Raw genomic sequence first — 46,377 nt, forward strand, 5'->3', positions numbered from 1 at the left:
CTGAAGGCCAGCGTGCAGCCTGTCGTGTTCACCGCCCCTACCGCCTTGCCGGACCATGGTGCCAAATCGGCGGGTCTGGTGGTGGCGCTGCCGGCGGTGGCGATTAGCGACGTGGCGGCCGAGCCTGTCTCGAACTGAGCGCCCCACGCATAAACATCGCCCGCCGCGATGACCGGACGGAACCCCGTCACGCCGGGCGGCGGCGTGCCAGTGAGCGTGAAGCGCTGCCACGTCGTCGTGACGGTAAAATTCTGGTTCGCCGCGACGCCGTCGGGCGTGGAGTAGGCCAGGTACATCTGGACGGTCTGGTTGGCACCGGTCGCGCTCCGGAGCCACACTGAGAATGTGGCGCGCGACGTGATATTGGTGCCCAGATCGCAGCCCAGATATGAGGCTATCTGGCACCGGTCCGCCGTCATCGCCCCATCGGGGGCGGCGGCTGCATTCGCCGTGATAGTCGAGCCGCCGTCCTTGAACCATCCGGTGCCTGCGAAATCATTGGAATATCGGATGTAATTCGTCGCGGCTCCCTCGAACATCATGTGCCGGCGGCCGGCCGAATGGTCGAATGCCAGGATATTGTCCGGCACCACCTCCACCAGTCCGCTGACACCGATGACGCGCTTGCCGACGCCGGAGCGCGCGAAAAGCTCGCTGGCCGAGATCCCCGAGCCGTTGAGCCGGTACTGGTCGCGCACGAAGTCCGCCACCAGCATGGGTGTGCGGCCGTTGAGAGCGAGCCGGTCGCCCAGCACCCACATGCTCCAGCCGGCCGCCGTGCGCCGCCACATCATGTCGGTATCGAGCGCCACCACCTGCATGCCCTGCGCGGGCGGGGTGAAGCGCCACGCGGTGCCGCTCCAGATGGCGAGATAGCCGGCATAGCCGACCCACGCGCCCGTGGGCCATGTGCCCACCACATAGAGGTCGCCTTCCACCGGCGCGCCCGGCGGCGTGTCGAGGCCGACCGAAACCGCCGCATAGGTCGCCACGGCATCGTCGAGAACACGCTGGCGCTCGATCAGCTCGCGCACCCGCTCGGCCACATAGGTGCCGGTGCTGCGCGAGGGCGAATTGTACACGATGATGTAGGATGATCCCGCAAGCGCTGCCCCAGGCCAGCCATAGGCCAGGGTGAGGTGGGTATTGTCCACCACATCGAGGATCCGCACGGCCCGCCCGCCGGCTTCCAGAGTATCGCCCGCGACGATGGGCGTGCTCCAGAGCGTACCGGCGCCAATCACGGCGGTGCCACCCGCCGGCACCGTCACGGTGCCGGTCGCATAGAAGTCGCTGAAAGACATGAAGCGATCCTTGAGCTGCCGTCAGGCGCCGGCGGTAACGACAATGCGGCAGCGCGCCACCCGCTGCGGCCATGGCGGAACGATCTCCGCCGTCCATGCGCCGGGCCGCGTGGGCATAGCCGCCGCGACGCCACCGCCCACGAGCGCTTCCGGAGCGCCGGGGCCGCCGGCGAACATGCAGGCCGTACCATCCGGCAGGTTCCGCGCGAGATCCACCCGCTCGCCCACGATGACCATAAGTTCCTCGGCCTCGAGGAGGGGCGCATCCGGCCGGGTCGCCACTACGCCGTCCGCGACGTAATGGGTGGCTGGGTCCGGAAGGTCAGCAGGCGCGAGGAGCAACTCCTCCCGCCCGCTGCGCACTGCCGCCAGAGCATCCTCAAGGCGCGTGACGTTGAGCACCGAAAGGATCTCGCCCGTGCGGTTGTCATACTTGATGAAGATCATCGCTTGTACTCGGTCATGGAGATGATGCGCGACCCGTAGAAGCCGGATGAACCGACGCCGCCGACCACAACGCGATAGGTGGTCGATCCGGATATGTTTGCAGTATCGAGAAACTCCAGAGGAAGCGGATTGCCTCCAAAGTTGATCATCATCGTTCCGAACGAATATCCAGCCGGATATGCGCCGATGAACAGCGTTTCGCTGTAGACAACCGTCTCGGCGGCGCCGGCGACCGAGCGATATACTGTGACCGGCACTGTCCCGCTGCCGCGATCGGTGTAAGGCATATTCCAGGCGTTCGTGCCGATGTTCGCCCGGATGATGCAGGACGATCCTGCCGTGCGGACGATCGATGTCGTGAACACCGTGATCGTCGTCGCCGTGGGGGTGGACGGTGGCGGAAGGGATGTCGTCAGGGTTTCGGTGACGAACGCCGTCACCGCTCCCGGCGCGATGTTGGTCGTCGCCACGCCGCCGATGATGATCTTGTCGGTGGTGATAGACGATGCCTCAAGATTGATCGTCTTCACAGCGCCAGCGGCGATCTTCGGTGCGGTGATGGTGCCATCGGCGATGACATCGGCGGCGATGTAGATTTTGGGGGTCGGGCCGGAGCTGTCCACCAGAAAGGCCGCCGTTGGGTTCGCACCTCCCGAGGTGATGAGGAAGCGATCGGCGTCAAACCAGACCTCGCTATAGGCTCCGCCGGGGCCAGACTTTGCGACGATCAGCATGCCGGCTTCGGCACCCTCGGCCATCGCCTTGGCCCGAAAGGCCGCGAGCGCGCCGGCCGGCGTCACGTCCGCCACGAAGCTCACATTGAGGCTGGCACTCAGGCCGCCAACAGTTGCGGTGAGGTCCGTGATCTGCGCGGCCAGCGCCGTGTCGCCAGATACCCGCGCTCCACTCTCGCTGCTGATAGAAGCCGCGAGGCTCGCATCAGCAGTCTCCAAGGATGCCTGCAACGTCGTGATCTGCGCGGCCAGCGCTGTGTCGCCAGATACCCGCGCTCCACTCTCGCTGCTGATAGAAGCCGCGAGGCTCGCATCAGCAGTCTCCAAGGATGCCTGCAACGTCGTGATCTGTGCGGCCAGCGCGCTGTCAGGGCCGACAGCAACGGTGATCTCCTCTTTGAAGTTCGCGACGGCAGCGCCGATCCGAACTGTGAGCGAGCGAGCGATTTCCTGCCGCTCAAGCATGCCGGCCGCGTCCGCATCCGCAACCACTAATGCAAGCCCAGAAAGCTCATTCCGGATCGAGGAAAGGGCGGACTGAACACGTTCGACCACGAGGTCATGGGTTGGCCCCGTGAATTGCTCGGCAGATACCGGGAGCTTGCTGGCATCGATGACCGGCGCGGCCACGTCCACCGTCGCCCACGGCCCCTGCGTCGCACCCACGGCGGAGACCTGAAGCCGGAGCGCCGCCGGCTCCACCACCACGGAGAGTTCCGCCGTCGTCACATCCGGGAGCGAAGCCCAGCTATCTCCTTCGTCGTAGGAGATCCGCACCCGGTAGAAGGTCGCCCCGGATGCAGGAAACCACGAGGCGGAAAGCACCGGCTCCAACACGTTCTGTTCCACCGTCGCGAGCAATCCCGCGACGATGGGCGCCTTCGGCAGGCTGAGGGATGGCAGGCCCGGAAGGGGATCGGGCGCGCCATCGTCGTCATGGACGCGCGGATCATCCACGACGAAGGTCAGGGACACCCGGTCGCCGTTCGGCGCCCCGGACAGGGCGATGCACCGGCGCTGCCACGCGGATCCCATTCCATGGGCGAAGGTCGGCAGCTCCGATCCTTCGGCACGCGCGAGCACCGCCGCCAGTGTCTGCCCCTGCGCCGTCTCGACAATGGCAAGATCCGCCGCATCGAGGACGCAGAGGGCATCCGATCCGCCCCGTGCGCATTTCACCGGTCCAAAGGCCGCGCCCGTCCTGTCCCGCAGCACCACGTAGTGCTGCCCCGCGCCCGCCCATGCCGGCGGAGGCTCAAGGGTTAGGGTCGCCCCGGCTCGTGCCGCAACCACGCCGGCGGCGCCCCACGCCCCCGGCAAGTCGGACTGGATCTGCACGTGCTCGCCGAGGCTGATCAGCCGCCCATCGTGTTCCGTGGTGACCGAGGGGCGCACCCGGCGATAGACGTTCTGCCGGTAGTGGAAACCGGCCTCGCGATAGGCCTGCGCCCGCTGCGCGATGCCGGGGATCTGCATGCGCATCGGGTTCTCGGCCACGACGGCGGCGGGATACTGGACCTCCTCGGCCTGCCAGGTGGTCTCATCCACATATTCGACGATGACCGCATCGGCCGCGTCGGAAGAGGCGAACTCATAGTCCACGGCGAAGGTGCCGCGCACCGTCTCCCGATCCGTGAGCAGCATGCTCGGCACCGCGCGCCATTCGTCGCGCACCAGCGTGAGCATATCGCCGGCCCAACGGTGCTTCGCCCGAACCGTCGCCAAGGCCGTGTCGAAGGCCTCCGGGACGCCGACCGAGGACGTGAACTCATAGTCGAAGCAATCGCCCCGCGCCGCCGCCGTCGCCGCCAGCGCCAACACGCCCTGCAGGTCCACCTTCGCGGCCGACCGACGCGCGCCATAGTCGGTGTTGGTCGCCATGTCCCAGAATGCCCAGGCCGGCGAGCGCGTCGGCTGTTCCACCCAGGCCGATCCCGACCACACCGGCAGGATCCGGGTCTCGATCACCTTCAGGGCCTGCGCTGCGGCCGAGGTCAGTTGCTGCGTCGCCTTCAGCCGGAGCGCGATCGTGCTGACGCCGGCGAAAGCCCGCGCCCCCGACAGGAAGGCGCGCAGGCCCATCCACACGATCGTGTCCGAGACGTTGCTGTCCGTGCTCGGCGCCGAGGACCGCTTCAGGCGAACCTCATAGCGGCCGGGCGCCACCGTCACCTTGAAGCTCCAACGCTTGGGCTTGTTCGTCACGCCGCCGAGGCTTTCGGCGAGGAGCTGCGACCACCCGCCCGTGGGGGCGCCAAGGTCGTTCACCGGCCGATACTCCGCCACGATGGGCACGAAGAAGGGCCGCCGGTCGCCGTCCGAATTCGTCGTGTAGAGGCCGCCCGGCGCGGCGACATCGAGCGCGAGATCCGTGGTGGTGGTGCCCGCCGGCGCCGAGATGAAGCCGCCCACGTAGCCGTCCGCAGGCTTCGGCAGCTCCTGCCCCGACACCTCCGGCGAGGAATAGACATTGACCGGGAAGAGCGTGACCTCTTCGCCCGGCTCATAGAAGGCGACAGACACGCCGGTGAACTCAGGGTTCACGCCCGTCGCCGCGTCCCAAAGGATGGTGTCATCCATGAGGATCTGTTCGCGGCTGTAGCGCCCGCAGCCTTCGGACAACAGGATGTTCAGATATTCATCGTTGCCGATGTATTCCGACCATGGCACGGCGGCATAGTCGGGAGCCCTCTTCACCCGCCCGTAGCTGACGGGGATGCTCTGCAGGAGCCGGGCCGAGTTGGCCTGCTTTCCGAAGCTGTAGACCTGTCCGGCGTCGTCATCCTGTCCGCCCGCCTTGGCCTTCACCAGCGTCGAGACGAGGAACGATCCGCCGATGAGGAAGGCCGCGCTGCCGACACTGGCGGAGATCCCGAGGCCGAGGCCCGCGATCCACGTGCCCACGCCCGGCGCGAGGAGCGAGAGGCCCACCAGCGCCACGAGGCCGAGCACCTGCTTGTTCTGCGCCCGGCTCCCGCCGAGCGGCCTCGACATGACCACCAGCCGATCCGAGGCGCGGAGGCGGCGCCGGCGCCAGTCGGCGCGCAGCACCGGCTCGCCGTTGATGGCGACGACGGTCGGCAGGATGTCGGTTGCCCAGGCGCGCGGCGCACCGCCCGATCGCCGCGCGCGGCGCAGGAAGCCGGCGACCGTTTCGCGCGCACGGGGCTGCGCCCGGCCGAGCACCTGTCCCGGCAGGACGATGTGAACCGCTTCGTGCATCGTGTCCTCAGATGGGCTCGAAGAACCGCAGGCGCGCCCATCCACGGGCGCGCAGGGTCACCATGGCGTCGAGAGCGACGCCGGCTTCGGCATCGGCGTGCAGCACCCGCCCCTCCGGCTGGAGCCAAATGCCCACGTGCGCGCCTTGGGTGACGCGTGCCATGAGCACAAGGGCGCCGTCCGGCGCCGCCACGAGGCCCGCCGGATCGGCGGCAAGCTCTCGCCAGTGCCCCCGCTCCGGGTGGGCGGCAAGGGTGTCCACCATCCACCGCCAGGTCACCGCGTCCGGGATCTCCACCGCAGGGAGGTGGCGCTCCCACAAGGCCGCCTCCACCTCGCACGCGAGGTGCCAGCACGAGGCGCCGGGAGACCATGGCCGGCCGATGAGGCTGGTGAGGTAGGCCGCGCGGGCCGTCGCGTCCGCCGTCATCAGGCGATCAACGAGCTGAATTCCCGGCGCGAATAGATCCGGCGCGGGAACTTCATGTTGGTGAGATCATCGAATGAGGCGGTGCCTTCGACAGTGGACCCGGCGACCGTCACCTTGCGCAGGAGGAATTCCCACGGCCCGCAGGCCGGCTCGCTCACGTCATCCTCGCGGTACTGCCGGAACAGCACCTTGAGATCTGCCCTGTAGCCGATCGCCGCTTCAAGGTAGGGCATCACGTCGCGCGCCACGTTATCGATGACCACACGACACTGCGGCACCTGCTGTTCCGAGAAGTTGGGCGCGTCCGCAGAAAAGGCGATGGGGGTGAACTCCGCCAGCTCGCCGGCATCGAACGTCGCGCCGGGCTCGATCCCGAAGGTGCGCGGCTCTACATCGCAGACGAAGCGCAGGGGAATGGGCGCGCCGCTCTCAAGGAACGCGGGGTGCTGCAACTCGATCGTGTCGAAGACGAGCACGCTGTTGGGGCATGAGGCCTCGGCCTCGGCCCATGCCTCAGTCCACAGATCCCCCATGTCAGGACACCACGGATGCGGGGAACACGTAGAGATCGAAGACGACGCGCACCTTGTCGCCGCTCGCGCTCCACCCGAGCGTTCCGGCGCGCATCTGCACCGTGCGCGCCGCGAACGCCGCGCCGTCGAGACTGACGGGCATCGTGAACCGGACGGACGCGCCGAACAGCGATCCCGACACGAACGCGAGGAAGGTCGCGAACTCGGCCGCCGAGAGATCGGCCGACCATTTGAGGAGCGGCAGGGCATCGCCGGGGCGCCGCCGCATGCGCACGTTGCCGGCTTCCATCTCGGTTTCCAGCGGATCCCGGATCGGCTTCACATCCCAGGCGTCCCGCAGCGGCTCATAGGGCACGGAGGCAGGCCAGACGGGAAGGCTCATCGGCCGACACCCCGCATGGGATTGAGGCCGAAGCGGGCGCGCACGGCCTGCCCCATTGGCCCCATGGTGGTCATGTCGGCGGCGAAGACCTTGCGCACCATGGCCTCGATATCCGCCGTGGCGTCGCGCAGCGCGGCCCGGAGGTTATCCCGGTCGCTGGCGCGCCCGTCGTTCCCGCCGCCGGTCTGGTTGATCACGAAGGAGGGGGAGACGCTCACATTGTTACTGAAGGCGTTGCGGATCATGGTCTCAGCGGGGGAGATCGGCACGCGCACATCCACCGGGATCCGGCGGCCGTCCGGCAGGGGCACGGCCGCTTCCGGCCCGGCCTCGCCGAAGATCGCCGCGTTCCGCGAGACGCCGCCACGCGCATACTTCTTCAGCTTGCGGGGGCCTTGCGGGGTCATCACGCCACCATCGGCAAATTTGAAGGAGCCCCCGACCTCTTTGATGACACCCCCGATAATGCCGCCGCCGCCCGATCCGAGCGGCCCCTCGCCGAGCAAGGCCGCCTTCAGCGCCATTTCCGCGAGGAGCTTGATGCTGTCCTTCAGCACGTCATTCCAGCTCTTCGTTCCGTCGATCAGACCCATGATCGAGCTTTGCGCGAGATTGCCCACCTCCTGCTGCATCTCGCGCTGGCGCTCCTGCGACGCCTTCGTCTTCTCAATGGCGGCCGTCACATCGCCATAGCGCGCGGCGAGCATCTGGAGTTGCTGGAGCTGTTCCGGCGAGAGCTTGAGATTGTGCTCCTGCGCCATGTTGATGGCGTCCATCATGAACTTGTATTCGGCGGCGGCCTGCGTCGTCATGCCGAGCTGCGCCTGTTCCTGCTGAAGATCCCGCAGGCGCTCCGACATGGTTTTCTGCACATCCTTGAAGCCGTAGCCGATGGAGGGGTCCGGCTTCGTCCCCGGGGGCTTCACCCCCTCAACACTCGCCTTCAATTCATCGAGCCGCTTCTGCGCAAGATCGACGGCCGCGATGTACTTTTCCAGCGCCGCCGTCATTTCTGCCGTGTCGGCGGTCGGCATCTTCGCGTTGTACTTGCCGGCCCACCCGCCCACTTTCTGGTTGGCCGCGACGGCGCGAGCGTATTCCAGTTCGGCCCTTGCATCGGCGAGCGCCTTCTCGGCATTGGTCACGTGCTGGTCGGCCAGGGCCTTCAGCTCTTCCTTGGCATCAGGCGCGCCAGCTTTGACCCGCGCAATGGCCCCGTCGAGGTCTCCCATCGCGCTCTTGTGCGCCTCGGCCGCCACCTTCGCTTGGTCCTGCCGGAGAGCGAGCGCGGCAATGGTCCCGACCGCCGCAGCGATGACAATGCCCCAAGGGCCGCCGAGAAGGCTCAAGGCGGCACTGAGACCGGCCGACGCGAGCGCGGCCGTGCGCTGCGCCGCCGCAACGGCGAGAATGGTGGCATTGAGGGCCGTGATCCTGCCGGCCGCCGTGACCGCCGCCGCCGCCGCCGAGGCCAGCGACGCGGCGAGAGGACCAAGCACGATGCCGAAGGTGACGGCACCGATCGCGACGCCGATCGCGAGGATTTCCGTCTTGTACTTCTCCAGCGCGGCGGCGCCTTCGAGGACGCCGGACTTCAGCGCGACCTCGATCTTGAGCGCCAGCATGTCGAACATCTTGGCGACCTTGGCCGCCTCTTTCGCCACCTCATCCGACATGACGAGACCGAGGCGCCGTGCCTCCTCGCGCGCCTTCGAGATCGAGCCAATCCCTTGATCCATGAACCGCAGGAACTGCTCGCCGCCGGTGCCACCGAATATCTCATCCGAGATCCGGATCTGCCCCGCCTTGCTGAAGCGCTTCATCTTGTCGATGATCTCTTCGAACAGGGCGGCGGGATCCTGCAGCTTCTGTTTCAGCTCGCCGGCCGTATAGCCGAGGCGCTTGAACGCCTCCTCGCTCGATCCCGCGCCGGTGCGGATGAACTCATCCGCCCGCAGCTGCATTTCCTTCAGGCCATCGGTCAGCGCATCCACGCCGACGCGCGCCTGTTCGGCCGCAAACTTCAGCTCCTGAAAGGGCTCGAAGGCGACGCCGGCCTTCTGCGCCTCGGCCGCGAGATCCGCCACGGAGGTGGCCGCCGCCTTGAGCGTCGTGATGGCACCGGCGATGCCGCCGCTGGCGATGATGCCGGCGCCGCCGAGCGCCTCGAAGGCGGAGCTTATCGAGGCCGTGGACCCGTTGAAATAGTTCTTCAGGTTCACGGCATTCTGCTGCGCCCGCTTCTCGATCTCCAGAAAGCGGCGGTTGGAGACGGCCTTCGCCTTCTCGAAGTTCTTTTCGAAATCGCGGATCCGCGCCTCAAGGGCAACGACAAGACGTTCCTCTTCGCCGGCCATCAGTCCACTCCCCGTGCAATGGTGCGGATCTCCAGGCCGCGCCTGCGGCCGAGTTCCTTGATTTCCTTGATGTCGTAACCCACCCCGTCGAAGCGGATGCGGTCACGCGTGGTCACGCCGGCGAGCCAGCGGGTGCGGAAGATCGTGGCGGTGTCGCCCTGCAGGCCGGAGCCCTGCAGGAATTCCGAGGTGCTGGACTGGATGAGGCTTGCCCACAAGGTCGCCACCGGCGCCCATGTGGTGGTCAGCACCCCGTCTGCGTCCCGCGCCTCGGTTCCGCGCTCGATCGTGATGCGCCGGTCCATCTGTCCCGCCTTCACCGGGCAACCTCCACGAGGCTTTCGACGGTGACGACGCCATGGGAGGTCTCCCCGTCCGGGTCGCGCAGGAGGCGCGACGACGACACGAGGGCCGTCACCGCCCTGTGCCCGCCTTCAAGCGGCAGCGTCGCGCCTTCCACGGCCGCCACGATGCCGTCTGCGATGTCGCGGGCGAGCGGCGCATTCTTCGTCCAGACATGCAGCGTGGCGTAGAGGCGCCGCTCGCGCCCGCAGAGGGATTGCGGCTCGCGCACCGACTGCCCTTCTCCGAACAGGATCGAGGGGAAGCGCTGCGGCGCGCCGTCCCCATCGACGATGTTGGCGGCCGGCACCAGCGCGAGGAGTTCCGGCGCCGCGAGGAACCGCGCGAGGAGCGCCCTTTGCAGGGCGCGGTCCGGGGCCATCAGGTGGCGGAGGCGTGCACGACAACCACGTTGGAGTCGATCTCCAGCGTGGACGTGAGCTTGATGGTGGCGTTCGCCTCATCCATCTGGTCGCTCGCCGACATCACCAGGGCCGTGAAGTAGCGCGCCGAGTTCTTCGGCGAAGCCCCGGCCGCCGGCTTGTCGGCGAACTCCACCTTGAAGGCGTAGCTGTCACGCGCGGCGGCGGCGGCGCGCAGGGCGAGCTGCCCTTCGTCGCCATAGTCGGCATTCATGATGACTTCCATGGCGCCCGCATTCTTCACGCCCTTCACCTTGCGGGTGCGCCCCTTACTCAGAACGTTGGACGTGATCAGCTCCGCCGTGTCGCCGAAGGAGCCGATGCTTTCGACTTCATCGATCTCGGTCCAGTCCTCGGCGGTGAAGTCGGCCGCCACGAAGTCGGCGGGTCCGGGTACCTTGACGGCCCCGATGAAGATCTTCGATCCGCTCGCGCTGAAGAGTGCCATGGTGTTTGCTCCTAACCTTTGGCTGTGAACATCGCGTCGAAGGCCGCCGCCGTCAGCGGAGCCTGTGGCGCGGCCTCCTTCCGCCCGCCGAACAGGGCGGCGAGCATGTCGATCCGCCCGTCATGGGCGGCGGCGATCTGCGGGATGGGGGTCGCGAGGGCGACGGCCGGGGTCCAGCCCAGCCAGCCCGTCGCGGCCTTGAAGAGCCATGCGTGATAGTCCGCGTGGCTCATGCGTCGAAAGGGCGGGATCCCGGCTTGTCTTCCGCCTCCGCCTTCGGGCTGCGCCCGCCATTGGCGAGGAGGATCACGAACCGGATCAGGTCCGGCGCGATGTTCATGACGCCGGCGTCATAGACGCGGGCATCGAGATCGCCGGGGGCGGACAGGCCGATGCCGGCCCGCGTCACGTCGATCGCCGCCGGGAGGTCATAGGCCTCCAGCTTGTCGATCAACGCCCCGAAGCTCTGGTGCGCCCGGCACAGTGCCATGGCCGCGCCGAGGGTGGGCGCCAGGGTGAAGGTGTCGCCACCGAGGGCGAGGCTCACGTGGCCGTCGAGAAGGTCTGTCATTTGGCGTCTTTCACCGCTTTGCGGATGGCCCGCTTGATGGCTGAGGCGAGCTTCTTCCGGTGCAGGCGGAAGGCAGGCCAAAAGAAGGGCTCGGCCTTGGTGCCGGGGTGGCGGGTGCCCTCGAAGAGGCCCCGGTTTTCGTGGGGAGCGGTCCCGAACTCCACCAGGTGGGCGTAGCGCACCTTGGTATTGCCGGCGGTCACAAGCACCTGCAGTTCCGGCACCACCTGCCGCCCGCCCGGCTGGGAATAGGCCGGTGTAGAGGAGCCGCCCGGCGTCACGGCGATACTTTCCTTCAGGTCGCCGTCATCGACAGGCGCGAGCGCGCGCATGTCGTCCGCGAGCGCATTGCCGGCTTTGAGAAGGGCCGGCTGCACGGCGGCCCGGACATTCTGCGGAATGGCATTGAGGCGCCGGTTGAGACGGGCAAGCCCGTTGTCCACCTTCGCCACGCTACACCCGCACCCGCCGGAAATTGGCCGTGAGGCGGTTCGCGCCGAACGGAAGGTCGGACGCGGAGACGCCGACCGTCACCGCCTCCCGGTTCTCATAGAGGTGGGCGACGATGAGGAGCGCCGCCCGGCGAATGGCGGGCGGAACATCTTCCGGCGCACCGTACCCCGCCTCGAATGTCACGGACACCGCATCGTCGCGGGGATAGGTGGCAGGCCAGGACTGGCCATAGGCGAGCTTCAGATAGGGGTCTGCAGAGCCATTCAGCACCCCACCATAGACCTGTGCAGCCAGCGGGCGGGAGACGCCATCCGATCCCCAATAGGTCACGGAGGAGACCGCCCGCACCGGAGCGAGGGGCAGGCGGATGACGCCGCAGGCTGGGAAGCACGGCAGATCCTGCCGCCATACCTGCGTCACCAGCGTCCGCCCCAGCTCGCCGCTGTACCCGTCCAGCAAACTTTCCGCCGCCGCGATCAGATCCTCGATCAGGCCATCATCCTCGGACAGGTCCATCTTCAGGGCGAGCTTTGCCTCTTCGACCGTGAGGAGCGGAAGGGCGGGAGCCGAGACCCTAACGGGCGCCAGCACGTCAGGCCTCATCGGCCGCCTGCCGCGCCAGTGCCGCCTCGACAATGGCGGCGCCGTCGAGGCGCGTATCATTCATGTCCGGCTCGCCCACGGTCGGCACGAGCCGCAGAAGCTGGACGGGGATGACCTCTTCAGGCGCCGGGGCCTCGGCGGCTGGGGCGACCTGTTCGGGCGCCGGAGCCTCGACGGCCGGGGCGACCTCTTCGGGCGCCGGAGCCTCGACGGCCGGGGCGACCTCTTCGGGCGCCGGAGCATCGACGGCCGGGGCGACCTCTTCGGACGCCGGGGCCTCGGCGGCCGGGGCGACCTCTTCGGGCGCCGGAGCATCGACGGCCGGGGCGACCTCTTCGGGCGCCGGAGCCTCGGGAGCAATGATCTGGTTTTCTTCGGTCTCGGCCATCTTGATCCTCCGAATTGAGCCGGCGGCGCCGGAGCGCCGCCGGAATGCGTGTCCGACCTCAGGCCGAGATCTTCATGGCCTTCATGGGCTCCGGGCTCTGCACCCCGCCGCCCACGCGCTTGCGGGTGTAGAAGCCGACATAGGGCTTGTTCGTGAGGGCATCGCGCAGGACCGAGATGCCGACGCGATCCACCACCAGGTAGGTGGACGCCATGTCGCCGTAGAGGATCGGGATGTTGCCAGCGGCCACGTTCGGCATGTCCGGCACGTCCACGATCGCTTCGCCCGCGAGGGTCGAAGGCTGGCCGACCTGATAGGAGGGCTGCCAGAGATAGTTGCCCTGCCCATCCTTCAGCTTGCGCACCGCCATGCGGGTGAGCCGGTTCATGTACATCTTCGCCCCGGCGCGGAAGGCATCCGGCAGGGTGTAGATGAGGGTGATGATGCCGTCCGAGGTGATGGCCGCAGCCTCGCCGGAGTTCACCACCTCGATCGCGCCCCACGGGTGGCGGGCGGCGTTGGCCGCGCCGGTGACATAGGTGAGGATGCCGTAGGGCTTGCCGCTGCCGTCGCCGGCGAGGAAGGCGATGTTCTCCTGACGCGAGAACTCGGTCTCCACCTCGCTCGCGAGCCAGCCCTCGATATCGACTTCCGCGTCTTCGAGGAGCGTCTGGGAGGCGAAGGGGAAGGCGTACAGCTCGCCCGGCGTGAAGGTCAGGGGCGCCACCTGCGGCGTGCCGGTGGCGGGGCGCGCGGCGTTCTCGGCGACCCAGCCCGAACCCACCGTGCGATCGTTGTAGACGCGGGTGAAGCCCGGCTTGCTGATGCTCTGCACCTGCGCGTTCTGCCGGATGGGAGAGATCTCCTTCAGGCGCGCCGTGATGGTGCGGTCCCACTCGACAGGCGCGAGATAGCCGCCATCCGGGTTGCTGCCGACCGTCATCGCGGCGCGCGGCCCTGCCTTGTTCAGGGCCTTGATCTGGGCCTCGCCCTCGCCTTCGCGGAAGAAGGCGCCCCACGCGGTGCTGTACTCGGGATCCGCCGGCGCCGCCGCACCGCCGCCCGCCTTGGCCGTGGCCGCCGCCTGCTGTGCCGAGATGGCATCGAGGGCCTTCTGCGCGGCCTCGATCGCCTGATCGATCTTCTCCAGCTTGGCGTTCACGACCGTATCGTCGGCCTTGGCCTTCAGCCGGTCATCGTTGGTCTTCTTGTACTCCTCGAAAGCCTCATTGAGCTTGGCGAGGATCTGCGCCGGGTTGCTGGCGTCGGCGCGCGGCGCGGCGTGGACGGCGCGGGGAACCGGGGCAAGCGCGGTCGCGCCCATGAGGGCGGAGGTCGAAACGTGATGCATGGCGAACCCTTTCAGGATTTCAGATTGTCAAGGAACGCGGCCGCAAGGCCGGTCCAGTCGTCGCCAGCGCCCGGCGTGGCGTCTTCAGGGGCAGCGCCCGGCGTGCCCTTGATCTTGGAAATGCGGCTGCGCGCCTGTGCACGCGTCATACCGCCGGAAACGAGGGTCAGCTCCAGCGCGCGCAGCTCATTGACGGCGCGGTCGGAGGCGCGGGCGGCATCGTCCACCTTCACCGCATCGGCCGGCAGGAGTGCGTCCGCGAACCCGCGCTCGATCGCGATGGAGCCGGACATGTAGGTTTCGGCGTCCATCCACTTCGCGATCGCTGCGGCGTCCTGCCCCGATCGCTGCGCATAGAGATCGGCCATGGCCCGGTCGAAGGGCTCCAGCCAGTCGGCCACCTCGCGCATATCGTTCCGGTTGCCGGCGGCCACGACCCACGAATTGTGGATCATGATGAAGGAGGCCGCGCCCACCTCGATCCGGTCGCCCGCCATGGCGATGAGGCTGGCGGCCGAGGCGGCCCAGCCCATGACCTTGACCGTGATGTCCTGCGGATGCTCGCGCAGCACATTGTAGATGGCGAGGCCTTCGAACACGTCGCCGCCCGGCGAGTTGATCTGCACCTCGACGGGGCGGTCACCGATGGCGCGCAGCTGCTGCGACACCTTCTTCGCGGTCACGCCGCCGCCGCTCCAGAAATCCTCGCCGATCATGTCGAACATGGTGATCACGTTGTCGCCCGGCACGAGCGCCCGCACGCCGGCGGCATCCTCGCCCCACCGCTCCAGGGCGGCCGGCGAGGTGAACGCCTGCACCATGCGCTCGGCCGGGATCGGCATGGCGCCAGGGCGTGCCTTCGCCATGATCCGACCTGTGCAGCAGGCCGGCTTACGCTGCATTCGCATTTCCCTTGCTCCCTTGATCTGCCGAGCCCCCGGCCATCACGTGCGGCGGCGCATCGCGCTCCGGCAGATCCAGCACGTCGCGCACCTCATCCACCCACATCCACGGCGCACTGCCGCCGGCGCCGAGCGCCTTGGCGAGAAAGTCCGCCTGATCTTTCATTGACCCGCGCAGCAGCGCGCCGGCGTTGAACTTGATGGCCATTTCGTCCGCCTCGGCATCGGTCAGCAGCGTGCGCTCGCAGGCCTGTTGCCACGCCTCGAACCACGGGTTGAGGGCATAGGTGACGAAGAATTGGCCGAGGGCCTCGATGCCGGAGCCCCAGCTCGTTTCATCGAGCATGAGGAGCGGGCGCGGGACGCCCGTGACCCGGCCGATCTCCTCGATCTGCATCTTGCGGATCTCGACCATCTGCGCGTCGCGGGCCGTCGAGGAGATCGGGACATATTTCATCCCCTCTTCGAGGATGAGGTTGCGCCCCGCCTTGTCGGAGCCGGACTTGCTCTCAAGGCTCTCCTGCAAGCGCGCATATGCCTCCGGCGACAGGCGCTCGGGATGCTCCAGCGCACCGCCCACCATCGTGCCGTTGCGCATCATGCGGGCGGCGGCAAGCTCCGCCGCCAGGGCGATGCCCACCGCCTCGGCCGCCTGTTTCACCAGCGAGAGGCCGGAAATGCCGTCGAGGGAAATCCCGCGCAGGTGCAGGATGTCCCGCGCGGGATAGCGCACGGCCGCCCCCTTGGCGGGCCGGTACACATAGGACACAGACCAGTCCGCCCCTTGCTCCGGCGTCACGAGGTCCGGATCCAGCGGCACCATCTGCGTTGGGGTGAGCGCGCCGCCGGCGCGCAGGTTCGGGCTGCGGATCACCAGCGCATAGCCGTTGCCCTTCACCAGGGCGCGCAGCTGCATCAGGACGCGGAAGTCAAACGCCGTCTGCCACGCATTCGGCCGGCGATGCAGGAGCCGGTACAGCGGATGCGTGTCGCGCTTTTTCTTCGTGTTGGTGTCGATCAGGTGCAACGGCAACATGCCGATGCTTCCCGAGATGAGAGACACGGCGCGGAACATGGCCGGGTTCTTCAGCGCCTTGTCCACGTTGACGTGGATGCCCGTCGCCGTCTCCGACACGCCGAACCGCAGCAGCTCGGAAATGAGAGGGTTCGCGACGGCGCCGCCTTCCGCGCGCGCCCGGCGGCGGAACACATTCCAAAGGTTCATGCCCGCCTCACGCCATGAGAATGCCACGGCTCTCGTAGACCGAGAGCCCACGGGCGACCGGATTGCGGCTCACCATGTCCACCGCGTTGAAGAAGGCCATGAGCGGGTCGATCTTCGCCGAGGCCTTGCGCTTCTCGATGTAGACGTTGGAGCCACGGTACTCGGCCATGGCATTGCCGACACACCAGTTGAACAGCCCCGAGCCGCAGTGCTTTAGCGTGCCGTCAGCGAGCATCCGCTCCGCAGCGAAGATCGCCGAAGACAGCTTGTAGCCTTGCGAAACGCTCATGACCTGTGGATGCACGATGCCGTTTTCGGACAAGGCATAAACCAGAGGCCGGGCCAATGCGGGGTCGAGGCCGATAGCCCCGGTCTTCGGTAGCAGCCCGTGCAAATCGAGTTTGAGGATGATCTCAACCACCTCTGCGAGATCCTGCTCCACGTGCTGGCACACCACCAGGTCACCAGCCTTCTCGAAGTCCCGCAGCGTCTCGGCGATTTCCTTATGGGTCTCGAACACCTTGAGCTGCGCCCAGGCGCGCCCCCATACCCGCCACTTCCGCGTCTCCTTATGGCGGCCCGCGACGGCGAGGCCGTACAGGTCGTACATGCCGCCGATGTCGCCGCCCACCACCGCCACATCCGATGTCGCGATGATGTTTTCGAGCGTGATGGCGGGATCCGCCGCCTGTGGCCAGAAATCCGCGCCGACCCACCTGTCATTGTGCATGGCCATGCCGATCTGCACATTGAGGTGCTGGGAGGCCCATTCCTGCGCAGCCTGATCACCCTTCTCCTGCGCGGTGCGCCATTCCTTGGCGAGGCGCTCGATCGTGAGCGAGCGGCCGAGATTGGGCAGCACCATCGGCCAATTCTTGGGATCGGCCCACGGCTTGCCCTCGGCCGTCTGCATCTTCTCCGAGAACTCATAGAGAATGGGGAGCATGCGCACCCCTTCGGTAATCGTCCCGTCGCGCACGCCCCGCGCATAGGTCAGCTCATCCTTGAAGACGCCGGCGGGTGGCGTCGCCGATTGCGTGGTGATGATGATCAGGAGGCTTTCGGGGTTCGTGATCATGCCGCCCCGGATCTGGCCGAGAACGCGGCTGGCGTAGCTCGCTGCCGCCATCTCGTGCAGCTCGTCCACGATAGCGAAGGCGGGGATAGAGCCGGTGACCACCTTCGGGCTGAAGCTCGTGATCTTCAGCTTCACGTTTCGCTTGACCCCCGTGATGGGGTCCACGTGAAGATCGAGGATCGTTTTCTTGTGTTCGATCACGTCGAAGCGGCGCTTCAGATAGGGATCGAGCCTGATCATGGCCGCCGCCTGCGCGAAGCACTTGTCGGCCACCTCCTGCGTCGGCCCGACGATGACCCCTTCCACGTTGGGGCGCTGGTTGAGCTGCAGGGCCAACAGGCCGAGCGCGGCGGCGTTCGTTGTCTTCCCGTTCTTCTTCGGCACCAGGTTGAAGATCTCGCCGACGAAGCGCTCTCCGGTCACCGGATCGATAGAGCCGAAGGCTGCGCGCACAATGTCCCGCATCCACGGCCCGGCCACCTCCGCCATGGTGGGCGTTCCGGGGATGTCGGGGACGCGCAGCTTGTCGAAGAGGGCCACGGCGCAATCGGCGAGCACCGGATCCAGAGGCAGAGATGGAATGGGCGTGAGACCCTTCCGCAACCTGTCTTCCCAATCGAGGCAGGCGAAGGACGGCGCGGTCAATGCTGCCGCCGGCCTTCGAGGCGCGCATAGATGTCGCCGTAGTCGTCGGGCACGGCTTGGGCATCTTGGACGCGCTGTTCCTTCTTGCCCAGGGCCGGCGCCTTCGCGTCGTCGTCATCCTCCGCGCGCGGATGGTTCCGGGGCGCCAGCGGCCCCGCCGCGTCCAGCCGTTCCAGCAGCAGGCGAACGGACTGGATGTGTCCCTCGCGCGCCTTATGCACGAGCACGTCCATGAGCATGCCCCGGATGTGCACCGCGCCGTCCATCAGCTCGCGGGAAAAATGTTTGCGCAGGGTCTTCTCATCGATCCCCATGTTCGCGGCGATGGCCTTGTGGGTCCAACCATCCGCGACGCGCACCATTACAAACTCTTGATTTTCCTTGTCTTTCTTGAAGCTTGGTCGGCCACGCCGATCCCGAATGGGCTCGATCTCGTTTCCGAACAGATCACACGGGGCGACATCAGGGGCCACCCCGCCCGATTTCTCATCAGCCAAGGAAAAAAATCTCCGAATGGGGGGGCCGCGGGTCCCGGCTGGAGAGGGGTGGGGAGTTTTGACCCCCCTCCCCTCCCGCCAGACGGCGGCTTACTGTTGTGTTGTTAGGCCTCGCCCGCGCGGCGGCGCGGCGGGCTGGGCATCAGCGGGCGCGGCGCTCGGCCGATTGCTTCGCACCGTCGTGGCAGGGCTTGCACAGCGTCTGCAGGTTGCCCTCATCCCAGAACAACGCGGGATCCCCGCGATGCGGGCGCACGTGGTCGCACACGAGCTGGCGCCTGTTGGAGATGACCTTCCCGCATGCCGGCATCTGACACCCGAAGAGGTCGCGTGTGAACACCCGCTCGCGCACCTGCTGCCATCGGGCCGACTTGTACCACGCACGCCAAGGCGCCTCGGCCGCGCGCAGGCGGCTGCGCTTGGCTTCATCGGTGCCTTGTGTCGGAAGACAGCTTGAGGCGGCAGGCAGGCAAGGCGGCGCGGATTGAAGGCGCGGCATTGTTCCCCTCTAACGCAAGAGCCCCGCGCGGCGGAAACCGGCGGGGCTCTCTCGAAACCTGTTCGTCTGTGGATGAAGGTAGTCAAATTTTCGTCGCATGGTCAAGCGGGATCTTGCAGCCATCCTCGACATAGACGAGAGGCGGCAGGAACCACGGCTCACGAGGGGCAGACGGGGCAAGGGGATGACTACCCTCCAGCCGCCCCGCAAGCTCGCCGGCGAGCACCGAAAGGGCCTCCCACCAGACGACATATTGGGCGCGGCTGAACTCCACCAAAGCGGGATCGACCTTGTGCCGGAGACAGCAGGCGACGGGCCGGCGATCGGTGCCGAGCATCACGCGCACTCGCCCGCGCCGATCCGTGTCAGCCACCAGCGCCTCGGCCTCGATCCCATGCCATGGCGGACGGCTCCCGCCCTTCGCATGCGCGACCACCAGTCCGAAGGCCTCGGCCGGCAGGCGCAGCACCGCGTCGTGGATCACAAGCGCATCGTCCTGCGCCGTCGCACCCATGGCGACCACAAAGCCCGGCGAGCTGTCCACCCGCACCCCAAGCGCGGCGAAGTCGAGCATCGCATGCGTCGCGGAGCGGAACGACGGCCCGGCCTCGCCCCAAGCGACATCCATCAGCCCGGCCATACGGTCCACGCACTGCACCCGATAGGCCCAGCCCACAAGCGCCTCGATATCCCCCCCATCGGCCATGCTCATCCCCTATCCCACCTATCCCACCTCTAAGAACAAAAGAAAGAAGGTAGGATAGGCACAACCCATTGGCGTTGTTCGCAATATCCCACCTATCCCACCTATCCCACCTTCCAAGCCCATTTGAGAAAGTGCTGAGACACGGACCGACCACCCAAACGTCCTGTTGCGCGCGCGCACGCGCACGGGGGAAATAAGGTGGGATAGGTGGGATAGGTGGGATACGCCATTCAGCAGCAAGGCTTTGCGGCTATCCCACCTTCCCAGCCTATCCCACCTCAGGTGGGATAGGGGCGGCGCGGCTACGGAGTATCGTCATCGAGATACTCCGCATCGGGGGCGTATCCGTCCGCCGGGCCCCAATCGATTTCTTGCCCCATCTCCCGCGTGAAGGCGGCACGGCATTCCTCCAGGGGCGGCAGCTGGTAACACCAGACCTGTTTCCGGACGGCGCCTGAATAGTCGATCATCCGCCGCACCCGCTGGAGGCCCGGCAGGAGCTTCGCAAGCCTGATGCCGAAGGCGGTCATGTCGCTCTTGCGGCGCACGCCCACCTTGTCCGCATTCGCCACGTAATCATCGAAGAGCGTCGCGCTGGGTAGAAGATCAACCCATTTTTCAGCCGAGGCCGTCGCTGCCCCGGCTAGCAGCCGTTCGTAGAGCCAACCATCCACACTGTCGAACGAGCGCTGCTTTTGCTCCAGCAAGGCCTTCGTGCGCGGGATCTTCCGGAGATCGACTGTGCTGATATCGAGGGCAAGGAGATCGTGCAGCAGCGCCTCCCGCCCACCGGCATTTAGTTGCTCATCCATCTCCCGGAAGTAATCCGTCTTCTGCGCGCAGCGTAGGCTGATATCGAGCACGCAAAAGCGCCTCTCATCCTTGCCGGCGGGCACCACCCAATCTTCATTGGAGGTCATCATCAGGCGCACGTTGTTGACGATGCGGATCGGATCGACCCCCTTCGCCTCGATCATCTGGTACTTCGAGGTGACAAGGCCCTTGAGCCGGCCCTCTGCCGCCTTGTCGCCGGCCCACACGGCCTCTTCTGCCTGCAGAAGAAGACAGCTCGCCATATGGGCATTGAACTGCCCCACCACATAGCGGGGATCATCCACCATGAAATAATGCGCCGAGAACAGCGAGCCGATGACCTCACCCACCTTGGTCTTTCCGGTTCCCATCTTGCCGCGTATGACGATGGCGGTGCCGATCCTCTCGCGCGGACGCTGCATCATGTGCGCGAACCACGCCCACACCCACCGAAACAGCGCTTCATTTTCTTCGCAGACGTTGGTCAGCACATGGTCGCGAAATATGGCATAGCTGCCGCCGGGCTTCGGCTTCACGGAGAAGCCCCGCCAGAGGTTGAGATAGCCCGGCGTACCTTTCGCACCGTCCGGATTGGGAAAGAACTCGATCCCGCGATACTGTCGCCGCTTAGGGTGCGTGAACCAACGTTTCGCATAAGTCATGCCCTTGACCTTGTCATCGGGCGAGACGACTTCCGTATATGTATTCGCGAACCATGAGTTGAAGTCCTGAATACCAACAAACCGCATCTGTTCGTCAATGGGCGCATGGGGCTGTTCCTGCATGATCACAGCCTTTCCGCCCATGAGAACCATGGCGAATTCCGCGTTCAGCTCATCGAGGTCAAAGCCGCAGTCGCGCGCCTGCCGTATCTCGCCCGCGCCGCCCTCCGGCGCCCCGTCGTCGCTATCCTCCTCGCCAGCACCGTCCGGCGCCATGGCCTCCAGAGCCGCAGTCGCGTCCTCCAACTCGCCCGCGTCTTCCGCTGGAGGCAAACCCTCCTCATCGTCAACAGCCGCTGGCGGCACGAGCACAGCCCCATCCGGGAGCGGGGGCTCCGGCGCGCGGGTGCCGCCGAATGAGCGCCGCCGCTCCTCGGCCTCGCGCGCAACCTCATCGAGGCGTGCGATCACGTCCGCCGCGTCGCCGGCGCCGGTGTCGAGGCCGCGCCGGATATCGCGCGACACCCGGTTGCGCCCGTCCTCCCGCATCAGGCCGTTTGCATCGGCCCCATCCTCCAGCGCGGCGAGCGCCTCGCGTTCAGAGATCGCGCCGGCGGCGACGAAGCGCCCCAGCTGGCAAGCGGCTGTGAACAACGCCGTGCCGCGCGTCCCCTGCGGCGCGCGGGCGAGATCCGCCGCGATCCGATCGAGGGCCGCGCGCGCATAGCGCCGCTTCGCCTCCTCGCCAGGGCGATCCGAGGCGAGCACACGCGCTGGCCCGCTCTCGCGCGGTGACAGGGCCGGGCCATCATTGTCATGACGATGCAGCTTGCGATCCGCGATCAGCTTCAGGAGCGCAGGAGGCACCTCCGGCGCCGTCGCCGGGTCGAAGGGCTCGCCCTCCCACCGATAGGCGTTCCCGTTCGCCAGAACGCTCGGCGGCAGGATGACATAGCCGCCATCACAGCGGATATCGATGTTCTTCAGCCCAGGCGGATCATTGGGGAAATGAGCGCCCTCCGGCCGGCGGAACCACACATGCCGGCCACCCGATTGCGTGACGGTGCGCGGGCCGGCCGGCAGAGGCGCGCCGAGCGCCTCGGCAAGACGCGCCTCCACCGCCTCGACGCTCTCGCCCTTGGGATCGAGATCCACCACATAGCCGCCAGCCCAGCCGGGGGCCATGCCGATCAGGGCGTTGGGCCACCTCGCCCACCACGCGCGGATCTGCGCTTCGTCCGTGGTGGCCTTCAAGGGCCAGCCGGTGCCCTCGATCGGCTTGCCGTCCGGCCCCTTGTCCGCCACCACCAGAGGCCGCTTCGAGCGCGGCTTATGGGGGTGAGGGTCGCACGGGAAGATCCGCAGGCCGAGCACAACGGCATAGTACAGCGCGGCTTCGAGCATGGTCACAGGCCGCACCCCGCTTCACAAACCATGAGCAGGCCTTGGCCTGCCTCTTCATCTGTGCGGAGATCAACCTCCTCCAATGGCACCCGTGAGCGATGAAGGAATTCCTGTTCCCGCATACCCGGCGTGCAGCGGATAAGCCGGTCGATCTCAACGGCATCGGCCCATGCCTGCGGGTCATTGTCGCGAAGCCAGCGCCACTCTGCATTCGACTTGTAGGGGCAGAAGATGCAGGCGCTCTTGGGCGGCACCGGGAAGCCATGGCCCTCCAGCCATGCGACGCAATCGCGCCGCGACATCCGCTGTTCCAGCAGCGGATAACGGTTCACCGTCCACGAGGTGAACGCGGCGCCGGCACGCACTACCTCATCGGTGGATATGCCGATCCATACCTCACAGGCGCCGGCCGGAATGCGCTGGCGCGGCGCGAAGCCGAGAAGCTCGCGCTGCTTCTTCTCAAGCGGCTCGATCTTAAACTCGCGGGTGCACTGCCGCCTGCCCTGCCCGCCCCGACCATCCTTTCCGCGTAGAGTGTAGAATGGCGCGCTGACAAACCGATCATTGTTGATGACACCGCGCCCGGCCGCACGATTGCGAATGCGATCGGAAAGCCGCCCCCCACGGCTCACCCGGTGGGTCTCAACGCGCCCATTGCTGTAGAGGCGGACTTGAGCATCCAGCCAATCGAGATGGCGCATGGTCGCCTCGCTCTCGTCGCCCACATCAGCGTTGATGATGTGATCAACCCACGGAAGCTCGCCGACGCACATCATCAAGATCATGGTGGACGACTGGATGCCTCCACCATTCGACAAGACACGCAGCTTCGCGTCTTCGACAGGCCCCCATGACCAGCCGCCGCGACGGACGCGGGCACGGTTGGGAGCTTTGGGCGAGGTGAGGACAAGTTCCGTCACTCCGCCGCCTCCTGAAGAGCCGCAGGCGCCCACTGCGTCGCCATGGCTCGCGCCACGCCGGCATAGGTCCGCGAGCGGTTCTTCCAGCGGTCAGGCCCCGGCGATGCCCGATGCACCTGTGACCACGCCTTGTGCTCCGCTGTTCCGCTGGCAGGCGGCACCAGCCTGTCCGTCGCCACCAGAGGCGAGAGGCCGCGAAGGTAGAGGCAGGTGGCCTTGAACGCCGGCTCGCCGAACCACCAGGGCTGCACCGTCTGCGGCTTGATCCAGCCGCCAATGCGCTTGCGCGCATGGCTGTGCATGATCGGGTTCTCGACGCAGACACGGGGGATCGGCGCGTTGAGGCAATCGGAGAAGAACGAAGCCGCCGCATCGAGGTCGGCCCACATCTCCTCTTTCGTGCGTCCCGGCGGCGGAACGTGCAGCCACCTCACGCCGCTGTTGCACAAGCGGGTGCAGGGAGGGTGCATGACAGCGAGGAGATCCCAGCCATCATGCAAATGGTCGCGCAGGTCGCCGATGATGTGGCGATTGCTCCCGTCCTCAGACGGGAGGAGATCGACGGACCAGACATCATGTCCGTTCGCGGCAAAGGCCCGGCGCACGACGCCGGAAGTCTCGCAGCCCACAAGGATATTCACGCCGCCACCCGCTCAAGAAAGCGCACGCGCGCCAGTGTCACGACCTCGATCCGGTCCAGCGTCAGAGGCAGGCGCACCCCGCCCTCTGCCAGCACCAAGGGGCTGAAGGGGTGGAGCGTCCGCACGGGCCATTCCATCCGTTCAATCGGTGGCAACGGCCGCGTGGCATAGCAGGGCGCCCGGCGCATCAGCCTTGCCCCCGCTCAAGTTCGGCCAAGGCCCGATCGAGCGTGGCAAGCTCGGCGATCGCATGCTGAACGCGCTCGCGCAGGGCAAGGGCGCGCATCTCGGCCTTCGACACCTCGCCATCGTCCTCCAGCGCCTCCCCCAGACGCTGCACGACGCTGCCGACATCCTTCGCGATCTCGGATATGTGGCGATACCAGCGCCCCTTGCCGGGATCCCCATGCGGCAGCGGCACGAGCACGTGGCCGGCGAGCGCCGCCAGCGCCCGCGTCACGAGCGGGTCGCCAGCGTCGGCTTCGAGATCCGCCACCACGTCCACGGGCACGAAGACGATCTCTTTCGGGAGCCCGTATTTCGAGAGCGTCTGAAACCCCGTGCGGGTGACGGCAGACGCGCTTTCGACGCCGCCGCAGGCCTCCACAAGGCGCCGCGTGGCACCCTTCAGGGTCAGATAGTCCGCCTCGCGGTGCGGACGCGCGAGCTTGTTCATGCTGCGGCGCTCCCGCTACGATTGAGAGTGGAGAGGGCCGTCGCGCTCGGCCGAACGTTTCGACCATTCGGCGACGTGATAGGCGACATACCAATCCTCGGCGGTCAGCCCGTCGAGATCGGGAGGGATGACATGACCGGCCGGGACAAGGCGCTTGAGGACTTGGAAATTGACCTGCGCGGCGAGGTGCTGGCGCTCAAGCTCATCCTCGTGCACCTCCTCCGGGAGGTTCCCGAAGCCAAGGTAGCGCTCGCTTTCGCGCAGCCTCAGCTCACGAAGGGCCTTGAGGAATGCCTTGCCCTCGAGAAGGAGAACGGAGCGAAAAAGCTCACGCCCCATATCCGTCGCAGCGCACAGTGGGCACTGAGCGGCATCGCCGAGGCCCTCGCAGTTCCTGAGGCTGCGGCCGAGATCAAGGAAACCATGGAACTCATCCTTGGTAATCCTCCGGCCGAAGAGTAGGCGGTGCACGAAATCGCCGCTCATGCGAAACCTCCCGCCCCGTTCGCGGTGACCGCAGGCGATCCATCGGCCAAGCTGGCGTCATGACCCGCCGCCGCCTCACCAGCCCCGCCCTCGAAGCAGCTATTGCCGAGCTGCGGAGGGCGGCGGGCATCCTCAGCGAGGCGCTGCAGATCATCGAGAACGCCGGCAATTCCGACCTGCACATAAGCCGCGGTCGGTGGGCCACGGGTCTCCCAACGAGAGATGGTTCCTTGGTCCACGCCGAAGCGTGCCCCGAAAGCCCCTTGGCTTTCGCCAACTGCAGCGCGTGCCGCGCGGATATGGCTCGCTGTGATCATGAGCGTGACGATGCAAAACGCATCGCATCATGTCAATGCCAAATGCATCGTTCTCTTATGCATTCTGCATCGCATGAGTGACGCACATACGAGACTAGTGTGGGCGAGGGAAGCCGCCGGGTACGAAAAGGCCGCAGATGCGGCGCGAGCTATGGGCGTTCCACTCCCCACCTATAACGCACACGAGAATGGCTCTCGTGGGTTCCGCCGCATGGCGCAGCAGTATGCGTCCAAATACCGAGTTTCATTGGAATGGCTTTTGACTGGCAAGGGACAACCCCGCCCTGGCATGAAAAGGTCTATTCCTGTGGTGGGATACGTTGGGGCAGGCGCTGAGGTTTTTTCCATCGACGACTCGATCAAGGGCGCAGGCATCGACGAAATCGAACCGCCTCCGGGCGCCAGCTCTAACGCCGTCGCTGTAAAGGTGCGTGGCGATTCAATGCGGCCGGCGTTCTACGACGGCGACTACATCATATATGACGACCGGCGCGAGGGAAGTGAGATCGCCCAATATCTAGGTCGCGAATGCGTTGTCCACCTGATGGATGGAAGAACATTCATCAAAAACTTAAGTGCAGGATCGACCCCGGGCACATGGAGTCTTTGGAGTTACAATGCGGCCCCCATCCAAGATGTCAGGATTGAGTGGGCAGCCCGCGTTCGATGGGTGGAACGTGCATAGCCCAAAATGACGATTCGACTCCCCCCGTAACGTCACGCTAGGGTTGCATGAATGACGGTCGGGAGGGGTGATATGGACGTCGGGGCAGTGGGGGAGTTTCGCAGCAAGGTCGTGGAATTGGCCCGACGCGCGGTTAACGCAGCACCGCGTTGCGTCAATGAAGAATCAACAAAAATGTTTCTTGTCATACCGATGATCTCCCTTCTCGGATATGACCACATGGACCCTAATGAGGTATTCCCGGAACACCACTGCGACTTCTCGGAAAAATACAAGAACCGAGTTGATTATGCTATTTTCAAGTCCGGCGAGCCCGTCATTGCAATTGAGAGCAAGCCTGCTGGCGCGCCTAGCCTGAAAGATGATAGAGGTCAGCTTCGCAGCTACTTCAACGCCGCCCGCACTGTAAAAATGGGGGTCCTTACGGATGGGTTAGTGTGGGAGTTCTACGCGGATTCCGACGAACCCAATATGATGGACGCCAATCCCTTCCTTAGATTCGATCTCAGCGAAGTGGCAAAGGGAAAAGTAGACGACTCCGCTCTTGAGGGACTACATAGTCTCAGCAAATCAGTTTTCGATCCAGAGAACATAGGCGCGGAAGCAAAGCGAAAGCATATTTATAATTCCGTCTTATCGCAGGTAGCTACCATTTTTGCGGATCCGCCTGAGGAATTTGCGCGACCACTCCTTCGCAAGGCGGGCATAGGGCACATCAATCAAAAGGCGCTCGACGAATACAGGCCTGTAATTCAAGCCGCATTTCGGGAATTTATAAACCGCCAAATCCTGCATCGGCTCGACCTCCCAAAACCTGATCAGGCAGTCCCTGCGACCGCAGCGGAGCCGCCCGCTCCTATGCCCGCACCTGCTGATGCGATCGTCACGACCGAGCGAGAGCTTGAGGTTTTCAAATGGGTCCAGCAGCGTTTGGCTTTTCTGGTTCGAGATGATGCGCTGTTCGCAGAAATAAAGTCCGTTGATTATCGAGACTATCAGGGGAAATTCGTCGTCTTCTATAAAATGGAGCGCAAGGGCCGCATTTTCGAGTTCATTGAATCTAAGGTTGCGCCTGGGTACCGTTTCATTTTTCCGGAAGATAGCGGCTTGGCTCAAGGCGATATCACCGTTCAGTCGCTTGTTGAAATCGACGCCCCGCTTATCGCTTCCTTCAAGGCGCGAGTAGCGGCGATTTCGAAGGCTTCAACACCTCAAAGCGGAGCAGCCTAAGCATAGGCACCCGCATCTAATTTACGCCGTTTAAAACCCGCCCACCGGCGGGTTTTTTTGCGCTCTCAGGTCGGGCAGCAACGAAGCGAGCCAATGCACTCGCGTCATGACGATGCAAAACGCATTGACACAAGACGATGCAAAACGCATCTTTCGTGCGGTAACGCCTATCGGAGCCGCCGATGCCCTACTTCCCCGTGCCCAATCTTCCACCCTCAGGAAGCCGCCGGCCCAAGGCAGTTCAGCCCCTGCAGGGTGACCGCCGCAAAGCCCACCCCGCCTCTACAGCGCAGGATCTCGCCGCTCTCTGCCAAAAGCTCGCATCCATGGACGCGGCGACGGAAGAGAACCTCCTGCGCTACGGCTACACGCCGGAACAGCTGAAGACCCTCATGCCCGAGGCGCGCAAGATCCTCGGCCCGGCGCGCGGGGCGATCCATGGCTGAGGCCTTCACATCCGCCAGCCAGACGGCGGCGATCCGCGATGAGATGGCCGCGTCCATTTGCGGCCGCACGGCGGTTTCCAGCCCCAGCCTCCCGGCCGCCGATGCCTACTTGCTCGGCGGCGGGCTTCACCAGGTCACCACCCTCACCCGCGCCGCGTACCAGCGCGGGACGGTGCAGATCACGTGCGACACGGACGTGATGCTTCTGCTGTGCCTCTTGGCCGCCGAGGCCCTCGACGCGCGCACGGCGGACGGGGAGGGCACGGCCCATGGCTGAGGTCGCCACCACCCGCTCATGGATGCGGCCCGATCCCTCACTGTCCCGTCGCGAGTTGCTGCAGATGGACGCCAGTTGGGCCGGTCTCGCCGGAGGCGTGACGAACATCGCCCTCAATGCCGCCGCCGAGCTGGAGGCGATGGCCGATGGTGCCCCCGCCGGCCGTCGCAAGCTGCGCGAGCTGGCCACCCGCCTGCGCGCCGAGATCGCCGAACTGCGCGATCAACGGCTGAAGGCGGCGGGAGCCCTCGCCGAGCTTAAGAAGGCGGAGGGTGCGGCCCATGGCTAATGGCTTCCTCATCGGCGCGATTGGCGGCGTCTTCGGTGCGGTTCTGGCGCTTGCCGGGCTTCACCTGTGGCAAGCGATCATCCGCGCCAAGGCCGGGAGCCTCTGACATGCCCCAGCCCATCCGCCCAATCCCCCGCGATGTGGCGTGGCCGCCGCACGGCCTGCAGGGCTTCGGCCCCCGGCCGGCCCCGCGTGGCGTCGTCTACACCGGCGAGGACAGCAACCACTGCGCCTCAACCCGACTTCAGTGGCCGCAGTCCGGCATATCCCCCGATGTGCTTCGCCGCGCCGCGCGCAACCCGGACGAAGCCCTTGCCCTATTGGGTGAGCCCCACGGCCCGCGCTTGCCTCGCCGCATGCCGGTCGGCTTCGGCTCCCGGCCGGCGCCGCGTAGCGTCGTCTGCATCGGCGACGGCTGCGGCCACTGCGCCGCCGAGCGCGGCGAGCCCTACCGGCCGCGCCGCGCCCCCATCGGCTTCGGCGACCCGCCCCGCGCCGAGGCGCGCCTCGCCCCGCTCTTTCTCGCCGGCGGCGTGCTCGCCGCCCTCCTCATCGCCTTCCTTCGGAGCCTCTAGCGCATGCGCCACGCCGCCGACATCTTCATGACCACTGCGTCGGGCCGGCGGTGGTACCTGCTCGATCCGCGCCCCGGCGATGTGCACTTCCACGACATCGCCTCTCACCTCGCCAAGATCTGCCGTTTCACGGGCGCCACCGGGCCGTTCTATTCGGTCGCTCAGCACAGCGTGCTCGTGGCGTCTCTCCTGCCGCCGACCATGCGTCCCTTTGGTCTCCTGCACGATGCATGGAAAGCCTATCTCGGCGACATCGGGTGGCCCCTTCACGAGGCCTTCAAAAGGTTCGATGCCGATCCCTTTGAGAACCTTCTCCTTCGAACGGACCGCACCATCCACCGCGCCGCTGGCCTGCCATGGCCGCCGCCGGCGGAAGTGGCAGAGGCCGTGGACCAGGCCGACCAACGGGCCTTCGCCACCGAATGGCGCGACGTGGGGCCGAGCCCGTCCGAGCCCGCCCCCGTGCCCTGCCGCCCCATCGGCACCCGCATCCGCCCGCAGCCGTGGCCGAAGGCCGAGGAAGCCTTTGTCGAAGAGCTGCGCATCCACCTCCCCGCCACCCTCCGGAGCGTCGCATGAACCCCGCGATTAACAACCGTCAGCTCCTATCCTACATCGAGCGGCTGGAGCGCCTCGAAGAGGACAAGAAGGAGATCGCCGCCGACATTCGCGACGTGAAGACCGAAGCGAAATCGGCCGGGTTCGATCTCAAGTATATTGCCCGTGTCATGGCCGAACGGCGCATGACCCCCGAGGAGCGCCGCACCGAGCGCGCGATGCTGGACATCTACCGTGCCGGCGTCGGCATCCTCGACGGCACACCCCTCGGCGATGCGGCCCGCGACCGCATGATGGAGGACGATCCCAACGCCCCGCCGCCGGCGCCCGCGCCGGAGCCGGACGGCACCCGCACCGCCGCCGAGGCCCGCGAGGAGGGTGCGCAGGCGCACCGCGACGGCGCCCGCATCATCGACAACCCCTATACCGCCGGCGACCCCCGCCGTGCGGCATGGGATGAGGGCTTCTGCGCCGCGTCGGGATCGGACGGCATGGATATCCCGGAAGCGTGGCGCCGCAAGCCGAAGGCCAAGGCGAACGCCAAAACCGCCGCCGCACCCGCCGAGGAGGCTCCCGAGCCCGCCACCGATCCCGATCAGGAGGCCCTGCCCTTCGAGCCGCAGGAGCCGGCCGCCGCCGCCGATGGTGAGGTTGCGCCCGCCAGTTCCGAGGATGCGGATCCCGCCACCCGCCTCGACGCGCTGGTGAGACAGACGCGCAGCAAGGCGAGTGACGCCAAGGCGAAGCCGGCCAAGGCGCCGAAGGAACCGAAAGCCGCCAAGCCCAAGGTTCCCAAGGCCCCGAAGGCGGCGGCGCCGCGCACGAAGCGCCGGCCGGCCGGAAGCGGGGAGGCGCGCCCGTGAGCGAACCCGCCCGCCGCGCCCCTCGCCCCGACATCACGGCAGGCCTCGATCGGCTGGAGAAGTTCGCGCAGATCCTGCATCCCAAAGACGCGGAAGAACCCATCCTCGCCGCAGCGCCGCGCATCGCCATCTATGAATGGCTGCTGGAGCTGAACGCCCGCGCGGAGCTGAAAAGCGTGGGGGTGAAGCCCCGCGCGACTGCGCTCCTCTACGGCCCGCCCGGCACCGGCAAGACGACGCTCGCGCATCATCTCGCCGCCCGCCTCGGCCTGCCGCTGGTGGCCGTCCAGGCCGAGCGGCTCACATCCATGTACTCCAATGCCAGCGCGGCGAACCTCGGCGAGCTGTTCGATGCGCTCGCGCAGGTGCGGGGCAGCTGCGTCCTGTTGCTGGACGAAATCGACGCCATCGGCAGCAAGCGCATCAGCCACGAGGACTCTGCGTCGCGCGACCGCAACATGGTGCTCACCACCCTCCTCACCCGGATCGAGGGCTTCGAGGGCATCGCCCTCGCTGCCACGAACCGCAAGGAGGATCTGGACAGCGCCCTGTGGCGGCGGTTCGGCATGCAGATCTCGGTGGACCTTCCGGCCGTCGAGGAGCGCTTTGCCATCCTGAAGCGCTACGGGGTGCCCTTCGAGTTCGAGGAAGAGACCCTCGATCTTCTCGTGGACCTGACGGCCGGTTCCTCCCCTGCCCTCCTGCGCCAGCTCATGGAAGGGCTGAAGCGCGCCATCGTGCTCGCCCCGCGCTTCCGCCGGCCGGTGGGCGATCTGGTGGATGTGCTGCGCGGCGTCACCGCCGCCGTGGCGCCCCATCCGGGGCTGCCCCAGCCGCCCCTATGGAAGAGCTTCGAGGGCCACGCGGAGGCGCTCGCCGCGCTGCCGTGGCCACCGACCCGGCCGGCGAGGAAGGGAGCCGCGTGATGCGCAGCTCTGTCCTGACAGAGGAGAAGCTCACGGCGAGCCTGCCGGCGAAGGTGGTATCCGCCGCGCTCGATCATGCCGCGCGGCTGGTACCCGGCAAGACGACGATCCCGATCCTCTCCAACGTGCTGATCGACGCCCGCCGCAGAGCGGACGGCACCGGCGAGCTTTTGGTGATCAGCACCAACCTCGATCAGTCCGTGACCCTTCGGGTACCGGCCGAGGTGACAGCACCGGGCTCGGCCACCGTACCGGCGAAGATCCTCGCCGAGACCATGAAGAAGGCGCCCGACAACGCGACGGCCACCTTCAAGGCGAAGGACGGCGAGCTGCACCTCTCCTATGGCCGCAGCCGTTTCCGGCTCGCCACGCTGCCGGCGGCGGACTTCCCGACCTTCGGCACCCCGCTCGATCCCGTGCCCCAGGTGGGCGAGGGCAAGGCGGTTTTCACGCTGGATGCCGGCACCCTGTGCGACATGCTTGACGCGGTAGAGGCCGCCATATCGAAGGAGGCGACCCGCTATTACCTGTGCGGCGTCTATCTGCATCGCCATGGTGACCGGCTGCGCGCCGTTGCCACCAACGGCCATGTGCTCGCCTTGCGCGAGGTGCCCGCGCCGGAAGGCTCCCAAGCCTTGGCCGGCGGCATCCTCCCGCCGGACCTGTCCCGCATCGCCTGCAGCCTGTGGGCGAAGTCGAAGGATGTGCTGAAGATCTCCATCGACAAGTCCCGCGTCCTCATCGAGGGCGAGGCCGTGGCGGTGTGCAGCAAGCTCATCGACGGCACCTATCCCGACTATGAGCGCGTGGTGCCCAAGGGCGGCACGTCCACGCTTGCCATCCCCGCCGCGCCGCTCGCCAGCGCCATCGAACGCATCGTCACGGTGGACACCGGCAAGACGCGCTCGATCAAGATGAGCATGGATGGGGGCGAGATCTCGCTCGCCGCCCGCCACGAGGGATCGGACGCCAGTGAGACGCTGGACGGCGCCACCCCGACCGAGATCGCGGACGGTTACGCCATCGGCTTTTCCGCCCGCTACGCCCTCGACGCCCTGCGCTCCCTGCCGGGCGAGGCCGTCGAGATCCAGATGTCCACCCCCGGCGATCCCATGCTCTGGCGCAACCCGGCCGAGGCCGGCGCCCTGTGGGTCGTCATGCCTCTGAGAGTGTGACCCATGAGCGAACAGGCAGAACCGCGCCGCTGGTGGCCGGATTTCATGTGCGACGAAACCATGCCGCCGGCGAAGGCCAGCCCGGCCGAATGGCTGGAGATGGACGCCGGGGCCATCATCCTCGGACGGTTGATCGAGGAGGATGACGGCTTTCGCTTCTCCGGCGAGACGGTCGCGCCGGGCCAAGTGGTCGAGATGCACTATTGCGACTATCTCGGCGCGCTGGACGTGGCGCTTGCCGAGGATGGCAGCTTCACGGTGCAAGGGGTGCCGCCGGAAGGCTTCACCCAATGTTGGAACAGGGACGAGCCGGAGAGCTGCGGCGACAACCTTCTTGAGATGATCGCCCGCGAGCGCGACCTCGATACATCCGCCCGCACCATTGAGGCGGGGTTCGTGCGCTGGGGTGCGGACTTCTTCGTCGTCACCTTGAAAGACGGCGTGCCCGGCCTTGATCGGGTGCCGGTCAACACGATGTGGCTCTGTGAAAGCTGCGGCGTCGCTTCCAGCGCTGGCCCATGCCAATGCGCGGCCAGCGCGGCCCACCCCACGGACAAGGCGGGCATGTGATGGCCCGCGCCAAGTCCACCCGCGCCGAACAATGGCGTCCCCACCTCACGGAAGAGGAGGCCGCCACCCTCGCACGCGCGGAAGCCGCCAAGGAAAGCTGGCGCCTTCTGAAGCACCAGCGCGCCCTCATCATCTCTCGCGCCTCCACCCGCGCCCGCCGCGCTGGAGAAGCCCAGCCCAGGAAGGAGGCCTGACCCATGGCCGGCGTCAACAAAGTCATTCTCGTGGGCTATCTCGGCCGCGATCCCGAGATCGCCACCACGCAATCCGGCTCGAAGCTGGCGACCCTCAATGTCGCCACCTCCGAAAGCTGGCGCGACAAGGCCACGGGCGAGCGCCGGGAGCGCACCGAGTGGCACCGCGTCGTCATCTACAATGACACGTTCGTGGGCGTGGCCGAGCGCTTCCTGAAGAAGGGCTCGCACGTCTTCGTTGAAGGGCAGCTCGGCACTCGCAAGTGGACCGACAAGCAAGGGGCGGAGCGCTACACCACCGAGATCGTCATGCGCCCCTATCGCGGGGATCTCGCCATCCTTGATCGGGCCGAGAAGGCTCCGGCGCCGGATGAGAACGCCTACGGCTCCACCCGCACCCGCGACGCCGCCCCGGCCCCGGCCGATGGGGTGGATGACGAAATCCCGTTCTGAGGTGCGGCGATGGCTGAAGCAAAAAACCGCGCTGTGGTGCACTTCTCCACTACGCTCACCCTAAACGAAACCGAGATCAGGGCTCTTGAAGCCATGATCGGCTACGGCGCCGACGCTTTTCTAAAGGCCTTCAAGGAAAAACTAGGAGAAAGCTACATCCGCAACCACGAAGGGGGTATACGCTCGCTATTCGCTTCGATCGGGCGCGAAGTTCTTCCAGCCCTTCGTGAGATCACTATCGCGCGCGAGTTGCTCGAAGCCGCCGCGACCGAAAGGGTTCAACGTCGGCAGGCCCCGGGTGCCGGATGGGGGCCAGCATGACGAGCCCCAATGAATGCCGTACCCAGGCACGCGCGATCATGATCGGCGATCGGTTCTTCTGCCGCTTTGGCAAGGTGGGACAGGTCCAAACGGCATGGTCGCTCGCCGGCGCACAACTCTACCTGCCCGATACCCACCACCATATCAACGCCGACACCAGTCGGCTCGATCGGCTTGCGAAGAAATATCGCATCGTCATGGTGCAGCTCGCAGAAGAGAAGGGCGCCACACCATGACCCCTTTTGAACGCGCCCTCGGCATCGTCACCGAATATGAGACCGCCGGCGAAACCAGCGCCGCGCGGATGCTCCTCTTCACCCGCATCGAGGATCTATGCGAGGTGGCCGAGGCCGGCCGGCGGCTGGTGGACCGGCTCGCGGCGGCATGGGACATTTTGGCGGGGAATTCCGCCGAGGCCGCCATGACGAAGATATTCCTGCCGCTCCGCGTCATCGAGCATACGGAAAGCTTCGCCATCGAGGACGCAGCCGGAACGTCGATCGCCTACGTCTATTACGACGATGGCGATGCCGTCCGCCGAGCCGTCCGCAAGCGCTTGACCAAGGAGCAGGCCCGCCAGGTGGCCGAGCGCATCAGGGCCTTGGGGGACAAGAATGGCCCGGCATGACATCCTACCCATCAGCCTGCCCCCGCGCGGCCTCTCCCGCACCGAGGCTGCGGCATATATCGGCGTGTCCGCCGGCACCTTCGATCAGTTGGTGAAGGACGGCCGCATGCCGCCAGCGAAGAGGATCAACTCCCGCACTGTGTGGGATCGCAGGAAACTTGACGCAGCGTTCGATGCGTTGCCCGATGGCGCACAAGAGGAAAACCGCGACGATCCGTGGGCACGGGTGGCGGTATGAAGAGCGGCGCACCCATGCTGGACCGGCTGCAATACGTCTATGAGGACATGGACCGCCACGGGAACGTGCGGATCTATGTGTGGCGCGGCAAGGGTCACAAGAAGTTCCGCATCCGCGAGCGCCCCGGCACCCCGGAATTCCGCAAGGCCTATGATGAGGCGATTGCGCGCGCCTTCTCCCCCGTCCCCATCGAGCCGGAGGAGACGGAAGAGAAGTCCCGCGACCGCACCCCAAAGCCCGGCACGTTCCGGTGGATGTGCATTCGGTTCATGGCCGAGAGCGCGGACCACAAGCGCGACAGCGCGCGCACCCGCCATGTCCGCAAGCTCATTCTGGAAAGCATGTTCGAGGAGCCGACCGAGCCCGGCGCCAAGACCTTCTATGCGGACTTTCCCCTTGATCGACTCTCGGTCAAGGCGATCCGCGTGCTGCGCGATCGCAAGCTCGCCGCGCCGGAGGCCGGCAACAGCCGAATCAAGGTGCTCCGGAAGGTGTTCAATTGGGCGATCGCCGATGAACTCCCCGGCATCACGGTCAACCTTGCCCGCGACGTGCCCTATTTCACGGCGGCCGGTAACGGCTGGCACACATGGACCGTGGACGAGATCGAGCAATATGAGGCACGGCACCCCCTCGGCTCCAAGGCCCGCCTCGCGCTCGCGCTTCTCCTCTACACCGGCGTGCGGCGCTCCGATGTGGTCCAGCTCGGCCGCCAGATGATCCGGAACGGATGGCTGCGCTTCACGGAGATGAAGGGCCGCCGCCACCTCGTGAAAGAGCGGGAGATCCCCGTCCTGCCGCGGCTCCAGGCGGTCATAGACGCCACGCCCGGAAGCCACATGACCTTCCTCGTGACGGAATTCGGCGCGCCCTTCAGCGACGCCGGGTTTGGCAACTGGTTTCGCGATCGATGCGACGAAGCTGGCCTGCCCCAGTGCTCGGCCCACGGCCTGCGCAAGGCCGGCGCCACGATCGCCGCCGAGAACGGCGCGACCGAGCATCAGCTCATGGCGATCTATGGATGGGAGAGCCCCAAGCAGGCCGCCCGCTATACCAGGAAGGCGAACCGCAAGCGCCTCGCCGGCGACGCGATGCACCTCGTGGCGCCGATCAAAGAGTGAACAAATCTTTCCCACTCTGCCTTACCCACCGTGTCCAGTGAGAAAGATAAAGCGAAAATCTCAATGATTTCAGGGGCTTAGGAAAATGATGGTGCCCAGGGGCGGAATCGAACCACCGACACTGCGATTTTCAGTCGCATGCTCTACCAACTGAGCTACCTGGGCATCCGCCGGGCCGAGGCCCGGGTCCGGAGGGGCGTCAACCCCTTCGGAGCGGCGAGTGTATAGGGAGGAAATCGGGTCGTGTCCAGAGCCGGCATGCAGTCTGTAGGGCGGCGCGCGGGAGCTGTGGACAAGCCACGGCGGTGATCGCCTCGATGCGTTTCGGGACAAGCGTTTCCGCCCCCCTGTCACCGGACACGCACGCGATCGCGGGACGGACGCCCGCCGTCCTGCGCGGGTTGCAGACAGCCTCTTTTCTCCACCCGCGTGCCATCGCGCGAGTCGCCAACGGTGCGATGCATTCTTGCGCGGAAGCTGGCACAATGGCCGGCAAATCACCGCCCGGACGCAGCATCACGGCTGGGGCGGATATGCGGGAACGACGGGGGATGGTGTGCCCGAGCGCAAGATGAAGAGCGTCGCCGAGCCGAAGAGCGTCGACCAGGAGACTGCCGACTATGTCACCGGGTCCAGCGCCCCCGCAGCGGAGGCGGTCACGCTGGAGGAGGCTCTGGGCGTGCAGGTGCGCTCCATCCGCCGCGAGCTGGACCTGACGGTTTCCGACCTCGCGGGCGCGGCCGGCATCTCGGTGGGCATGCTGTCGAAGATCGAGAACGGGCAGATCTCCCCCTCCCTCGCCACGCTGCAATCCATCTCCAAGGCGCTCAACGTGCCGCTCACCACGCTGTTCTCCGCCTTCGAGGAGCGGCGCGACTGCTCCTTCGTGAAGGCGCAGCAGGGCGTCATCATCGAGCGGCGCGGCACCAAGGTCGGCCATCAGTACGAACTGCTGGGCCACGGCCTCGGCGGCGACATCGTGGTGGAGCCCTACCTCATCACCCTGACGGAGGAGGCGGCGCCCTACACGGGCTTCCGCCATGCGGGCGTGGAGTTCATCTACATGCTCTCCGGCGAGGTGCTCTACCGCCACGCGGACCGCACCTATCACCTGCGCGCCGGCGATGCGCTGATGTTCGATTCCGGTGCCGCCCATGGCCCGGAAGACCTCATCAAGGCGCCCATGACCTACCTGTCCATCATCGTCTACGGCCGTGACCGGCACTGAGCCGGCGCGCCCTTCTCACCCTGACGATCGGCGAAGTTTTCCTCCAGAGAAAATTATATTCTCTTCCGATTGACGCCCTCGCCTAACGGGCGTACTCCTTGTGACAAGGCCGCAGCGGCGGCCCGCAATGGAGTAAAATCGAACGCCATGTGCGGCATCGTCGGACTTTTCCTCAAGGACCCGAAGCTCGAAGGCGAGCTGGGTGCCATGCTCGCGTCCATGCTCTGCGTCATGACTGATCGCGGCCCCGACAGCGCGGGCTTCGCGGTCTACGGCGCCGGCGGCAAGGACAGTGTGAAGCTCTCCCTGCGCGCCGCCCGGGGCTATGATTTCGAGGGCCTCGCCGCCGGCCTGTCCGGCCCGGCGAACGGCATGCCCGCCCTCGTCCTCCACGGCACCCATGCGGTGGTGGAAATCCCGCAGGTGCGTGAGGCCGCCGTGCGCGCCTTCCTCGCCGAGCGCCATCCCGAGGTGGCGGTGGTGGGCACCGGCTCCCGCATGGAAATCTTCAAGGAGGTCGGCCTGCCCTCCTCCGTGGCGCAGACCTTCGGCCTGGCGCAGATGCGCGGCACCCACGGCATCGGCCACACCCGCATGGCCACCGAGAGCGCGGTGACCACCGCTGGCGCGCATCCCTTCTCCACCGGCGCCGACCAGTGCCTCGTGCACAACGGCTCGCTGTCCAACCACAACGCCCTGCGCCGGCAGCTGAAGCGCGAAGGCATCGCCATCGAGACCGAGAACGACAGCGAGGTGGCCGCCGGCTATCTCACCTGGCGGATGCGGGAAGGCGCCTCGCTCGGGCAGGCTCTGGAAGCCGGCCTGAAGGACCTCGACGGCTTCTTCACCTTTGTGGTGGGCACCGAGAGCGGCTTCGGCGTGCTGCGTGATCCCATCGCCTGCAAGCCCGCCGTGATGGCCGAGACCGACCAGTATGTCGCCTTCGGCTCGGAATACCGCGCGCTCGTCGACCTGCCCGGCATCGCCAAGGCCAAGGTCTTCGAGCCCGAGCCCGCCACCGTGTATTTCTGGGAGCGCGCACAGTGAACGCCATTGCGCCGGACGTGACCTTCGACCTCGCCACCACGCCGCTGCGCGAGCTGAACGAGGCCCTTCACAAGGCCACCGCTGAATCCAACGCCCGCCGCTGGCGGGTGCTGAACCCCAACGGCCGCCACGCGGTGGCGGTGGGCCTGGCCATGCCCCTCACCGTCGAGATCGAGGGCAATGTCGGCTACTACTGCGCCGGCATGAATGCGGAAGCCTCCGTCATCATCCACGGCAATGCCGGTCAGGGCGTCGCCGAGAACATGATGAGCGGCTTCGTGCATGTGCGCGGCGATGCCAGCCAGTCGGCCGGCGCCACCGCCCATGGCGGCATGCTCGTGGTGGATGGCAATGCCTCCGCCCGCTGCGGCATCTCCATGAAGGGCGTGGACATCGTCGTGAAGGGCTCCATCGGCCACATGAGCGCGTTCATGGGGCAGTCCGGCTCCCTCGTGGTGCTGGGCGATGCCGGCGAGGCGCTGGGCGACAGCCTCTACGAGGCCAAGCTCTTCGTTCGCGGCACGGTGAAGAGCCTGGGCGCGGACTGCATCGAGAAGGAGATGCGGGACGAGCACAAGGCGCTCTTGGCCCAGAAGCTGAAGGCCGCCGGCCTCGAAGGCGCGGTCGATGTCTCGGAGTTCAAGCGCTACGGCTCCGCCCGCCAGCTCTACAACTTCCACGTGGACAACGCGTCCGCCTACTGACGCGCGCCGCCGTCGCGCCCGCCACGGGCGGGACGCACCGACCGCAGTTGAACTTTTCCGGGTGAGGACCCCATGACCGCCCACAACAACACGCCGCGCACCCCGCCGCGCTTCTCCGCCACCTTCGATCCGGCGACACTGGCCGAGATCCGCCGGGCCGCGGCGACCGGCATCTATGACATCCGTGGCGCCGGCACCAAGCGCAAGCTGCCCCACTTCGACGATCTGCTCTTCCTCGGCGCCTCCATGTCGCGCTACCCGCTGGAGGGCTATCGCGAGAAGTGCGGCACCGAGGTCACCCTCGGCACCCGCTTCGCCAAGAAGCCGATCACGCTGAAGACCCCCGTCACCATCGCCGGCATGAGCTTCGGTGCGCTCTCCGCGCAGGCGAAGGAAGCGCTGGGACGTGGCGCCTCCACGGTGGGCACCTCAACCACCACCGGCGACGGCGGCATGACGCCGGAGGAGCGCGGCCAGTCCAAGACCCTCGTCTACCAGTACCTGCCGTCCCGCTACGGCATGAACCCGGTGGACCTGCGCAAGGCCGACGCCATCGAGATCGTCATCGGCCAGGGCGCCAAGCCCGGCGGCGGCGGCATGCTGCTCGGCCAGAAGATTTCCGATCGCGTGGCCGCCATGCGCACCCTGCCCAAGGGCATCGACCAGCGCTCGGCCTGCCGCCATCCCGACTGGACCGGCCCGGACGACCTTGAGATCAAGATCGAGGAGCTGCGCGAGATCACCGACTGGGAGAAGCCGATCTATGTGAAGGTCGGCGCCTCGCGGCCCTATTACGACACCGCGCTGGCGGTGAAGGCGGGCGCCGACGTGGTGGTGCTCGACGGCATGCAGGGCGGCACCGCGGCGACGCAGGACGTGTTCATCGAGCACGTGGGCATCCCGATCCTCGCCGCCATCCGCCCGGCCGTGCAGGCGCTCCAAGACCTCGACATGCACCGCAAGGTGCAGCTCATCGTCTCCGGCGGCATCCGCACCGGCGCGGACGTGGCCAAGGCGCTGGCCCTCGGCGCCGACGCAGTGGCCATCGGCACGGCGGCCCTCGTCGCGCTCGGCGACAACGATCCCCAGTGGGAAGACGAATACCAGGCGCTCGGCACCACGGCCGGAGCCTATGACGACTGGCACGAGGGCCGCGACCCCGCCGGCATCACCACCCAGGACCCCGAGCTGTCCAAGCGGCTCGATCCGGTGAAGGCCGGCCGCCGCCTCGCCAACTATCTCTCGGTGATGACGCTGGAGGCGCAGACCATTGCCCGCGCCTGCGGCAAGAGCCACCTGCACAATCTGGAGCCGGAAGACCTCGTGGCGCTGACCGTGGAGGCCGCCGCCATGGCCGGCGTTCCGCTGGCCGGCACCTCCTGGGTGCCCGGCAGGACCGGCGGATACTGATCCGAACCTTCAAGCCGCGCCGCTCGACCGGCGCGGCTTTTTTCAAAGAATACCGCTTCCAAATTCCGGGGAATTTCGCATGGACCACTTCCGTACGCCGCTCCGCGAGGCCGAAGGCCGCGCTTCCGCCGCTGCCCAGATCGACCTCGCCAAGGTCGCGAAGGACCGCGGCATCAAGTATTTCCTGATCTCCTACGTGGACCTGTTCGGTGGCCTGCGCGCGAAGCTCGTGCCCGCCTCCGCCATCGGCCCCATGCAGAAGGAAGGCGCCGGCTTCGCCGGCTTCGCCACCTGGCTCGACATGTCGCCGGCCGATCCCGACCTGTTCGCCGTGCCGGACCCGACCAGCCTCATCCAGCTGCCCTGGAAGGAAGAGATCGGCTGGCTCGCCGCCGACCTCTACATGGGCGGCAAGGAAGTGGAGCAGGCGCCCCGCACGCTGCTGAAGAAGCAGCTCGCCGCCGCTGCGCGCCTCGGCTACGAGATCAAGACGGGCGTCGAGTGCGAATACTTCCTCATCACCCAGGACGGCAAGTCCATCTCGGACACCGCCGACACCGCCGAGAAGCCTTGCTACGATCAGGCCGCCCTCATGCGCCGCTATGATGTCATCAAGGACATCTGCGACGCCATGCTCAAGCTCGGCTGGGGCGCGTACCAGAACGACCATGAGGACGCCAACGGCCAGTTCGAGATGAACTGGAACTACGACAACGCGCTTCTCACCGCCGACCGCCATGTCTTCTTCAAATACATGGTGAAGTCGATCGCGGAGCAGCACGGCCTGCGCGCGACCTTCATGCCGAAGCCGTTCATCAACCTCACCGGCTCGGGCTGCCACGCCCATGTGTCCATGTGGCAGAAGGGCAAGAATGCCTTCTCCGATCCCAAGGGCGAGCTGGGCGTCTCCGAGCTGGGCTACCACTTCATCGGCGGCCTCATCCACAATGCGGACGCGCTCTGCGCCCTCACCAACCCGACGGTGAATTCCTACAAGCGCATCAACGCCCCGCGCACCATCTCCGGCGCCACCTGGGCGCCGAACACCGTCACCTACACCGGCAACAACCGCACCCACATGATCCGCATTCCCGATGCGGGCCGGTTCGAGTTCCGCCTCGCCGACGGCGCGGCCAACCCCTACCTGCTCCAGGCGGGCCTCGCGGCCGCCGGCCTCGACGGCATCGAGAACAAGCGCGATCCGGGCAAGCGCCTCGACATCAACATGTACACCGACGGGCACAAGGTGAAGGGCGCCAAGCGCCTGCCGCTCAACCTGCTCGACGCCATGCGCGCGCTGGAGAAGTCCAAGGTTCTGACGGATCGCCTCGGCAAGCCGTTCGTGGACGGCTACCTGAAGCTGAAGACCGTGGAATGGAACGCCTTCTCCCGTCACCTCACCCAATGGGAAAGGGACAACACCCTCGACATCTGAGCCCTGCTCTGTCGGTTGTCCCCGGGAGCCCGGCGCATTCCCCTGCGCCGGGCTCTCACCTTTTTTGAGCACCTCACTCCGGCGCGGGCGTCGCCAGCGGCTTGTCCTTCTCGACGATGTAGGTGATGGCGAGCTTCGTCTTGTCGCCCCCCACCTGGAAGGCGTGCGGCACTTCGGGCGGAATCTGGAAGCCGTCGCCCGGCGCCAGCGTGCGGTCAGGCTGGCCCTTCACCGAGAGCACGCCGCCCCCGGCCATGAGATAGGTGCTCTCGACGCCCGGATGGGTGTGACGCGCCACCTTGAGCCCGCCGTCGAACTCCGCCTCCATCAGAATGGCGACATACTTGTCGCCCGGCATGTCGGTGCGGCCGAGCACCTTGCGCGAGATTCCGGCGGGCGCCGCGGCGGGTGCTGATTGGCCCTGTGCCATGGCCTGCGTGCCGCCGACCTGCGTCGCGGCGAACCCCGCCAGCGAGCAGATGGCGCAGGAGATGAACCGGCGTCGAGCGAGCATGATCCTGTCCTCCCAATATTGGCCCGCGCGCCGCGCAGGCCCCTCAGGATAACGGGATTTCCGCGCGCGGCGAGTGGCTGCACCACCGGCCCGGACGCAACGAAAAAGGCGCCGCCCCGGCCGGGGTCGGCGCCTTCTTCATGCAGGATCGTCGGGGCTTCAGCGCTGGGCGACGTAAGGCGCGAGGCGGCCCACGGTGAAGATCTGGACGCGCCGGTTGATGGGATCAGTCGGCCGCTTGGGATCGAGCAGCACTTCCTCGCCCAGCCCCACCGCCTCGAGGCGGGTGGGATTGATGTTGAACACGCTGACCAGCGCGCTCACCACCGCATCGGCGCGGGCCTGGCTGAGCTTGAGGTTCACCTCGCGCGGGCCGGTGACATCCGTGTTGCCGGTGACGATGAACTTGTAGCCGTGCAGGATGGGGTTGTGCATGGCATCGGCGATGGCGCCTAGCGTGCCGTAGGACGACGGCTCGATGATCGCCGAACCGAGGCGGAACTGGATCTGCACGTTGATCTGCGGCAACTGGTCGAGCTTCAGCGCCAGCGAGGGACGGCTGAGCTGCTCGCCCGGATTCTGCGCCATGTGGGTCTGGACCATGGAGCGCAGCTGCTGCGCGGTGATGGTCGGGGCCTTTTCGCTCAGGCCTTGCAGCCCCTGGAGGATCTGGCCATCGGAGAGGGCGGTCTGGGCATAGGCGGGGGCGATCGCCGGCACGGCGGCAGCGAGCAGCGCGGCCAGTGCAAGGCGGGTCAAAGGCGATGTCATCGCGAAACGTCCTTCGTTCGAGTGCGAGGATGTGAGGAGGACGCTCAGCGGTAGCCGGCGTTGGTGATCGCGGCGTTGCACTTGTCGCTCACCACCCGCGTCGCCTGGAGCAGGCAGGAGAGCAGGTTGCCGTCCTGGGGCACCATGCCGGGGCACAGGCGCGCCGTGTCCGCCGAGCAGACTTCCTGGATGGAATCCTGCGCCGCATCCCGCTCGGCGATGGAGGCCTTCGCCGTCGCATAGTCGGCTTTACACTTGGCGCTGACCTGATTGATCTTCCCATCCATGCAGGCGAGCAGCTTGCCCTCGCCCAGATTCACATTCGAACAGAACTTGTTGATGTCCGCGCCGCAGCTGCGCGCCAGAAGGGCGCCGGCCTGCGCATAGCTCATGGTCTGCGCGCCTGCCGCAGAGGCAGACCCAGCCAGGATTACCGCTGCAAATAGAACTCCGCCGATCCGCATTGTTGCCCCACCCCGTCTTCAAATGAATGCCCCGACACGACGTAGGGGTATCATCAAACGGTCGCAGCCGACAGCGGGCGGTGGTGCCTCCGGGATCGGACTTTTCAGTACAAACTTAACGTCAGGCCGAAAACTCGACTTTCACAGCTAGGCAATTGGCCGCCACGAAGCTTGGCCTTCAGCAGTTCCACGCGTTGCCGCGCCTTCTATCCGAGCGTGTCGCCCACCCATGGCAGGGTGGCGCGCAGGACGGGCAGAACCGCTTCGTCCAGGGTCTGCCGGCAGAAGCCAGCGACCTCCCGCGGCAGGCGGCCGAGTTCCTGCCGGCGGCCGATCAGCGTCAGGCTGCGGGAGAAGGCCGGACCCGGCAGTGGCGCGTAACGGACCCGGTCGCGATCCAGCCCCGCCTCGAAGATGCAGAGCGGCGTCGTCACCGCGAACCCCTCCCCCGCCGCCACCATGGCCGAGACGCCGAAGGGCGTGTCGAACTCCAGCCGGCGCGGCAGATCGAGCTTGAGGCGCCTCAGGTGCCGGTCCACCTCGATGCCGGTGCGCGAGCGGGCCGAGAAGCGCACCAGCGGCAGACGCTGCGCGAGGCGCGCCACCTCCTCCACCCGCTCGGGCGCCGTCTCACCGGCGGGGAGCAGCAGCACATAGGGCTCGGTCAGAAGCGGGAAGCGCTCCAGCCCCTCGATGTCGGCGAGTTCGTCCACGCCCACGAGCAGATCGAGCTGGCGGGAGAGCAGCGCGCTCGCATGGGCCGCCGTGAGGCCGGCGAGCAGCGACACTTCCTCCGCCACCGCGCACAGCCGCCCGGCCAGCGGCGCAGAGAGGGCGCGAGAGAGGGAATCGACGAGGCCGGCGCGGATCAAAGGCAGGCGGCCGTGCTCGGTCTCCTTCAGCGCCGGCACGATCTGCCGGGCCTCGGAGAGCAGCGCGCTCGCCTTCTGCCTGAGCACGCCGCCCGCGGCCGTCAACCCCAGCGGCCGCACGCTGCGATCGAACAATGCGACGCCCATGCGCGTCTCCAGCTCCGCCACCGCCTGCGACACCGCCGGCTGGGTGAGCCCGAGACGCCGCGCCGCGCCGGCCATGGCGCCGGCCTCGCAGACGGCGAGGAAGATTTCCAGCGCCTTCAGATCGAACGGCAGAAGCTCGCGCACCGTCATCCCCACAGAATAAGCAGGATTTATATTACCTGTGGTTTTCGGCGGGGCTATATCTTTTCCAAAGGGGTGCATCGGCGTCCGCGCCGAGGGGTTCCCAAGGGTCCCGAGGGGTTCAATGTCCCGCTATTCCGTATTCAGCCTGATCGCCAACGCGCTCAACGGCCAGAAGGGCTGGACGCCCGCCTGGCGCGATGCGGTGCCGAAGCCCTCTTATGACGTCATCATCGTCGGCGGCGGCGGCCATGGCCTCGCGACTGCCTACTACCTCGCCAAGGAGCACGGCATCCGCAACATCGCGGTGCTGGAGAAGGGGCATATCGGCTCCGGCAATGCGGGGCGCAACACCACCATCATCCGCTCCAACTACCTGCTGCCCGGCAACGAGCCCTTCTACGAGTGGTCCATGAAGTTGTGGGAGGGCCTGGAGCAGGACCTCAACTACAACGCCATGGTCTCCCAGCGCGGCATCATCAATCTCTACCACTCGGACGGCCAGCGCGACGCCTACGCCCGGCGCGGCAACGCCATGCGCCTCGCCGGCGCCGATTCCGAACTGCTCGACCGCGAGCAGGTGAAGGCGCTCTGCCCCTTCCTCGATTTCGACAATTCCCGCTTCCCCATCAAGGGCGGGCTGATGCAGGCCCGCGCCGGCACCGCGCGCCACGATGCCGTGGTGTGGGGCTATGCCCGCGCCGCCGACCGGCTGGGCGTGGACATCGTGCAGAATTGCGAAGTCACCGGCTTCATCCGCGAGGGTGACGCCGTGGTGGGCGTGGAGACCAATCGCGGACCCATCCGCGCCGACAAGGTCGGCCTCGCGGTGGCCGGCTCCACATCGCGGCTGACCAGGCATCTCGGCCTGCGCCTGCCCATCGAGAGCCATGTGCTGCAGGCCTTCGTCTCGGAAGGGCTGAAGCCGCTGGTGCCGGGCGTCATCACCTTCGGCATGGGGCATTTCTACGTCAGCCAGTCGGACAAGGGCGGCCTCGTCTTCGGCGGCGACATCGACGGCTACAATTCATACGCCCAGCGCGGCAACCTCCCCGTGGTGGAGGATGTGGCCGAGGGCGGCATGGCGCTGATGCCGCTCATCGGGCGGCTGCGCATGCTGCGCTCGTGGGGCGGCCTCGTGGACATGTCCATGGACGGCTCGCCCATCATCGACGTGGGTCCCCTGCCCGGCCTGTTCCTCAACACCGCGTGGAACTACGGGGGCTTCAAGGCGACGCCGGCCTCCGGCTGGTGCTTCGCCTGGACCATCGCCAAGGAAGAGGCGCACCGCTTCAACGCCGCCTTCCGCCTGGACCGCTTCCGCACCGGCCATGTGATCGACGAAAAGGGAGTCGGCGCCCAGCCGAATTTGCACTGATGGGCGGGCTGTTCAATTCCCGTGCCCCGGACCAGCGACGGCGCCGCCGGAGCGCCGAGCCGGGGCCCAGCGCAGGACTCCCGCGCAGCGGACATGCTCCGCGCGTCTCCCCGCTCATGCCGCCTGCGGCGAACTTGTGCGCTGGGCCCCTGTGTGTTGGGGATGTGTCAGGATGGGAGCGGGCGGGAGATCGTTGGGCCCCAGGTCTTGAAGACCGTGAGCCGGCACGGATCCCCGCCCGCTTGAACACACCCAGCCT

General features: G+C 66.7%; 56 protein-coding genes and 1 tRNA gene. 24 read left to right on the forward strand and 33 right to left on the reverse strand.

All coding sequences use genetic code 11. The features are described from left to right. From EJ105_RS25245 to EJ105_RS25375, 28 genes are all read right to left on the reverse strand, one after another. Nucleotides 1–1,304, reverse strand: a 1,304-nt coding sequence (locus EJ105_RS25245) for a phage head spike fiber domain-containing protein (protein WP_250168510.1), incomplete at its 3' end; no start/stop codon positions are given. Nucleotides 1,305–1,325: 21 nt separating this feature from the next. Further along, complete coding sequence (locus EJ105_RS25250) at nucleotides 1,326–1,751, reverse strand: hypothetical protein (protein ID WP_250168511.1); 426 nt, start codon at nucleotides 1,749–1,751, stop codon at nucleotides 1,326–1,328. Further along, nucleotides 1,748–5,707, reverse strand: a complete 3,960-nt coding sequence (locus EJ105_RS25255; RefSeq protein WP_250168512.1) for a host specificity factor TipJ family phage tail protein — start codon at nucleotides 5,705–5,707, stop codon at nucleotides 1,748–1,750. The genes EJ105_RS25250 and EJ105_RS25255 overlap by 4 nt, the downstream gene beginning before the upstream one ends. Nucleotides 5,708–5,714: 7 nt before the next feature. Continuing rightward, a complete protein-coding gene (locus tag EJ105_RS25260) occupies nucleotides 5,715–6,137 on the reverse strand; it encodes a hypothetical protein (RefSeq protein ID WP_250168513.1) in 423 nt (140 codons plus the stop codon). Next, the gene (locus EJ105_RS25265; RefSeq protein WP_250168514.1) at nucleotides 6,137–6,670 is read right to left on the reverse strand and encodes a DUF1833 family protein; all 534 of its coding nucleotides are present in this window, start codon (nucleotides 6,668–6,670) and stop codon (nucleotides 6,137–6,139) included. The genes EJ105_RS25260 and EJ105_RS25265 overlap by 1 nt, the downstream gene beginning before the upstream one ends. Before the next feature lies 1 nt (nucleotide 6,671). Then, nucleotides 6,672–7,052, reverse strand: a complete 381-nt coding sequence (locus EJ105_RS25270) for a hypothetical protein (RefSeq protein WP_250168515.1) — start codon at nucleotides 7,050–7,052, stop codon at nucleotides 6,672–6,674. Further along, nucleotides 7,049–9,409, reverse strand: a complete 2,361-nt coding sequence (locus EJ105_RS25275) for a hypothetical protein (protein WP_250168516.1) — start codon at nucleotides 9,407–9,409, stop codon at nucleotides 7,049–7,051. The genes EJ105_RS25270 and EJ105_RS25275 overlap by 4 nt, the downstream gene beginning before the upstream one ends. Further along, the gene (locus tag EJ105_RS25280; RefSeq protein WP_250168517.1) at nucleotides 9,409–9,729 is read right to left on the reverse strand and encodes a phage head closure protein; all 321 of its coding nucleotides are present in this window, start codon (nucleotides 9,727–9,729) and stop codon (nucleotides 9,409–9,411) included. Before EJ105_RS25280 ends, EJ105_RS25275 begins: the two co-directional genes overlap by 1 nt. Next, nucleotides 9,726–10,133 carry a DUF3168 domain-containing protein gene (locus tag EJ105_RS25285; protein ID WP_250168518.1) on the reverse strand — a complete coding sequence of 136 codons (408 nt, stop codon included), beginning with the start codon at nucleotides 10,131–10,133 and terminating at the stop codon, nucleotides 9,726–9,728. Before EJ105_RS25285 ends, EJ105_RS25280 begins: the two co-directional genes overlap by 4 nt. After that, complete coding sequence (locus tag EJ105_RS25290; RefSeq protein ID WP_250168519.1) at nucleotides 10,133–10,621, reverse strand: hypothetical protein; 489 nt, start codon at nucleotides 10,619–10,621, stop codon at nucleotides 10,133–10,135. Before EJ105_RS25290 ends, EJ105_RS25285 begins: the two co-directional genes overlap by 1 nt. Nucleotides 10,622–10,632: 11 nt before the next feature. Further along, the gene (locus tag EJ105_RS25295; RefSeq protein WP_250168520.1) at nucleotides 10,633–10,854 is read right to left on the reverse strand and encodes a hypothetical protein; all 222 of its coding nucleotides are present in this window, start codon (nucleotides 10,852–10,854) and stop codon (nucleotides 10,633–10,635) included. Beyond that, nucleotides 10,851–11,192, reverse strand: a complete 342-nt coding sequence (locus EJ105_RS25300) for a hypothetical protein (protein WP_250168521.1) — start codon at nucleotides 11,190–11,192, stop codon at nucleotides 10,851–10,853. The genes EJ105_RS25295 and EJ105_RS25300 overlap by 4 nt, the downstream gene beginning before the upstream one ends. Next, entirely contained in the window at nucleotides 11,189–11,644 is a 456-nt protein-coding gene (locus EJ105_RS25305) for an HK97-gp10 family putative phage morphogenesis protein (protein WP_250168522.1), read from the reverse strand. Before EJ105_RS25305 ends, EJ105_RS25300 begins: the two co-directional genes overlap by 4 nt. 1 nt (nucleotide 11,645) lies before the next feature. Next, nucleotides 11,646–12,236, reverse strand: coding sequence for a head-tail connector protein (locus EJ105_RS25310; RefSeq protein WP_250168523.1), 591 nt, complete (start codon nucleotides 12,234–12,236; stop codon nucleotides 11,646–11,648). A gap of 1 nt (nucleotide 12,237) precedes the next feature. Next, on the reverse strand, nucleotides 12,238–12,636 hold the full coding sequence (locus EJ105_RS25315) for a hypothetical protein (protein ID WP_250168524.1): 399 nt from the start codon (nucleotides 12,634–12,636) through the stop codon (nucleotides 12,238–12,240). A gap of 58 nt (nucleotides 12,637–12,694) precedes the next feature. Then, nucleotides 12,695–13,987, reverse strand: a complete 1,293-nt coding sequence (locus EJ105_RS25320; protein ID WP_250168525.1) for a phage major capsid protein — start codon at nucleotides 13,985–13,987, stop codon at nucleotides 12,695–12,697. A gap of 11 nt (nucleotides 13,988–13,998) precedes the next feature. Further along, nucleotides 13,999–14,853, reverse strand: a complete 855-nt coding sequence (locus EJ105_RS25325) for a head maturation protease, ClpP-related (RefSeq protein WP_250168526.1) — start codon at nucleotides 14,851–14,853, stop codon at nucleotides 13,999–14,001. Between the two features lie 25 nt (nucleotides 14,854–14,878). Then, nucleotides 14,879–16,114, reverse strand: a complete 1,236-nt coding sequence (locus tag EJ105_RS25330) for a phage portal protein (protein ID WP_250168527.1) — start codon at nucleotides 16,112–16,114, stop codon at nucleotides 14,879–14,881. Nucleotides 16,115–16,121: 7 nt separating this feature from the next. Continuing rightward, complete coding sequence (locus EJ105_RS25335) at nucleotides 16,122–17,732, reverse strand: terminase large subunit (RefSeq protein ID WP_250168528.1); 1,611 nt, start codon at nucleotides 17,730–17,732, stop codon at nucleotides 16,122–16,124. A gap of 101 nt (nucleotides 17,733–17,833) precedes the next feature. Then, nucleotides 17,834–18,334, reverse strand: a complete 501-nt coding sequence (locus tag EJ105_RS25340; RefSeq protein ID WP_250168529.1) for a helix-turn-helix domain-containing protein — start codon at nucleotides 18,332–18,334, stop codon at nucleotides 17,834–17,836. A gap of 142 nt (nucleotides 18,335–18,476) precedes the next feature. After that, entirely contained in the window at nucleotides 18,477–18,833 is a 357-nt protein-coding gene (locus tag EJ105_RS25345; protein ID WP_250168530.1) for an HNH endonuclease, read from the reverse strand. An 82-nt stretch (nucleotides 18,834–18,915) separates the two neighbouring features. Next, nucleotides 18,916–19,545 (reverse strand): hypothetical protein, encoded by a 630-nt coding sequence (locus tag EJ105_RS25350; protein ID WP_250168531.1) that lies wholly within the window; start codon nucleotides 19,543–19,545, stop codon nucleotides 18,916–18,918. 296 nt (nucleotides 19,546–19,841) lie between these two features. After that, nucleotides 19,842–22,418, reverse strand: coding sequence for a bifunctional DNA primase/polymerase (locus EJ105_RS25355; RefSeq protein ID WP_250168532.1), 2,577 nt, complete (start codon nucleotides 22,416–22,418; stop codon nucleotides 19,842–19,844). 2 nt (nucleotides 22,419–22,420) lie between these two features. Continuing rightward, nucleotides 22,421–23,338: a hypothetical protein gene (locus EJ105_RS25360; protein WP_250168533.1), complete on the reverse strand. Its 918-nt coding sequence runs from the start codon at nucleotides 23,336–23,338 to the stop codon at nucleotides 22,421–22,423. Then, on the reverse strand, nucleotides 23,335–23,979 hold the full coding sequence (locus EJ105_RS25365; RefSeq protein WP_250168534.1) for a hypothetical protein: 645 nt from the start codon (nucleotides 23,977–23,979) through the stop codon (nucleotides 23,335–23,337). The genes EJ105_RS25360 and EJ105_RS25365 overlap by 4 nt, the downstream gene beginning before the upstream one ends. Beyond that, nucleotides 23,976–24,104 (reverse strand): hypothetical protein, encoded by a 129-nt coding sequence (locus tag EJ105_RS27930; protein WP_284145646.1) that lies wholly within the window; start codon nucleotides 24,102–24,104, stop codon nucleotides 23,976–23,978. Before EJ105_RS27930 ends, EJ105_RS25365 begins: the two co-directional genes overlap by 4 nt. Nucleotides 24,105–24,166: 62 nt before the next feature. Next, nucleotides 24,167–24,655 (reverse strand): phage regulatory CII family protein, encoded by a 489-nt coding sequence (locus EJ105_RS25370; RefSeq protein WP_250168535.1) that lies wholly within the window; start codon nucleotides 24,653–24,655, stop codon nucleotides 24,167–24,169. 15 nt (nucleotides 24,656–24,670) lie between these two features. Then, nucleotides 24,671–25,141, reverse strand: a complete 471-nt coding sequence (locus EJ105_RS25375) for a hypothetical protein (RefSeq protein WP_250168536.1) — start codon at nucleotides 25,139–25,141, stop codon at nucleotides 24,671–24,673. Between the two features lie 315 nt (nucleotides 25,142–25,456). Between EJ105_RS25375 and EJ105_RS25380 the strand changes: the two genes are divergently transcribed. The 18 genes from EJ105_RS25380 (at nucleotide 25,457) to EJ105_RS25465 (ending at nucleotide 36,007) form a co-directional block, all read left to right on the forward strand. Continuing rightward, nucleotides 25,457–26,143, forward strand: coding sequence for a LexA family transcriptional regulator (locus tag EJ105_RS25380; protein WP_250168556.1), 687 nt, complete (start codon nucleotides 25,457–25,459; stop codon nucleotides 26,141–26,143). Between the two features lie 72 nt (nucleotides 26,144–26,215). Beyond that, on the forward strand, nucleotides 26,216–27,373 hold the full coding sequence (locus tag EJ105_RS25385; RefSeq protein WP_250168537.1) for a type I restriction endonuclease: 1,158 nt from the start codon (nucleotides 26,216–26,218) through the stop codon (nucleotides 27,371–27,373). A 182-nt stretch (nucleotides 27,374–27,555) separates the two neighbouring features. Further along, nucleotides 27,556–27,819: a hypothetical protein gene (locus EJ105_RS25390; RefSeq protein WP_250168538.1), complete on the forward strand. Its 264-nt coding sequence runs from the start codon at nucleotides 27,556–27,558 to the stop codon at nucleotides 27,817–27,819. Next, nucleotides 27,812–28,096 carry a hypothetical protein gene (locus tag EJ105_RS25395; protein ID WP_250168539.1) on the forward strand — a complete coding sequence of 95 codons (285 nt, stop codon included), beginning with the start codon at nucleotides 27,812–27,814 and terminating at the stop codon, nucleotides 28,094–28,096. The genes EJ105_RS25390 and EJ105_RS25395 overlap by 8 nt, the downstream gene beginning before the upstream one ends. After that, a complete protein-coding gene (locus EJ105_RS25400) occupies nucleotides 28,089–28,385 on the forward strand; it encodes a hypothetical protein (protein ID WP_250168540.1) in 297 nt (98 codons plus the stop codon). The genes EJ105_RS25395 and EJ105_RS25400 overlap by 8 nt, the downstream gene beginning before the upstream one ends. Nucleotides 28,386–28,492: 107 nt before the next feature. Further along, nucleotides 28,493–28,960 carry a hypothetical protein gene (locus tag EJ105_RS25405; RefSeq protein ID WP_250168541.1) on the forward strand — a complete coding sequence of 156 codons (468 nt, stop codon included), beginning with the start codon at nucleotides 28,493–28,495 and terminating at the stop codon, nucleotides 28,958–28,960. Between the two features lie 3 nt (nucleotides 28,961–28,963). Continuing rightward, the gene (locus EJ105_RS25410; protein ID WP_250168542.1) at nucleotides 28,964–29,539 is read left to right on the forward strand and encodes a hypothetical protein; all 576 of its coding nucleotides are present in this window, start codon (nucleotides 28,964–28,966) and stop codon (nucleotides 29,537–29,539) included. Then, complete coding sequence (locus tag EJ105_RS25415) at nucleotides 29,536–30,381, forward strand: DUF2312 domain-containing protein (protein WP_250168543.1); 846 nt, start codon at nucleotides 29,536–29,538, stop codon at nucleotides 30,379–30,381. Before EJ105_RS25410 ends, EJ105_RS25415 begins: the two co-directional genes overlap by 4 nt. Further along, nucleotides 30,378–31,307, forward strand: coding sequence for an AAA family ATPase (locus EJ105_RS25420; RefSeq protein ID WP_250168544.1), 930 nt, complete (start codon nucleotides 30,378–30,380; stop codon nucleotides 31,305–31,307). The genes EJ105_RS25415 and EJ105_RS25420 overlap by 4 nt, the downstream gene beginning before the upstream one ends. Continuing rightward, entirely contained in the window at nucleotides 31,307–32,482 is a 1,176-nt protein-coding gene (gene dnaN, locus EJ105_RS25425) for a DNA polymerase III subunit beta (protein ID WP_250168545.1), read from the forward strand. Before EJ105_RS25420 ends, dnaN begins: the two co-directional genes overlap by 1 nt. Nucleotides 32,483–32,485: 3 nt before the next feature. Beyond that, nucleotides 32,486–33,052 (forward strand): hypothetical protein, encoded by a 567-nt coding sequence (locus tag EJ105_RS25430; protein WP_250168546.1) that lies wholly within the window; start codon nucleotides 32,486–32,488, stop codon nucleotides 33,050–33,052. Further along, the gene (locus EJ105_RS25435; RefSeq protein ID WP_250168547.1) at nucleotides 33,052–33,246 is read left to right on the forward strand and encodes a hypothetical protein; all 195 of its coding nucleotides are present in this window, start codon (nucleotides 33,052–33,054) and stop codon (nucleotides 33,244–33,246) included. Before EJ105_RS25430 ends, EJ105_RS25435 begins: the two co-directional genes overlap by 1 nt. Nucleotides 33,247–33,249: 3 nt before the next feature. Beyond that, nucleotides 33,250–33,699: a single-stranded DNA-binding protein gene (gene ssb, locus EJ105_RS25440; protein ID WP_250168548.1), complete on the forward strand. Its 450-nt coding sequence runs from the start codon at nucleotides 33,250–33,252 to the stop codon at nucleotides 33,697–33,699. 9 nt (nucleotides 33,700–33,708) lie between these two features. Further along, nucleotides 33,709–34,020 carry a hypothetical protein gene (locus EJ105_RS25445; protein ID WP_250168549.1) on the forward strand — a complete coding sequence of 104 codons (312 nt, stop codon included), beginning with the start codon at nucleotides 33,709–33,711 and terminating at the stop codon, nucleotides 34,018–34,020. After that, nucleotides 34,017–34,256, forward strand: a complete 240-nt coding sequence (locus EJ105_RS25450; protein ID WP_250168550.1) for a hypothetical protein — start codon at nucleotides 34,017–34,019, stop codon at nucleotides 34,254–34,256. The genes EJ105_RS25445 and EJ105_RS25450 overlap by 4 nt, the downstream gene beginning before the upstream one ends. Then, nucleotides 34,253–34,648, forward strand: coding sequence for a hypothetical protein (locus EJ105_RS25455; RefSeq protein WP_250168551.1), 396 nt, complete (start codon nucleotides 34,253–34,255; stop codon nucleotides 34,646–34,648). The genes EJ105_RS25450 and EJ105_RS25455 overlap by 4 nt, the downstream gene beginning before the upstream one ends. Beyond that, on the forward strand, nucleotides 34,635–34,886 hold the full coding sequence (locus EJ105_RS25460; RefSeq protein ID WP_029558053.1) for a helix-turn-helix transcriptional regulator: 252 nt from the start codon (nucleotides 34,635–34,637) through the stop codon (nucleotides 34,884–34,886). The genes EJ105_RS25455 and EJ105_RS25460 overlap by 14 nt, the downstream gene beginning before the upstream one ends. Then, the gene (locus EJ105_RS25465; protein ID WP_250168552.1) at nucleotides 34,883–36,007 is read left to right on the forward strand and encodes a tyrosine-type recombinase/integrase; all 1,125 of its coding nucleotides are present in this window, start codon (nucleotides 34,883–34,885) and stop codon (nucleotides 36,005–36,007) included. The genes EJ105_RS25460 and EJ105_RS25465 overlap by 4 nt, the downstream gene beginning before the upstream one ends. Nucleotides 36,008–36,096: 89 nt before the next feature. Here the strand turns inward: EJ105_RS25465 and EJ105_RS25470 are convergent. Then, nucleotides 36,097–36,172, reverse strand: a tRNA-Phe gene (locus EJ105_RS25470). A gap of 406 nt (nucleotides 36,173–36,578) precedes the next feature. Here EJ105_RS25470 and EJ105_RS25475 point away from each other — a divergent pair. The 5 genes from EJ105_RS25475 (at nucleotide 36,579) to glnT (ending at nucleotide 41,831) form a co-directional block, all read left to right on the forward strand. Then, the gene (locus EJ105_RS25475; protein ID WP_029558051.1) at nucleotides 36,579–37,235 is read left to right on the forward strand and encodes a helix-turn-helix domain-containing protein; all 657 of its coding nucleotides are present in this window, start codon (nucleotides 36,579–36,581) and stop codon (nucleotides 37,233–37,235) included. A gap of 147 nt (nucleotides 37,236–37,382) precedes the next feature. Further along, nucleotides 37,383–38,282, forward strand: a complete 900-nt coding sequence (locus EJ105_RS25480) for a class II glutamine amidotransferase (protein WP_024279531.1) — start codon at nucleotides 37,383–37,385, stop codon at nucleotides 38,280–38,282. Continuing rightward, complete coding sequence (locus tag EJ105_RS25485) at nucleotides 38,279–38,986, forward strand: GltB/FmdC/FwdC-like GXGXG domain-containing protein (RefSeq protein ID WP_024279532.1); 708 nt, start codon at nucleotides 38,279–38,281, stop codon at nucleotides 38,984–38,986. Before EJ105_RS25480 ends, EJ105_RS25485 begins: the two co-directional genes overlap by 4 nt. A gap of 72 nt (nucleotides 38,987–39,058) precedes the next feature. After that, entirely contained in the window at nucleotides 39,059–40,396 is a 1,338-nt protein-coding gene (locus EJ105_RS25490; RefSeq protein ID WP_024279533.1) for an FMN-binding glutamate synthase family protein, read from the forward strand. A 79-nt stretch (nucleotides 40,397–40,475) separates the two neighbouring features. Beyond that, the gene (gene glnT, locus EJ105_RS25495) at nucleotides 40,476–41,831 is read left to right on the forward strand and encodes a type III glutamate--ammonia ligase (RefSeq protein WP_245272262.1); all 1,356 of its coding nucleotides are present in this window, start codon (nucleotides 40,476–40,478) and stop codon (nucleotides 41,829–41,831) included. A 73-nt stretch (nucleotides 41,832–41,904) separates the two neighbouring features. Here glnT and EJ105_RS25500 read toward each other — a convergent pair whose 3' ends face one another. The 4 genes from EJ105_RS25500 to EJ105_RS25515 form a co-directional block, all read right to left on the reverse strand. Continuing rightward, complete coding sequence (locus EJ105_RS25500) at nucleotides 41,905–42,345, reverse strand: cupin domain-containing protein (RefSeq protein ID WP_250168553.1); 441 nt, start codon at nucleotides 42,343–42,345, stop codon at nucleotides 41,905–41,907. Between the two features lie 159 nt (nucleotides 42,346–42,504). Beyond that, a complete protein-coding gene (locus EJ105_RS25505) occupies nucleotides 42,505–43,116 on the reverse strand; it encodes an OmpA family protein (RefSeq protein WP_029558049.1) in 612 nt (203 codons plus the stop codon). A 44-nt stretch (nucleotides 43,117–43,160) separates the two neighbouring features. Next, entirely contained in the window at nucleotides 43,161–43,508 is a 348-nt protein-coding gene (locus tag EJ105_RS25510) for a cysteine rich repeat-containing protein (protein WP_051460615.1), read from the reverse strand. Between the two features lie 278 nt (nucleotides 43,509–43,786). After that, a complete protein-coding gene (locus EJ105_RS25515; protein WP_250168554.1) occupies nucleotides 43,787–44,749 on the reverse strand; it encodes a LysR family transcriptional regulator in 963 nt (320 codons plus the stop codon). A gap of 115 nt (nucleotides 44,750–44,864) precedes the next feature. Between EJ105_RS25515 and EJ105_RS25520 the strand changes: the two genes are divergently transcribed. Then, nucleotides 44,865–46,118, forward strand: a complete 1,254-nt coding sequence (locus EJ105_RS25520) for a sarcosine oxidase subunit beta family protein (protein WP_250168555.1) — start codon at nucleotides 44,865–44,867, stop codon at nucleotides 46,116–46,118. The last annotated feature ends 259 nt before the right edge of the window (nucleotides 46,119–46,377 follow it).

Source organism: Xanthobacter aminoxidans, assembly GCF_023571765.1.
In the GTDB taxonomy this organism is placed as follows: Bacteria; Pseudomonadota; Alphaproteobacteria; order Rhizobiales; family Xanthobacteraceae; genus Xanthobacter; species Xanthobacter aminoxidans.

What these genes read in the sequence shown, in the direction of transcription:
- EJ105_RS25500 (WP_250168553.1), bottom strand. Translation starts at nt 42,345, where the DNA reads ATGCTCGCTCGACGCCGGTTCATCTCCTGCGCCATCTGCTCGCTGGCG.
- EJ105_RS25265 (WP_250168514.1), bottom strand. Translation starts at nt 6,670, where the DNA reads ATGGGGGATCTGTGGACTGAGGCATGGGCCGAGGCCGAGGCCTCATGC.
- EJ105_RS25290 (WP_250168519.1), bottom strand. Translation starts at nt 10,621, where the DNA reads ATGGCACTCTTCAGCGCGAGCGGATCGAAGATCTTCATCGGGGCCGTC.
- EJ105_RS25315 (WP_250168524.1), bottom strand. Translation starts at nt 12,636, where the DNA reads ATGGCCGAGACCGAAGAAAACCAGATCATTGCTCCCGAGGCTCCGGCG.
- EJ105_RS25300 (WP_250168521.1), bottom strand. Translation starts at nt 11,192, where the DNA reads ATGACAGACCTTCTCGACGGCCACGTGAGCCTCGCCCTCGGTGGCGAC.
- EJ105_RS25465 (WP_250168552.1), top strand. Translation starts at nt 34,883, where the DNA reads ATGAAGAGCGGCGCACCCATGCTGGACCGGCTGCAATACGTCTATGAG.
- EJ105_RS25250 (WP_250168511.1), bottom strand. Translation starts at nt 1,751, where the DNA reads ATGATCTTCATCAAGTATGACAACCGCACGGGCGAGATCCTTTCGGTG.
- EJ105_RS25480 (WP_024279531.1), top strand. Translation starts at nt 37,383, where the DNA reads ATGTGCGGCATCGTCGGACTTTTCCTCAAGGACCCGAAGCTCGAAGGC.
- EJ105_RS25430 (WP_250168546.1), top strand. Translation starts at nt 32,486, where the DNA reads ATGAGCGAACAGGCAGAACCGCGCCGCTGGTGGCCGGATTTCATGTGC.
- dnaN (WP_250168545.1), top strand. Translation starts at nt 31,307, where the DNA reads ATGCGCAGCTCTGTCCTGACAGAGGAGAAGCTCACGGCGAGCCTGCCG.
- EJ105_RS25415 (WP_250168543.1), top strand. Translation starts at nt 29,536, where the DNA reads ATGAACCCCGCGATTAACAACCGTCAGCTCCTATCCTACATCGAGCGG.
- EJ105_RS25410 (WP_250168542.1), top strand. Translation starts at nt 28,964, where the DNA reads ATGCGCCACGCCGCCGACATCTTCATGACCACTGCGTCGGGCCGGCGG.
- ssb (WP_250168548.1), top strand. Translation starts at nt 33,250, where the DNA reads ATGGCCGGCGTCAACAAAGTCATTCTCGTGGGCTATCTCGGCCGCGAT.
- EJ105_RS25370 (WP_250168535.1), bottom strand. Translation starts at nt 24,655, where the DNA reads ATGAACAAGCTCGCGCGTCCGCACCGCGAGGCGGACTATCTGACCCTG.
- EJ105_RS25450 (WP_250168550.1), top strand. Translation starts at nt 34,017, where the DNA reads ATGACGAGCCCCAATGAATGCCGTACCCAGGCACGCGCGATCATGATC.
- EJ105_RS25515 (WP_250168554.1), bottom strand. Translation starts at nt 44,749, where the DNA reads ATGACGGTGCGCGAGCTTCTGCCGTTCGATCTGAAGGCGCTGGAAATC.
- EJ105_RS25510 (WP_051460615.1), bottom strand. Translation starts at nt 43,508, where the DNA reads ATGAGCTATGCGCAGGCCGGCGCCCTTCTGGCGCGCAGCTGCGGCGCG.
- EJ105_RS25385 (WP_250168537.1), top strand. Translation starts at nt 26,216, where the DNA reads ATGGACGTCGGGGCAGTGGGGGAGTTTCGCAGCAAGGTCGTGGAATTG.
- EJ105_RS25455 (WP_250168551.1), top strand. Translation starts at nt 34,253, where the DNA reads ATGACCCCTTTTGAACGCGCCCTCGGCATCGTCACCGAATATGAGACC.
- EJ105_RS25350 (WP_250168531.1), bottom strand. Translation starts at nt 19,545, where the DNA reads ATGAGCATGGCCGATGGGGGGGATATCGAGGCGCTTGTGGGCTGGGCC.
- EJ105_RS25270 (WP_250168515.1), bottom strand. Translation starts at nt 7,052, where the DNA reads ATGAGCCTTCCCGTCTGGCCTGCCTCCGTGCCCTATGAGCCGCTGCGG.
- EJ105_RS25320 (WP_250168525.1), bottom strand. Translation starts at nt 13,987, where the DNA reads ATGCATCACGTTTCGACCTCCGCCCTCATGGGCGCGACCGCGCTTGCC.
- EJ105_RS25435 (WP_250168547.1), top strand. Translation starts at nt 33,052, where the DNA reads ATGGCCCGCGCCAAGTCCACCCGCGCCGAACAATGGCGTCCCCACCTC.
- EJ105_RS25325 (WP_250168526.1), bottom strand. Translation starts at nt 14,853, where the DNA reads ATGGCGAAGGCACGCCCTGGCGCCATGCCGATCCCGGCCGAGCGCATG.
- EJ105_RS25390 (WP_250168538.1), top strand. Translation starts at nt 27,556, where the DNA reads ATGCCCTACTTCCCCGTGCCCAATCTTCCACCCTCAGGAAGCCGCCGG.
- EJ105_RS25395 (WP_250168539.1), top strand. Translation starts at nt 27,812, where the DNA reads ATGGCTGAGGCCTTCACATCCGCCAGCCAGACGGCGGCGATCCGCGAT.
- EJ105_RS25400 (WP_250168540.1), top strand. Translation starts at nt 28,089, where the DNA reads ATGGCTGAGGTCGCCACCACCCGCTCATGGATGCGGCCCGATCCCTCA.
- EJ105_RS25380 (WP_250168556.1), top strand. Translation starts at nt 25,457, where the DNA reads ATGAGCGTGACGATGCAAAACGCATCGCATCATGTCAATGCCAAATGC.
- EJ105_RS25275 (WP_250168516.1), bottom strand. Translation starts at nt 9,409, where the DNA reads ATGGCCGGCGAAGAGGAACGTCTTGTCGTTGCCCTTGAGGCGCGGATC.
- EJ105_RS25375 (WP_250168536.1), bottom strand. Translation starts at nt 25,141, where the DNA reads ATGAGCGGCGATTTCGTGCACCGCCTACTCTTCGGCCGGAGGATTACC.
- EJ105_RS25475 (WP_029558051.1), top strand. Translation starts at nt 36,579, where the DNA reads ATGAAGAGCGTCGCCGAGCCGAAGAGCGTCGACCAGGAGACTGCCGAC.
- EJ105_RS25295 (WP_250168520.1), bottom strand. Translation starts at nt 10,854, where the DNA reads ATGAGCCACGCGGACTATCACGCATGGCTCTTCAAGGCCGCGACGGGC.
- EJ105_RS25330 (WP_250168527.1), bottom strand. Translation starts at nt 16,114, where the DNA reads ATGAACCTTTGGAATGTGTTCCGCCGCCGGGCGCGCGCGGAAGGCGGC.
- EJ105_RS25460 (WP_029558053.1), top strand. Translation starts at nt 34,635, where the DNA reads ATGGCCCGGCATGACATCCTACCCATCAGCCTGCCCCCGCGCGGCCTC.
- EJ105_RS25520 (WP_250168555.1), top strand. Translation starts at nt 44,865, where the DNA reads ATGTCCCGCTATTCCGTATTCAGCCTGATCGCCAACGCGCTCAACGGC.
- EJ105_RS25255 (WP_250168512.1), bottom strand. Translation starts at nt 5,707, where the DNA reads ATGCACGAAGCGGTTCACATCGTCCTGCCGGGACAGGTGCTCGGCCGG.
- EJ105_RS25405 (WP_250168541.1), top strand. Translation starts at nt 28,493, where the DNA reads ATGCCCCAGCCCATCCGCCCAATCCCCCGCGATGTGGCGTGGCCGCCG.
- EJ105_RS25285 (WP_250168518.1), bottom strand. Translation starts at nt 10,133, where the DNA reads ATGGCCCCGGACCGCGCCCTGCAAAGGGCGCTCCTCGCGCGGTTCCTC.
- EJ105_RS25260 (WP_250168513.1), bottom strand. Translation starts at nt 6,137, where the DNA reads ATGACGGCGGACGCGACGGCCCGCGCGGCCTACCTCACCAGCCTCATC.
- EJ105_RS25355 (WP_250168532.1), bottom strand. Translation starts at nt 22,418, where the DNA reads ATGCTCGAAGCCGCGCTGTACTATGCCGTTGTGCTCGGCCTGCGGATC.
- EJ105_RS25505 (WP_029558049.1), bottom strand. Translation starts at nt 43,116, where the DNA reads ATGACATCGCCTTTGACCCGCCTTGCACTGGCCGCGCTGCTCGCTGCC.
- EJ105_RS25490 (WP_024279533.1), top strand. Translation starts at nt 39,059, where the DNA reads ATGACCGCCCACAACAACACGCCGCGCACCCCGCCGCGCTTCTCCGCC.
- EJ105_RS25445 (WP_250168549.1), top strand. Translation starts at nt 33,709, where the DNA reads ATGGCTGAAGCAAAAAACCGCGCTGTGGTGCACTTCTCCACTACGCTC.
- glnT (WP_245272262.1), top strand. Translation starts at nt 40,476, where the DNA reads ATGGACCACTTCCGTACGCCGCTCCGCGAGGCCGAAGGCCGCGCTTCC.
- EJ105_RS25345 (WP_250168530.1), bottom strand. Translation starts at nt 18,833, where the DNA reads ATGCCGCGCCTTCAATCCGCGCCGCCTTGCCTGCCTGCCGCCTCAAGC.